43 protein-coding genes, 5 tRNA genes and 1 pseudogene (2 of these 49 cut by a window edge) are annotated in these 57,671 nt (G+C 64.7%); 15 read left to right on the forward strand and 34 right to left on the reverse strand.

Annotation, left to right across the window (positions count from 1 at the left end):
- From K2R93_08715 to K2R93_08770, 12 genes are all read right to left on the reverse strand, one after another.
- Positions 1–59, reverse strand: partial view of a hypothetical protein gene (locus tag K2R93_08715; GenBank protein MBY0489910.1) — the 5' portion only. Its footprint begins 1,105 nt before the window's first position; 59 of the gene's 1,164 nt are visible here — the first part of the coding sequence; the start codon lies at positions 57–59; the stop codon falls past the left edge of the window.
- 101 nt (positions 60–160) lie between these two features.
- On the reverse strand, positions 161–1,036 hold the full coding sequence (locus K2R93_08720) for a DUF4397 domain-containing protein (GenBank protein MBY0489911.1): 876 nt from the start codon (positions 1,034–1,036) through the stop codon (positions 161–163).
- A gap of 41 nt (positions 1,037–1,077) precedes the next feature.
- Complete coding sequence (locus K2R93_08725) at positions 1,078–1,545, reverse strand: hypothetical protein (GenBank protein ID MBY0489912.1); 468 nt, start codon at positions 1,543–1,545, stop codon at positions 1,078–1,080.
- A gap of 16 nt (positions 1,546–1,561) precedes the next feature.
- Entirely contained in the window at positions 1,562–3,256 is a 1,695-nt protein-coding gene (locus K2R93_08730; protein ID MBY0489913.1) for a RagB/SusD family nutrient uptake outer membrane protein, read from the reverse strand.
- Positions 3,257–3,268: 12 nt separating this feature from the next.
- Entirely contained in the window at positions 3,269–6,661 is a 3,393-nt protein-coding gene (locus tag K2R93_08735) for a SusC/RagA family TonB-linked outer membrane protein (protein MBY0489914.1), read from the reverse strand.
- A 529-nt stretch (positions 6,662–7,190) separates the two neighbouring features.
- Positions 7,191–7,868 carry a hypothetical protein gene (locus K2R93_08740; protein MBY0489915.1) on the reverse strand — a complete coding sequence of 226 codons (678 nt, stop codon included), beginning with the start codon at positions 7,866–7,868 and terminating at the stop codon, positions 7,191–7,193.
- Positions 7,869–7,950: 82 nt separating this feature from the next.
- Entirely contained in the window at positions 7,951–8,904 is a 954-nt protein-coding gene (locus tag K2R93_08745; protein ID MBY0489916.1) for a response regulator transcription factor, read from the reverse strand.
- A 286-nt stretch (positions 8,905–9,190) separates the two neighbouring features.
- Positions 9,191–9,448, reverse strand: coding sequence for an ATP synthase F1 subunit epsilon (atpC, locus tag K2R93_08750; GenBank protein ID MBY0489917.1), 258 nt, complete (start codon positions 9,446–9,448; stop codon positions 9,191–9,193).
- Positions 9,449–9,451: 3 nt separating this feature from the next.
- A complete protein-coding gene (gene atpD, locus K2R93_08755; protein MBY0489918.1) occupies positions 9,452–10,882 on the reverse strand; it encodes a F0F1 ATP synthase subunit beta in 1,431 nt (476 codons plus the stop codon).
- Between the two features lie 27 nt (positions 10,883–10,909).
- Positions 10,910–11,779, reverse strand: a complete 870-nt coding sequence (atpG, locus tag K2R93_08760; protein ID MBY0489919.1) for an ATP synthase F1 subunit gamma — start codon at positions 11,777–11,779, stop codon at positions 10,910–10,912.
- A gap of 17 nt (positions 11,780–11,796) precedes the next feature.
- A complete protein-coding gene (gene atpA / locus K2R93_08765; GenBank protein MBY0489920.1) occupies positions 11,797–13,368 on the reverse strand; it encodes a F0F1 ATP synthase subunit alpha in 1,572 nt (523 codons plus the stop codon).
- 138 nt (positions 13,369–13,506) lie between these two features.
- On the reverse strand, positions 13,507–15,576 hold the full coding sequence (locus tag K2R93_08770; protein ID MBY0489921.1) for a hypothetical protein: 2,070 nt from the start codon (positions 15,574–15,576) through the stop codon (positions 13,507–13,509).
- Positions 15,577–15,827: 251 nt separating this feature from the next.
- Here K2R93_08770 and K2R93_08775 point away from each other — a divergent pair, with 251 nt between their 5' ends.
- Together K2R93_08775 and K2R93_08780 are read left to right on the forward strand one after the other, a co-directional pair.
- Positions 15,828–16,589 carry a hypothetical protein gene (locus K2R93_08775; GenBank protein ID MBY0489922.1) on the forward strand — a complete coding sequence of 254 codons (762 nt, stop codon included), beginning with the start codon at positions 15,828–15,830 and terminating at the stop codon, positions 16,587–16,589.
- A 137-nt stretch (positions 16,590–16,726) separates the two neighbouring features.
- Entirely contained in the window at positions 16,727–17,245 is a 519-nt protein-coding gene (locus K2R93_08780) for a hypothetical protein (protein ID MBY0489923.1), read from the forward strand.
- Positions 17,246–17,295: 50 nt separating this feature from the next.
- Here K2R93_08780 and K2R93_08785 read toward each other — a convergent pair whose 3' ends face one another.
- From K2R93_08785 to K2R93_08805, 5 genes and pseudogenes are all read right to left on the reverse strand, one after another.
- Positions 17,296–18,750, reverse strand: a complete 1,455-nt coding sequence (locus K2R93_08785; GenBank protein MBY0489924.1) for an NAD(P)/FAD-dependent oxidoreductase — start codon at positions 18,748–18,750, stop codon at positions 17,296–17,298.
- The gene (locus K2R93_08790) at positions 18,747–19,583 is read right to left on the reverse strand and encodes a helix-turn-helix domain-containing protein (protein MBY0489925.1); all 837 of its coding nucleotides are present in this window, start codon (positions 19,581–19,583) and stop codon (positions 18,747–18,749) included. The genes K2R93_08785 and K2R93_08790 overlap by 4 nt, the downstream gene beginning before the upstream one ends.
- Positions 19,580–20,164: an NUDIX hydrolase gene (locus K2R93_08795; GenBank protein ID MBY0489926.1), complete on the reverse strand. Its 585-nt coding sequence runs from the start codon at positions 20,162–20,164 to the stop codon at positions 19,580–19,582. The genes K2R93_08790 and K2R93_08795 overlap by 4 nt, the downstream gene beginning before the upstream one ends.
- 71 nt (positions 20,165–20,235) lie before the next feature.
- A pseudogene (locus K2R93_08800) lies at positions 20,236–20,967 on the reverse strand (ABC transporter ATP-binding protein).
- A gap of 136 nt (positions 20,968–21,103) precedes the next feature.
- Positions 21,104–21,991, reverse strand: coding sequence for an RNA polymerase sigma factor RpoD/SigA (locus K2R93_08805; GenBank protein ID MBY0489927.1), 888 nt, complete (start codon positions 21,989–21,991; stop codon positions 21,104–21,106).
- 343 nt (positions 21,992–22,334) lie between these two features.
- Here K2R93_08805 and K2R93_08810 point away from each other — a divergent pair.
- From K2R93_08810 to K2R93_08830, 5 genes are all read left to right on the forward strand, one after another.
- Positions 22,335–22,407: transfer RNA gene (locus tag K2R93_08810), tRNA-Ala, on the forward strand.
- Between the two features lie 41 nt (positions 22,408–22,448).
- Positions 22,449–22,521: transfer RNA gene (locus K2R93_08815), tRNA-Gly, on the forward strand.
- A gap of 17 nt (positions 22,522–22,538) precedes the next feature.
- Positions 22,539–22,612, forward strand: a tRNA-Val gene (locus K2R93_08820).
- Positions 22,613–22,713: 101 nt separating this feature from the next.
- Positions 22,714–22,787 (forward strand) — tRNA-Arg (locus K2R93_08825).
- Positions 22,788–22,823: 36 nt separating this feature from the next.
- A tRNA-Pro gene (locus K2R93_08830) sits at positions 22,824–22,897 on the forward strand.
- Between the two features lie 191 nt (positions 22,898–23,088).
- Here K2R93_08830 and K2R93_08835 read toward each other — a convergent pair.
- The 3 genes from K2R93_08835 to K2R93_08845 form a co-directional block, all read right to left on the reverse strand.
- Positions 23,089–24,045, reverse strand: a complete 957-nt coding sequence (locus K2R93_08835) for a hypothetical protein (protein MBY0489928.1) — start codon at positions 24,043–24,045, stop codon at positions 23,089–23,091.
- A 13-nt stretch (positions 24,046–24,058) separates the two neighbouring features.
- Positions 24,059–24,748 (reverse strand): hypothetical protein, encoded by a 690-nt coding sequence (locus tag K2R93_08840; protein MBY0489929.1) that lies wholly within the window; start codon positions 24,746–24,748, stop codon positions 24,059–24,061.
- A gap of 189 nt (positions 24,749–24,937) precedes the next feature.
- Positions 24,938–26,305, reverse strand: a complete 1,368-nt coding sequence (locus tag K2R93_08845) for a hypothetical protein (protein ID MBY0489930.1) — start codon at positions 26,303–26,305, stop codon at positions 24,938–24,940.
- 535 nt (positions 26,306–26,840) lie between these two features.
- On the opposite strand from K2R93_08845, the gene K2R93_08850 reads away from it, so the two are divergent.
- A complete protein-coding gene (locus K2R93_08850; protein MBY0489931.1) occupies positions 26,841–26,987 on the forward strand; it encodes a hypothetical protein in 147 nt (48 codons plus the stop codon).
- Positions 26,988–27,020: 33 nt separating this feature from the next.
- A complete protein-coding gene (locus K2R93_08855) occupies positions 27,021–27,335 on the forward strand; it encodes a hypothetical protein (GenBank protein ID MBY0489932.1) in 315 nt (104 codons plus the stop codon).
- 113 nt (positions 27,336–27,448) lie between these two features.
- On the opposite strand, the gene K2R93_08860 is transcribed toward K2R93_08855, so the two are convergent.
- From K2R93_08860 to K2R93_08885, 6 genes are all read right to left on the reverse strand, one after another.
- Positions 27,449–28,420, reverse strand: coding sequence for a hypothetical protein (locus K2R93_08860; protein MBY0489933.1), 972 nt, complete (start codon positions 28,418–28,420; stop codon positions 27,449–27,451).
- 1,628 nt (positions 28,421–30,048) lie between these two features.
- Positions 30,049–31,137, reverse strand: a complete 1,089-nt coding sequence (locus K2R93_08865; GenBank protein ID MBY0489934.1) for a hypothetical protein — start codon at positions 31,135–31,137, stop codon at positions 30,049–30,051.
- Between the two features lie 7 nt (positions 31,138–31,144).
- Complete coding sequence (locus K2R93_08870; protein ID MBY0489935.1) at positions 31,145–34,723, reverse strand: hypothetical protein; 3,579 nt, start codon at positions 34,721–34,723, stop codon at positions 31,145–31,147.
- Positions 34,724–37,690 (reverse strand): DUF1156 domain-containing protein, encoded by a 2,967-nt coding sequence (locus tag K2R93_08875; protein MBY0489936.1) that lies wholly within the window; start codon positions 37,688–37,690, stop codon positions 34,724–34,726.
- Positions 37,691–38,123: 433 nt separating this feature from the next.
- Complete coding sequence (locus K2R93_08880) at positions 38,124–41,048, reverse strand: DUF499 domain-containing protein (GenBank protein ID MBY0489937.1); 2,925 nt, start codon at positions 41,046–41,048, stop codon at positions 38,124–38,126.
- 289 nt (positions 41,049–41,337) lie between these two features.
- Positions 41,338–41,643: a hypothetical protein gene (locus K2R93_08885; GenBank protein MBY0489938.1), complete on the reverse strand. Its 306-nt coding sequence runs from the start codon at positions 41,641–41,643 to the stop codon at positions 41,338–41,340.
- Positions 41,644–41,933: 290 nt separating this feature from the next.
- Here K2R93_08885 and K2R93_08890 point away from each other — a divergent pair, with 290 nt between their 5' ends.
- The gene (locus K2R93_08890) at positions 41,934–42,398 is read left to right on the forward strand and encodes a hypothetical protein (GenBank protein MBY0489939.1); all 465 of its coding nucleotides are present in this window, start codon (positions 41,934–41,936) and stop codon (positions 42,396–42,398) included.
- 50 nt (positions 42,399–42,448) lie between these two features.
- The gene (locus K2R93_08895) at positions 42,449–43,852 is read left to right on the forward strand and encodes a hypothetical protein (GenBank protein MBY0489940.1); all 1,404 of its coding nucleotides are present in this window, start codon (positions 42,449–42,451) and stop codon (positions 43,850–43,852) included.
- Positions 43,853–44,528: 676 nt separating this feature from the next.
- Here the strand turns inward: K2R93_08895 and K2R93_08900 are convergent.
- From K2R93_08900 to K2R93_08910, 3 genes are read right to left on the reverse strand one after another with little or no spacing between them, the layout of a single operon-like run.
- Positions 44,529–45,140, reverse strand: a complete 612-nt coding sequence (locus tag K2R93_08900) for a hypothetical protein (protein ID MBY0489941.1) — start codon at positions 45,138–45,140, stop codon at positions 44,529–44,531.
- Positions 45,137–45,520 carry a hypothetical protein gene (locus K2R93_08905; protein ID MBY0489942.1) on the reverse strand — a complete coding sequence of 128 codons (384 nt, stop codon included), beginning with the start codon at positions 45,518–45,520 and terminating at the stop codon, positions 45,137–45,139. Before K2R93_08905 ends, K2R93_08900 begins: the two co-directional genes overlap by 4 nt.
- A complete protein-coding gene (locus K2R93_08910; GenBank protein MBY0489943.1) occupies positions 45,517–46,212 on the reverse strand; it encodes a TIGR04255 family protein in 696 nt (231 codons plus the stop codon). The genes K2R93_08905 and K2R93_08910 overlap by 4 nt, the downstream gene beginning before the upstream one ends.
- A gap of 345 nt (positions 46,213–46,557) precedes the next feature.
- Between K2R93_08910 and K2R93_08915 the strand changes: the two genes are divergently transcribed.
- On the forward strand, positions 46,558–46,758 hold the full coding sequence (locus K2R93_08915; GenBank protein MBY0489944.1) for a DUF2442 domain-containing protein: 201 nt from the start codon (positions 46,558–46,560) through the stop codon (positions 46,756–46,758).
- A gap of 435 nt (positions 46,759–47,193) precedes the next feature.
- Here K2R93_08915 and K2R93_08920 read toward each other — a convergent pair whose 3' ends face one another.
- Positions 47,194–48,111 carry a LysR family transcriptional regulator gene (locus K2R93_08920; GenBank protein MBY0489945.1) on the reverse strand — a complete coding sequence of 306 codons (918 nt, stop codon included), beginning with the start codon at positions 48,109–48,111 and terminating at the stop codon, positions 47,194–47,196.
- A gap of 90 nt (positions 48,112–48,201) precedes the next feature.
- On the opposite strand from K2R93_08920, the gene K2R93_08925 reads away from it, so the two are divergent.
- Both K2R93_08925 and K2R93_08930 read left to right on the forward strand, forming a co-directional pair.
- A complete protein-coding gene (locus tag K2R93_08925; GenBank protein ID MBY0489946.1) occupies positions 48,202–49,653 on the forward strand; it encodes an NADH-quinone oxidoreductase subunit L in 1,452 nt (483 codons plus the stop codon).
- Positions 49,575–52,124 (forward strand): DUF2309 domain-containing protein, encoded by a 2,550-nt coding sequence (locus tag K2R93_08930; protein ID MBY0489947.1) that lies wholly within the window; start codon positions 49,575–49,577, stop codon positions 52,122–52,124. Before K2R93_08925 ends, K2R93_08930 begins: the two co-directional genes overlap by 79 nt.
- Positions 52,125–52,144: 20 nt before the next feature.
- On the opposite strand, the gene K2R93_08935 is transcribed toward K2R93_08930, so the two are convergent.
- Both K2R93_08935 and K2R93_08940 read right to left on the reverse strand, forming a co-directional pair.
- On the reverse strand, positions 52,145–52,555 hold the full coding sequence (locus tag K2R93_08935) for a response regulator (GenBank protein ID MBY0489948.1): 411 nt from the start codon (positions 52,553–52,555) through the stop codon (positions 52,145–52,147).
- Positions 52,552–53,688: a PAS domain-containing protein gene (locus K2R93_08940; GenBank protein MBY0489949.1), complete on the reverse strand. Its 1,137-nt coding sequence runs from the start codon at positions 53,686–53,688 to the stop codon at positions 52,552–52,554. Before K2R93_08940 ends, K2R93_08935 begins: the two co-directional genes overlap by 4 nt.
- Positions 53,689–53,969: 281 nt before the next feature.
- On the opposite strand from K2R93_08940, the gene K2R93_08945 reads away from it, so the two are divergent.
- Positions 53,970–55,307 carry an amidohydrolase family protein gene (locus K2R93_08945; GenBank protein ID MBY0489950.1) on the forward strand — a complete coding sequence of 446 codons (1,338 nt, stop codon included), beginning with the start codon at positions 53,970–53,972 and terminating at the stop codon, positions 55,305–55,307.
- A 16-nt stretch (positions 55,308–55,323) separates the two neighbouring features.
- Here K2R93_08945 and K2R93_08950 read toward each other — a convergent pair whose 3' ends face one another.
- Entirely contained in the window at positions 55,324–56,889 is a 1,566-nt protein-coding gene (locus K2R93_08950; protein ID MBY0489951.1) for a hypothetical protein, read from the reverse strand.
- On the reverse strand, positions 56,886–57,671 hold the 3' portion of the coding sequence (locus K2R93_08955) for a hypothetical protein (protein ID MBY0489952.1). The gene runs 585 nt beyond the window's last position; 786 of the gene's 1,371 nt are visible here — the last part of the coding sequence; its start codon lies off the right edge, out of view; it ends in the stop codon at positions 56,886–56,888. Before K2R93_08955 ends, K2R93_08950 begins: the two co-directional genes overlap by 4 nt.

The following is a 57,671-nucleotide window of genomic DNA, read 5'->3' on the forward strand; positions in this document are numbered from 1 at the left end:
GCGGACGAGCGATTCGCGGCGCGGGCGGCAGCCCGGCGCTCGCTGCGAGTACTAACCATCGCAAGAAGCTGATGTGCGCCTGCGAACCCGTCAACGCAAAAGAGCCGCCGATTGCTCGGCGGCTCTTTTTGATCGCACCGGGCGGTGCGTCACCCGCGCATCAGAAGCCGCGCGGCGGACGCACATCCCACACGAACGTCCCAGCCGGCACCAGGAAGGCGGCCGCCTGCGGCGTACGGGCACCGGCCGTGGAGCGCGGGAAGACGATCAGCGAGATCGCCGAACCGGCCACGGTCGTACCGGGCGTCGAGCTGATATCGAGCTTGCCACCCGCGCCGGCCGACGACGACGCGGCCGTGCCCGGAAGGGCGAGCAGGTTGTTGAACAGGTTTGTCGTGCCGCCAGCAGCGCGCACGCTGAACGTGATGCTCGCCGGATCGACGTTGATGTAGTTCGACTTCGAGAGGCCCGGCACCGCCGCCCACGACGGGTCAGTGGGTTCCGTGCCACCCGTGGTGAAGTAGCGCACGTCGATCGGCGACTCGGTCGCGTTGATCACGCGGATGGCCACCTTGCCGGAGGGCACCGTCGTGGTCTCATCCCAGCTGCCGAGCTTGAGCGTACCCGTACGACCCTGTCCCCACATGATGTAGGTGTAATTCGTACCGGCCGTCAGGTTCGCCGTGCCGCTGAACACCTTGGTCGACGCGATCGTCTGGATCGTGTCGTCAAGGAACACCGCGTAGCTGCGCGCGCCGGCTCGGGCGGCCTTGTACTGCACGAGCGTGGAGCCCGTCACGCCGCCCGAGGTCGTCGGGCCGCTGCGGAAGGTGTGGCGGAACTGCGCGTTCGACTCGACGAGGTCGAGGAACCGGAAGTCGACGCCAAAGGCGCCCGACGTGTCCGGCGACGCGTTGATGAAACGCACGCCGGCCGTGGGGAGGTCTTCGGTGGTGATGACCGTATCAGGGCGGCACGCCGTGAGGGTGGCCCCGGCCACCATCGACGCCACCGTGAGACGAAGGATGCTTCGCATGGACAACTCCGTGGAGGGAGATACTAGAGTTTGCTTGAACATCAGGGCCGAGGAATTCGAGTGCTCGCGCCGGAGTCGGAGGGCGTCTTGCCTTCAGAGCCCTGCAACAATCCCGAGAGACTTCCCTTGGCCACCACAAATACCACACCAAGGACGGCGCCAGTCACGATGGCCGTTCGCCTCTTCGAGAACTGCCTCTTCGACAACAGCGCGACCTGATCGGCCCCGATGCGAATGCGTTCACCAGACCAAACCTGATGGACTCCGCTGAGCAGGGATACGCTCGACGCCGCAACGGTGATGGCGCTCGCATCACGCGAGACCAGTCGCCCTTCCACGACATCCACCCCCGGACCGAGCGTAGCGACCAGATTGGCTCGCCCCGCATCCGTCACTTTGACCAGCACTTCTGTGCCGGCAGGGAGGGCCTCGCCGACGACAGGCATTGCGGTAAAGCAGCCGGCCGTCATGGAGACCATCAGCGGCACCGACAGGGCCGCCCAGCGCATCACTGATCGCAACGGATCACCAGCCGTACACGCTGGTCGCGGCCGAAGAATTCGGCGCGTTGCCCGGGCCAGGCCCGGCGCCATAGATGGCGCCTACCGCAATGCCGCGAGCCTGAAGATCCTGGTACGGCACCGCCCAGAACAGTGGCGTATCCTTAGGCAGTTCACCCCACCCACGGCCATCGAGGAACCACGGCGAGTAGTGCGTATAGGCCGTCTCGATGCGCTTCTCGTACTTGAGCGCGTCCCACAGCGTGCCGCAGCCCACCGTGGTGAAGTTCGGCACCTTCGGCACCTTTGGCACACAGGCGTTTCCGCCCGGCACCAGCGACGTTTCGTCGAACGCCGTGATGGCCGGCAGGCCAGCAGCCGTACGAGTACGGTTCACGAGTGCTGCCGCAGCGGCATACTGGCCCTTGCGATACAACCCTTCAGCCTGGAGCAGATCGATTTCCGCCTTGACCATGAATGGCGTGGCGCCGTTCTGTGCTGAGCCGTCGCCGGAAATGCGCCACGAATAGAAGCGCACGTGGTCGTAGTTCGAAAAACCGAAGCTCAGACCGGCGAGCACATCGTTGCCGGTCGGACGATTGACGAAGTATCGCTTGCAGGGCGTGCTGGCTGCCGAGCAGGACGTGATCGCGAAGTCGGCCTGCTGCGCCGAGCGGGTGGTACCCTGCGGGAAGCGCAAGTCGGGCGTCGCCATGGTGAAGGAGGCGCCGTTACCACCACGGTCTCCGACCGGCTGGGCAATCCACGCGGCGTACGCTCCAGACGTGTCCGCCATGCCGATGAAGAACGGCGGCATCTGGTGCCACGTGCTGAACGACAGGAACTGCGCGCGCCACGAGTTGGTCGGACCGACGGTCGTGCTGGTCGTGATGTTGTGATCGCTCGTGATGCCGTTCTGGGCGTCGGCGATGATCGCATCCCAATCCGCCGCGGCGCGCTCGGCCGGTGTACGGCCCATATTCGCGCGGAGACGCGCCCGATAGCTGCGGATCAGCTTCACGAATTCAGCCGCCGAGAAGGTCGTGGGCGAAGGAATCCACGTGGCCGGAAGCGGGAAACCGTTACCGCCCGTGCCGCCAGCGTTCGCAAAATCGATCGCCCGCTGAAAGGCGGCGTAGGCAGAATCGGCGGCCGCCTTATAGCCAATGAGCTTGCCCGGATCTTCGTTGGTCATACCGTCCACCACGAGCGCCACAGAGTCGTGCATGAGCGCCGTGTAGCCGATCGAGAGCCCGCGAAGGAACTCGGCAAACGCCTTTGCGCGGTTGTCTCGCGCCGTACCGCCGAGCGTCAGGCCACCCTTCATCTGGTTCAGGATGGACTGAGCAACTCGGTTCACTTCGCCGTTGAACGAATACAAGCGGTACTGCTCGCCGGCACAGGTGTTGCCAGGCGTGTTCACGTTCGCCGCGCCCGAGAACGGGGCACGAGCGTTCATGCAGTTATTCGCCAGCGATGAGTAGTTCATCATCGACTGGATGGAGGTCATGCCCTGCAGGTCGGTGGTGCTGCCGTACACACCACTCGACCAGCGCTTGTAGTACGTGCCCAGAAGGGCCTCGGCGTCGTTGGCGGTGCCAAGGACGCGGGCGGTGTTACCCTGGTTCGGGTTCTGCACCGCCAGCGAGCTGTCGCTGCACCCAGCCGACCCGACCAGGGCAACCGCGAGTGCGGCTGCCCGAAGGAAAGTGCGATTCATGTCGTCAGGATCCTAGAAGCGCGTCTGGATGGTGAACGTGTACGTGCGGAGCGTCGGGAAGCCGAACGCGTCCACCTGATTGACGAGACCCGAGCTGGCCTGACCCGCGCCGCTTACACCCACTTCGGGATCGAGGCCGGTGTACTTCGTGAACGTGAAGATATTGCGACCGATCAACTGCAGCGTGACGTCGTTCATCCCAGCGATCTTGCCGAGTTGGTACGTGACAGCGAGTTCGCGAAGCTTCGCGTACGTGCCCTTCTCGGTATTCCAGTTGTTCGGACCGAGGAGGTCATAGAAGCCGCCTGTGCCTGCGCCCTCGGAGCCACCGACGCGCCAGCCGTAGCCAAGCGGCTTCGCTGTCTCGACGGACCGACCGCCCATGTCGAAGTAGTTGTTGGCGAAGTCGAGCAGCCCCCAACCGGCGCCCTGATTCTGGATGTAGTGGCCCACGGTCCCATCGAGCAGCCCGTACAGCGAGAGCTTCTTGTAGGTGATCGTGTTGTTGAAGGCGAAGCGGAAGCTGGGCAGGGTGTTGCCCAGGATGCTCGTGTTGCCCGTACCTTCGCCCTTCTCACCGCGCAGGGGGCGGTCGACGATCGGGTGACCAAACTGAAGGGGATAATTCCAGGGCGAATTGGCCGCCGAGAGCTTCGTCTGCCAGAGGTTCTTGGTGATGCCGTCGCGCCAGCTGTTGCCATCGCCGACCCACACGACCCACCCCTGGTCGTTGACCTGATAGGCCTTGCCGTCGCCGCACTGCGCCTGCACCGAGGCCGGCATGTCGCCACACGACTTGTAGAACTTGCGACCCCAGATGCCGCCGTAACGATTCACGGGGTAGCCGTTGCTCTTGTCCGTCCGCGCCGTGAAAAGGAACAGCGAGCCGGTGCCCTGCGCCGTGCCGGCGGAGGTGAAGTACTCCGGCATGAACAGCTCGGTGATGTACGTGCGGTTCCGATCGAACGTACCGCGCGTATTCCACGAGAAGTCCTTCCGGCTGATCACCGGCAGGTTGAGCGCGACTTCGAACGTCTTGTTCTGCAAGGTACCGGCATTCTGCCACTTGCTTGAGAAGCCGAGCGAGGCCGGCGTCGGCACCTGCAGAATCTGGTTCGTCGTGAGCGACTGGGCATAGGTCAGTTCCACGCCGAGCTTACCGAACAACGTGAAATCCGAGCCGAATTCGTTCTCGGTGGTCGTTTCGGGCTTGAGCTGCGAGTTACCGGCCTGGCCGAGTGAGCAGCCTGACGCCGCGCAGGAGTAGGTCTCGTACTGCGCCGTGAAGCGCGGGGAGTTGCCGGCCGACCCGCGCGAGGCGCGGATACGCATATCCGACACCTTCGGGAGGCTGAACCACGACTCTTCCGAGAGACGCCACACGCCGGAGAGACGACCAAAGTTCGCGAAGCGGTTACCGGCACCGAAGAGCGATGAGCCGTCGCGACGGAACGTGCCGTCGACGATGTACTTGCCCTTGTAGTCCAGGTTTGCACCCGCAATGGCACCCACATTCTTGACGAGCTGGCTGCTGGACGACGTGGAGAAGTTCGTGGTGGTGTTGGACAGCGTGTACACATCCTTCACCACGTACTGCTCACCGCTCGACCCGTTCGAGAGGATGTAGTCACGATCCATCAGACCGCGGATGTTCAGCTTGCCATTCAGGTCGGCCATCAGCTGCTTGCGGAACGTACCAGAGACATACGCGTTCATGCTCTGGCGCGTCTGGTTATCGATGCTCTGGTTTCCGTTATTCGTGGCCGGATCCAGCGTCTGCGTCCGATAGCCCTTCGAGACGTAGGAATTCGAGATGCGGTCGCGATTGTCAAAGCTGTACAGCGCTTCGAACGAGGCCCACGGTGCCGGTGTGTAGGTGGTGTTGATCGACCCCTGCCAGCGGTCCGCATTGGTATAGGCGTTGAAGTACTGCTGCTGATACAGGAAGCTCCCGCCGCCGTTGCCAGTCGGGCGGAAACCCGTGCCACCACCACGGAGAATCGGACGACCGAGGGTGTCGACGGCGGTATAGTCCGTGCCCGGTGTCGCACCGCGCAGGAGCTGGCCGAAAATGCTGCCCTGACCGCCACCCGAACGATCGTCGACCGTGCTGCGGTTGAAGAGCGAGCTGACCGACACCGTGAGGTTCGGGCGTACATCGTAGTCGAGGTTGACGCGGGCGCGGCGCTGCTGCGCACCGTTGAGACCCTTGATCGCGCCACCGTCGTTCGTGTACGATCCGGTCACGAAGTAGCGCACGTTGCCCACGCGGCCGTTCACATCCACCGTATTCAGCTGCGTCGGGCTATTCGTCGCGACCTGCGCCAAACCGTTGTAGTACTGGCCCGGCCAGATGCTGGACTGGTACACGTTCAGCAGCTCGCCACCCGAGGCCGCCGGCGCGTTCCACTGAATGTTCTGCTGCGTGCGCGTGGTATCTGCGTTGACGTTGTTGATGCGCAGGATTTCTTCCATCCAACCAGTCGTACGCGAGCAGCTGGAAACCGCACCAGAGCCAGCAATGCAGAACTTCTTGCCCGTTTCGTCCAGCTGCAGCGGGTGATTCACCGGCTGAATGAGGCGGGACGAATTGAGGTCGGAGGTGCCGTACTCAATGCGGGCCCCGACGCGCGTTTCGTTGCGCGTCGCACCACGCTTGGTCTTGATGTTGATCACGCCGTTGGCCGCCTGCGCGCCGTAGAGCGAGGCACCAGCGGCACCCTTCACGACTTCCACCGACTCGATGTCGAGACCGCCGATTTCGGCGAGCGACTGATTGCGGAGGATCGTGCCGTCGACGATGATCAGCGGGCCCGTGCCACGGCCGCTCGCGTTGATCGACGTCGGGCCGCGGAGCATGATTTCCGGCGAGGCGCCCGGGCGACCGCTGGTCTGGGCCACGCGGAGACCGGCGACCTTACCCTGCAGCGCCGTTACCGGGTTCAGCGCGGGGACCGGAATGTCCTCGGCCGTCACACGACCGACGGCGAAGGCCACCTTGCTGCGCTCGGTGCCTTCCATGGAGCCGGAGACGACGACTTCGCTGAGGCGATTGACGTCCTTCTCGAGCGAGAAGTTCTGCGTCTGCGAGCCCGGCGTCAGCTTGATCGCCGCAAAGGCCGGCTTGAAGCCGACCGCACGCACGCGGAGGTTCACGGCCTGGCCGGACACACGCGCCGCCGGAACCGTAATGGAGAAAATGCCCTGCGCGTTGGTCGGCACCGAGATCACGAGCTCGGTGATGTAGACGTTGGCGAACTCGAGGGGCTGGCCAGCGTCACCGAGCACCTTACCGGTGATGGTGGCGTTCTGCGCCTGCGCTCGGGCCGAGGGGATCACCGCGAACAGCCCCAGCAGGGCTGCAGCGATCGCTCTCGCGGGACGGGTGAAGGACTTGGGCAACATCGCTCTCCCAGGGGTGAAGAAGACGGAACTGCGGGCCTACGAAAACCACCGGTCTATGCGAAACCGAAAACCGACGCACAGTGGTCGCCCCGTTCGCTCGCGATTCGGCGCGCGCGGACGGTCTGCACCACCACGTCAGTTGTCGGGGAAAGCGAGGGACTGCCTGGAGGGACTGCGGAGGGACGAACAGCGCCCTTCCGGGATGACGGATCCACGGAGAAAAGCCATCCCGTGATCCACGACACCCGCACCGAGGGCAAGCGCCAAGGCTAGCCCGCGTCGGAAGGGTTGGCAAGTAGGGACAGACAGCGGGACGGGACGACACGCAGTCCCGAGGGGGGACGATGAGTCGAACCGCTGCGCTTCCACGTCCAGAACAACGGTCGGGCGTGCGGCGTCACACGTCATTGGACGTATCAAACAGAACCGCCGCACCGGAACGGTTCGTCCCAGTGCGGCGGTTGATGTGGATCGTTTTCTGGCGAGCTCTTCTATATTGTGCCCCGCGCTCGCGAGGCGCCGGCCGATCTCAGCGCCGCCCCGTTCCCGCCAGGGACGCTGGCGTCCACCGGACGCCGATCGCGAACGTGTCGTCGCCAACAATCACGTCCGAGCCACTGAAGCTGGCGGCCGTCACGACGCCGAAATTCCGGGTCACCTGCCACAGGGCGCCGGCGTCGAAGTTCAGGCTGATCGTGGATCGACCATCACGGTCCGGCCCACCGCACCGGCTGCACACGTCCACCGAGGCGCGCGGATGGACGTACGGCGTGATCGCCATCCCCTGATCGAGCGCGAAGCGGTGCCCCACGCTGACGCCCACCGGGATGCGCAGCACGGTATTGTTGCCGCCAAACGCCGCCCCGACGCCCGCGGTCAGCATCACGTCGAGCGGCTGCTCCGCCGAGGCGCGCGCCAACTCCTTGCCAAGACCGCCGCCCACGAAGAGCAGCGGATCCGCGCCGCCCTTGGGATCGGCCAGCCCCGCGTCGAGCTGCCAATGCATGCCGCGTGAGGCGCCCTCCCGCCACTGAAAGAGGAGCGTCGTACCGGCGCCGCCGACCAGCGCCGCGGTGTAATCACGCGTGCTCGCCTGCGGCGTCTGCAGCGAGGGATAGTTGTACGCCTGGGCCCGACCGAGCACCGGCGTCGCGAAGGTGACCGCACTGATCACGGCGGCCACGGACCAACGAGACCACACCTGCATGAAAGCTCCCGGAGAACGTGACGCCGAACAATACGCGCGCACGGCGTCCACGTTCCACCCGGTGCCCCGGACAATCGGTGATCTAGCGCACGCGCGCGCGGTAGGTGCGCGACAGGCGCAGCGTCGAGCCATCGCCCAGCACGAGCAGCCCATCGCCGCCGGGCAACGGGCTCATCTCGCGCACGCGATCCATGTTGACCACGATCCGACGGTGAATGCGCACGAACTGCCGCGGATCGAGGGCGTTCTCAATAGCCGTGATCGTCCCGCGCGTGCGATAGGTTTCGCCGGCCGCGTGCACGCGGATGTAGTTGCCATCCGCCTCGAACCAGTCCACCTCGGCCAGCGGCACGAACCGCGTGCGGCGCCCCTCGCGCACCAGCACGCGAAGTGGCGGCGTCGCCTGTCCGGCCCGCCCCCCATCCTCGCGGGACAGATCGAGCACCGACTCATCACCGGCGCCAGCCGCACGGCCGCTGCGCGCATCCGGCCGGCTGCCATTCCGCCACGGATTCGACGCCACCAAGGTGCCGGTGGCCGCGCCGCCAAAGTGCCGGCGGCGACGCCCGTCGCCCGCCGCTCCGGCGACCGGTTCGAGCACGCCCAGCGCGCTCGCTTCGCCAATGAGCCGCTGCAGTTCATCGGCCGTACGCGCCAGCGCCCGGTGCACGACCACCTGGCGGGCACGCGTGAGCGCCTCCTCCACGCGGGAGGCGTCGGCGGGCCAGAGGACAAAGTCCGTGGCCTGCACGTCGAAGGCGGCGACGGCCTCCTCCTCCTTCGTGCCGATCGCCACCAGCGCGGCGGGACGCTGCGCCGCCGGCAACTCCCGCACGAGCGAGAAGGCCGCGCCATCGGCCAAGGTCGCCGCCAGCAGCGCGATATCGGGGAGCGGGGTGGCCGTGAGCGCGGCGAGGGCCGCGCGACGATCCGTCGCCTGGGCGACGAGTGACAGGTCCATCGCCGACAGCATCGCCGGCAACTGGGCCGCCAGAGGGGCGGGCACCTGTCCGAGGACTACGACACGGAGTGACATGAGGCAGGAGGGAGACGACAGCCGACACGCTGCGTGCAGGCAGGAGGGCAGTGCGTGGCATCGTGCCACGCGACATCTGCTCTACGGCGCATACCGTGGTGACGTTGCACCACTGAGAAAGCGACTCCGGAGAGATCCTCGCCTCCGACATTTGGTCGCCGCGGTGGTTCGTCGGGCACCGCTCTGCACGACGAACCCCGCGAGGACACACGCAGGAAGCGCCCGAAGGCACCTCAACCGCGTCACTGCATTGGCCGCGCCACCGATTCCGGTGGCGGGGTGTGTCTTATTGCGTCGCGTGTTCCGTGACGACGCGCACGGTGTCATCGACGACCTGCAGGAAGCCGCCGCTCACCGTGAACCGCTGCTCGCCGGCGGTCGTGTCCACGCGGAGCGTGCCACGGCCGAGGAGCGTCATCAGCGGGGCGTGCATCGGCAGGATGCCCACCTCACCGTCGAACGCCGGCGCCACCACCCCGCGCGCGGTGCCTTCGAACAGCACGCGCTCGGGGGAGATGACGGACACCTTCAGGGAGTCGCTCACGAATCAGCCCTGGAGCTTCTTCGCGTTCGCCACCACGTCTTCGACACCACCGGCCATGAAGAACGCCTGTTCCGGCAGGTGATCGAACTCACCGGCGCAGATCCGCTCAAAGCTCGAGATCGTCTCTTCGAGCTTCACGTACTTGCCCGGGATACCCGTGAACTGCTCGGCGACGGCGAACGGCTGCGACATGAAGCGCTGCAGGCGACGGGCCCGGCCGACGATCTTCTTGTCGTCTTCCGAGAGCTCGTCCATGCCGAGAATGGCGATGATGTCCTGCAGCTCCTTGTACCGCTGCAGGATGCGCTGCGTCGTCGTGGCCGCGTTGTAGTGACGCTCGCCGATGTACTGCGCGTCGAGAATGCGCGACGTCGAATCGAGCGGGTCCACGGCCGGATAGATGCCGAGCTCGGTGATCTTACGATTGAGCACGACCGTGGCGTCGAGGTGCGCGAACGCCGTGGCCGGCGCCGGGTCGGTCAGGTCGTCGGCGGGCACGTAGATGGCCTGCACCGAGGTGATCGAGCCGTTGCGCGTCGAGGTGATGCGCTCCTGCAGCTCACCCATTTCCGTGGCCAGCGTGGGCTGGTACCCCACGGCGCTGGGCATACGGCCGAGGAGGGCCGACACTTCGGAACCGGCCTGCGTGAAGCGGAAGATGTTGTCGACGAACACGAGCACGTCGGCGTTCTCCATGTCGCGGAAGTACTCGGCGACCGTGAGACCGGCGAGCGCGACGCGGAGACGGGCTCCCGGCGGCTCGTTCATCTGCCCGTAGATCAGCGCGACCTTGTCGAGAATGCCCGCTTCCTGGAACTCGAGGTAGAGGTCGTTCCCTTCGCGCGTGCGCTCACCGACGCCGCAGAACACGGACTTTCCGCCGTGGCCCTTCGCGACGTTGTTGATGAGCTCCTGAATGATGACCGTCTTGCCGACACCGGCGCCGCCGAAGAGACCGATCTTGCCACCCTTCACGAACGGGGCGACGAGGTCGACGACCTTGATGCCCGTTTCGAAGACTTCCGTCTTGGGCTCGAGGTTGACGAAGTCGGGGCGCTTGCGGTGGATCGGCCAGCGCTCGGCGTTGGCGGGGATATCCGCGCCATCGTCCACCGGCTCGCCGAGCACGTTGAGAATGCGGCCGAGCGCGGGCGCGCCCACCGGCACCGTGATCGCGCTGCCGGTGTCGATCACTTCCATGCCGCGCGTGATGCCGTCGGTGCTCGACATGGCCACGGCGCGAACCTGGTTGCGACCGATGTGCTGCTGCACCTCGGCGGTGACGCGGATATGGGAGCCGTCGGGCGCCGTCGTATCGACGCGCACGGCATTGTAGAGCTCAGGCAGGTGATCGTTCTCGAACACCACGTCGATGACGGGGCCGATAACCTGGACGATCTTGCCGACAGTGGTCGGGGCGGCGGTGGTAGCCATGGAATGCGTACTGGATATGGTGAAACGTCAGCCCTGCAGTGCCGATGCACCGCCGACGATTTCGGCGATTTCCTGCGTGATCTGCGCCTGACGCACCGAGTTGTACGTGCGCTTGAGCAGCTGCAACATCTCGGTCGCGTTGTCGGTCGCGTTCTTCATGGCCGTCCGGCGCGCGCCCTGCTCGCCGGCCGCCGTCTCCACGAGGGCGCGATACACCGTATTGCGCACATAGAGCGGCAACAGCGCCTCGAGGATTTCTTCGGCCGACGGCGCGAGAATGAAATCGCGCATGCCGGCCGCCCCGTCCGCCGTCGGCGCCACCACCGGAAGCACCTGCTCCGTGGCCGGCGGCGTGGACAGCGCACTCTTGTACTTCGCGTACGTGATGTACACGGCGTCGATGTCACCCGCCGCGTAGCGCGCCATGAGCGCGTCGATCAGCGACGCCGCATCATCGGCGCTCGGACGGTCACCAATGTCGGCGCGCGACGTGGCGAGGTTCCGGCCCAGATACTTGAAGAAGCCGATGCCCTTGCGCCCCACGATGTGCAGCTCGACGCTGATGCCCTTGCCTTCCCACTCGGCCAGGCGGGCGCGCGATTCACGGATGAGGTTCGTGTTGAACGCGCCGCAGAGGCCACGATTGGCGGTGAGCACCACCAGGGCGGCCTTGCGCACCTGCGCCGGGCGCCGGAGCAGCGGGAACTGCTCCGCGAGCTCCGGCGAGTACACCCGCGACAACACCTCGCCGAGCGCCAGCGCGTACGGACGCGCCGACGCGACGCGGTCCGCCGCGCGCTTCATCTTGGAAGTGGCCACCATCTCCATCGTGCGCGTGATCTTGCGCGTGTTCTCGACGGACTTGATGCGCCCCTTCAGTTCGCGGCCTTTGGCCATGAGTCAGATACCCTGGCTCAGCCGACGGAGGACTTCGTGTACTGCTCGATCGCGCGCTTGAGCTCGGCCTCGGCGTCCTTGGCCAGCGCCTTCGTGCTGCGCATGCCGTCGAGGATCTGCGGGAACTGCGCGCGCATGTACTCGAGGAAGCCCTTCTCCCACGCCCGCACCTTGCCGGTGTCGATCGTGTCGAGGAAGCCGTTCGTCGCCGCGTAGATCACCACGACCTGCTCTTCGAACGGGAGCGGCGAGTACTGCCCCTGCTTGAGGATTTCGACCGTGCGCGCGCCACGCTCGAGCTGACGCTTCGTGGCCGCGTCGAGGTCCGACGCGAAGGCCGCGAAGGCTTCGAGCTCACGGAACTGCGCGAGGTCGAGGCGGAGACGGCCGGCCACGCCCTTCATAGCCTTCGTCTGCGCCGAGCCACCGACGCGCGACACCGAGATACCGACGTTCACGGCCGGGCGAATACCGGCGTTGAAGAGGTCGGTCTCGAGGAAGATCTGACCGTCGGTGATGGAGATGACGTTCGTCGGGATGTACGCCGAGACGTCGCCGGCCTGCGTCTCGATGATCGGCAGCGCGGTGAGCGAGCCACCCGGCTTGAGGATGTTCTTGCCATCGACCACGCCTTCGTCTTCGCGCAGCTTGGCGGCGCGCTCGAGCAGACGGCTGTGGAGATAGAAGACGTCACCCGGATAGGCTTCGCGGCCCGGCGGACGACGGAGCACGAGCGACAGCTGGCGATACGCCGCGGCCTGCTTCGAGAGGTCGTCGTACACGCAGAGCGTCGGCTTGCCCTCGTTGTACATGAAGAACTCGGCCATCGCGCAGCCCGAGTAGGGCGCGATGTAGAGCATCGGCGCCGGGTCGGACGCCGAGGCGGCGACGACGATGGTGTACTCGAGGGCGCCAGCCTGACGAAGGCGCTCCACGACCGACGCGATCGTCGACGCCTTCTGGCCGATGGCGACGTACACGCAGATGACGCCCTGGCCCTTCTGGTTGATGATCGTGTCGATCGCGACGGCCGTCTTACCGGTCGAGCGGTCGCCGATGATGAGCTCGCGCTGGCCGCGACCGATCGGGATCATCGAGTCGATGGCCTTGATGCCGGTCTGGAGGGGCTCCTTGACGGGCTGACGCACGATGATGCCCGGGGCCGGCGACTCCACCTTGCGGAACTTGGTCGAGCGGATCTCACCAAGCCCGTCGATCGGACGGCCAAGGGGATCGACGACACGGCCGATGAGTTCCGGACCGACCGGCACTTCGAGCACGCGGGCGGTGCGACGGACTTCGTCGCCTTCCTTGAGCTGGAGATAATCGCCCAGGATAACGGCGCCGATGTTGTCTTCTTCGAGGTTCAGCGCCATGCCCGTGATGACCTGCTTGGTCTCGGACGACGTGAACTCGAGCATCTCGCCGGCCATGACCTTGCCGAGGCCATAGATACGGGCGATGCCGTCCTTCACTTCGAGGACGGTACCGACTTCCTCGACGTTGAGATCGGCGAGGTCCGCCGCCTCGATCTCACGCAGGAGGATGTCCTTGATTTCGCCGGGGCGCAGGGCGGTCTGGGTGGCCATATGGGCAGGCTTGGAAAGCGTTGGTAACGTTTTTTGGGGACAGCTTGTGAAAATTATCACAAGGGGGTGGGGTGGGGCAACCGCCGGACGGCAGGAACCCATCAACCCCAAACCTCCTAACTCCGAACCCCGAACTGATCAGTTTGGGGTTTGGGGTGGTGGAGTTTGGGGATATCGGGTTGGGTTGGGGGTGGGGATGCGTTCCAGACTCACCCCTCTTCCCCGGTTCACTGCCACATACCAGGGCCGGTCCCCGAATCGTGGGATGAGCCGGCTGTTGGCTGGCCCAAGATCGGCGGCGTAGACAATCGGACCGGCGACGTGGCCCGTGGGGTCAATCGGTTCGAGCGGCAGTCCCACCCCGAACGCGACAAAGCCTCCGGTTGTGTCCGCGTCGAATTCCGTGCGGCAGGCGGGGTCGAGCGAGCCGGGGCCGTTGAGCGCCAGCACGCCGTCGCTGCTTGCCATGGCGGTGTCGCTTGCCACGATGCGCGGCGTCGCGGCCAGAACGCCGCGAACGGCGCTCACAGGTTGTGAGGGCGCCGCCTCGAATTGCGCGACCACCGCGTGCACCGCACAGGCGTCATGCGCGGCGAGCAGTTGTGCGGTCTCGTCGCGACGGAGTCCGAGGCCCCAGAGGCGGCGCGTGAGTCGGGCGCTGAACGGCTCGCGCAGAAAGACAACCGCGCTGTCGATGCTGGCGGCCTTCACTGCACCCTCCACATCGACCCGGAGGGCGACGCGCGATTGCCCCGCGATGCGCATCAGTCCGCGAACACCAAGGGTACTCGCAGGCGCGAGCCAGCTGATCGCCATCATGGCGGCAAATGCCATTGGCACGGCTGGCCGCCAGCCCGGCGAGACCCGCTCGCTCAGCTCGATGGGTAGACGCGCGATGAACACGATCAGCGTGGGCAGCGCCGTGAAAAGAAAGCGTGGACCGAGAAATTCACCGCGGCCCCAGTACATCACGTGCAAGCCCAGCTGGACAAGAAAGTGGCTCAATAGCAGGAAGTCCCACCGAGTGGGGCGCCTGACCAAGAGCAGCGAGACGCTCACGAGAACAATGGACGGGACGGGCCACGCCATTACGAACATGGCGATCTCGCCGAGATAAGTGAGCGCCTGCTCGATCCCCCGTTGCAGGGTGAATGCCCGGCCGTAAGGATCCATGTGGAATCCGATTGAGTGGCCAGCGCCCCACTGTACATCGTAGGCGAAGCGCAAGGCCGCCCCAGTCGTCGCCGATTGTGCAATGAAAAGTACGGCCACGCCTAGCAGGCCTCCGATGCTCTGTGACACCCACTCCACACTTCGGCTGATGTTCAACTTGAAGCGCGTGAGCTGAAACAGTCCCGTGGCGAGGGCGGCGGCCACGGCGTCGAGCGGACGGATCGTTGCCATCAATCCGAGCGAAAGTCCAATGAAGAAAGCGGTGAGATGGCGGCGTCGGGCGCTAACCTGCGCTTCCCAGCGCGGCAGCAGCCACAGCACGGCTGTCCAAAGGAACAGCACGGGAACGTGATTCATCATGGTCCCGCCCATGATTACGATGCTCGGGGCAGTGGCCATGAGCAGCGCGGCGACCCGCGCGACCTTCTCGCCATAGACCGAGCGAGCAAACCAGTAGACCGACGCCGCGCTCGCCCCAGTCAGCAGCGTGTTGATGATCCACGGCGCACCGATCAGCATGCCGGGGGCAAGAAGGAGCGGTCCCCCAATCGGAAACTGCGAATACCAACGTTCGCCGTCCACGACGGTATCGAGCGCGAAGAAGGCACGGTCCGGGTCTACGGGGAGGGCCCACCGGCCGGTCAACAGGATTCGCGCGTGCCAGAGCTGCGCGACTTCGTCGGTGGTGCTCGCCCTCGAACCGAAGACATTCCGGGCCATCCATGCTGCGGCACACGTCCCGACTATCGCCGTGAACAACGAGTAGGCAGTGGGCGACGAATCACTGAAGACGCCGACTCGGGCGCTCGGCTTGACCAAATTGAAGTGCGCAGGGACGAGTCGGACGAGCAGCGATAGAGCCACAACCATCAGGCCACCAACACCCCAGTACATCAACGCGCTTGAGGGATACGGATTGCCCCAGAGCACCGCCGGCACGATCGCCAGCACAAGCAACGCGACACCCAGGGTTCTTGTGATCCACTGGCGTGTCTTGCCGTCCGAGTTCAGGGTTCCGGGCACTTCATGACTCATGGGGCGATCGATTGGCGGTGCAAATGGCGAGTCGCTCGCGAGGATTCTCTCGAAGCTCAGATGCAATGTGCGGTGGAGTGTCCGCGGGCGCCATCGCGTGTGGCTTCGCCGCGTGATGGCACATCATGCGTGACCGGTAGCCGCGGGCCGAGACCGGCCAGCGTGCGCGGAATCACGGACGGCAGCGACCGTGCGACGTAGCTTGCGCCCTTCTCGCCTAGTTCAGCCAATGACTTGTGACGGAGTTGCGCATGCCCGAACCCCGGGACGCGACTGTGCTCTCGCCCAGTCTCGAAAGGCGATTCGCCAGCGTCGCCGTTTCCGCCTCACCGCTTTCGATCGTTCCCGGCCAAGGGCTATTGCAGCGTCTCTCGCCTTCGATCGAGCGACTGTGGCTCGACCCACTCATGCTGACCAGAATGGATCAGCAGTCGCTGACCCGCTCCTCGACGAGTGCAGGCGTCGCCATTGTTATCTGTGGCCAGATGCGACGTGAATTCGCCGCTCGTGCACTCCCCATCGTGGCGCTTGGGCGTGCCTACCTCCTCGACGTCGAGGATCCAGAATGGGAGCTCCGCGCTCGATCCTTGTTGTCGGGCCCGTCGCTCGCTGATCGAATGCGGAGCCGGATGCTCGAGGATCTGTGCGAGCGCTTGAGTGTCCTCTCACTGCCGGCAAGGCTATGGCTACTGCAACTGTTTGCCCGCCCGTCGCCTCAGCGACGGGCTGCCCCGCCTGTTGCCGTCTATCAACGCATCGCGCGCGAACTGCAGCAAGCGCGCCTCGCTTCCGCAGGCGCCATCGTATCCGTGCTCAGGCTTCCGCTCGCATGCGAGATGCTTGTGGTTCGGGACTGGACGCTGGAGCGGTTATCGGTGGAAGCGGGGATCACATCGCCGAAGCGCTTACGTTCGCTTCTCGTTCGACACATCGGCTGGGGACCTCGCGAGTTGCGACGACGATTTGACGAGGGGTATGTCAGCGAGCGTCTGTGCGAAGCGCTTCGTAGATGAGGACAGCGCCAGAGCCGGAAGGATGTTGGGACAGAATCCGACTGTTCTTGATCGCGAGCGGGGCTGACGGAAGGAGAGCACACCTCCATGGTGCACGCCCGGAGCGACGATTCCCCTTTCATCCGCAAGGAGGCTACATGTTTGCGCGAATCACGCTTTTGGTCCTGGCCCTCGTGTCCGAGACCGCCTCGCTCAGCTCGGGCACTGAGGCGAGATCCACCGTGCCTAATCCTCCGCTCGTAATCGCGGCAAGCGCGCCGCAGGACGGGGGCACGGACGCAACCTGCTCCACGTACCCGTGTCCGGCGGGCTACCGTTGGTACCGCTTCATCGATCCGAACTGCCCGGACAATCCGGACACGTACGAAGCGTATGTTGAGTATTGGAATGCAGATAACAGCTTCGCGTACGACACCTATGCGGGACACGCCACTTACTGGTGCCTGGGCTATCAAGCCTCGACCGTGGGGAGTTCGGCGGTCTATCAGAACTGCGTGGCAAACTCCCCGTGGAACTGTCTGGACCTGGGGTACGAGGAGAGCCCGCACGGCTTGTTGGGTTTTGAATCCCTCGACGGTGTAGCCGCGGCTGTCACGCGCTACCGCACAATGGGGTTGCCTGAACGCGATCATGGTCAGCAACACCACCGCTCCTAGTCACAAGGGCGAGCGCCCCCTAACCGTGGTACAGGGGGCGCTCGACGCCGTCAGTCATTCGAAGCGACCCGCTGCTCCTCGTGGTACTCGTAATCCGTGTTCACTGCCCACACATCTGTCGGGGCCGCGCTCGCCAACGTGTTATCGACGGTCAGCATAGCGGTCAGCATCGAGTGATCTTGGTTGTTGTACTTGTGCATGCCATTTCGACCGATGGTGTGGAAGTTGTCCATCGTATCGAGCGCACGACGAATCACCTCGACGCGCCGGCGGTAAGACTCGTCGTAAATCGGATAGGCCTTCGGCATGCGCACGACCGCACCATCCAAGAACATCTCGTCCGCAATCAAGCCAAGCTGCCGAAGCTCGGCTTGTCCAAGCAGGACGAGAGCGTCGTCCGGCATGGTCCACAGCTCATCGCCTTCGAAGCAGAAATACTCGAGTCCCAGACTCGTCACGCTCGGGTCGGGTACCATGTCGGAACTCCAATTCTTGAAATTCTGAATACGCCCAACCCGAACCCCTGGCGTGTGGACATAAATCCAGTTGTCGGGGAAGACCTGCGGGTTGGCGACGACGAGGCTGACCAGTAGGAAGTCTCGATACCGAAGGCCACGTGCGCTCTCATGCACCGATTCACCGAGCGTCGGCGTCAGCAATGTCACCAACGCCCGGAGATCGGTTGTCGAAATCACGTGTTCCGCTGGAAAGTCCTGCTCACGCTCGCCTACCCGCGCCGTGACCGAGTGCACACCGCGGGCCGTTCTCGAGATAGCGGTGACCTCGGCATCAGTCAGGACCGTCGCCCCACCATTCAAGAGCCGTTCGCGAAAGGCCTCCCACATCTGGCCGGGGCCAAGCCGCGGATAGTGCATCGATGTGATGAGCGACTTGATCGCGTGAGATCGCCTGTTGAGGCCGGCGGAACTGATAAGCGCACGCAAAAGAGAGAGCCCCTGAATGCGCTGAGCGGCCCATTCAGCGCTGATCTCCTCGCATGGGAGCCCCCACACCTTCTCGGTGTACGTCTTGAAGAAAATCTCGAAGAGTCTCCGACCAAACCGATTTACTACCCAATCCTCGAACGTGCGCTCATCTCTCTTCGGATGAATCCGCGCGGCGCAGTAGCTCAGGATGATACGGATGGCTTCTATCGCTCCCAAGCCGCGGAGTGCATTCGCGGCCTTGAGCGGATAGTCGAAGAACTTACCATCGTAAAGAATGCGAGAAAGCCGCGGCACCGTGCGCAGCTCGGAACCGAGTAGCTCTTCCCACAGCTGTTGCACGCGTGCGAACTTCGTGAAGAACCGGTGTCCTCCGATATCCAGCCTGACGCCCCTGAACTCGACGGTACGAGAGATCCCTCCAACCACGGTGTCCCGTTCCAAGACGGTGACGCGCGCCCCCGCGCGTTGCGCCAGCAGCGCCGCTGTCAGTCCCGCGGGACCAGCCCCGACGACAACGACACGATCTCCTTGATGCAGGCGCCTGACCGTTCGACTCATTGCCCAGCGATGTCGTCGTCCGATTCTGGAGAGGTCGACGTCTTCTCAAAGCGGGCCAGCAAATCCACGGCGCGCAACCGCGACAGGCTCGATGCCTTGGCGCCCACGAGGCGCTGCGTGGTGCTCGAGAGATGCGACGAGCTGGCGAAGCCGAGCACCTGGGCCACGTCCCGCACGTCGTAGCCGGCGTTCTTGGACAACTCGGCGGCGGCCAGCACCCGGACCAGGTCGATGACCCGCTTGAGGGTGGGGGCCTGCCCCACCGCGAAGCTCCGGGAGAGGTGCTCGCGGGAGACACCGAGCTCCTTGGCCAGCTGGTCGGTGCGGACCGGACGCCCGGCACGGCGTACGACGCTGGCCCAGACGGCGATCTGGAGCGGGGTCTCGAGGTGCAGCAGCGCCGGCGGGGTCGCCAGCGCCTTCTCGAAGCGGGTGCTGAAGGCGCGGCGCACCACGAGGTCGCGGGCGGCGCTGTCGTCCACCCCTTCGATAAGGATGTCGCAAACGCCGGCATCAACCGCCTTGCTCACCACCGGCGCATCGGCCGGCAGCAGCGGCGAGATCAGCACAAATGGGATGCTCGAGAACTCCTCGGCCTTGGCCAGGAGCTTCTGCGCGTCTTCGCCGGCGCCGGCATCGATGATGACGGCATCGACGAGATCCTTGATGAGCTGCTCCTCCACGTCGGCGGCACTGCGCGCGCTGATGACGTGGGCGCGACGGCGCGGGAAGGCGCTGCGCACCATCGCGCGCGCCCGGTCCCGCTTGAGGAGCGCAACGAGGCAGAGCGGCGCCGACGTGGCGTCGCCGGAGGGGCGGGCAACCTTCGTCACGACTGCGGGAGCTCGCGCGGGGGCATCGCCGGATCGGCCGTCACGACCGGCGACGCGATCGGCGTGATGACCGGTGTGCCGCCGGGTGTGCGGCGCGGTGGTTCGGCCGGGTCGAGCGACAGGTCGATCCCCTGCACCATCGCGTTGGCGCGCAGGAGCACCTCGCGCGCGTTGGCGTAGCTCACCAGGCGCGCGGCTTCATCGAACCGCGCCCACTTGCAGGCGGTGATCCCCTCTTCCTTCTGCGGCACCGTGTCTTCGCGCTCGGTGTGCATGAGGTAAAAGTGACAGACCTTGTGCACGAGCTTCCCGCGGAAACGAAAGAACCAGTCGATGGTATCGATTTCACCATCGAGCTCGACATCGTCGAGACCGGTCTCTTCGCGCACCTCGCGCACCGCGGCCACGTGCGGTGCTTCGGCGTCTTCGAGATGTCCCTTGGGGAAGCCCCAGTTGCGATAGCTGTCGCGAATGAGCAGGAACACCGGCTCGCCATTCTCGAGGCGATAGACCACGCCACCGGCGGACGTCTCCAGCTTGGCGCGGGGACGTTTACGCGGTTCGCCGGTGTGGCGTTCCATCAGCCGTGCGCCCTGGTGTGCACGTCGGCGGGCAGGCTGCCGGGCAGCCCGGCCACTAATTCGCTCTCGTCATCGAGCGTCGCCCGCCCCTCGATGAACTGGCGCACGATGGGATCGGTGCTGTGCTGGATCTCGTCGATGGTGCCGACGGTGCGCACCGTGCCCTCGTACAGCATGGCGATGCGCGTACCCACAGTGTAGGCACTGCGCATGTCATGCGTGATGACGATGCCGGTCACGCCGAGTTGTTCGCGCATGCGCACCATGAGGTTGTCGATCGTCGCCGAGGTGACCGGATCGAGCCCCGTGGTGGGTTCATCGTAGAGGATGTACTTGGGGCGGAGCGCGATCGCGCGCGCGATGCCCACGCGCTTGCGCATGCCGCCCGACAGCTCGGCGGGCATGCGGCGCTGCACATCGGGGAGATCCACGAGTTCGAGCGCTTCGGTGACGCGCACCCCGATTTCCTTTTCCGAGAGCTCGCCTTGCTTGCGCAGCCCCATGGCGACGTTCTCGCCGATGGTCATGGAGTCGAAGAGCGCCGCGAACTGAAAGACGTAGCCGATCTTCCCGCGCAGCGCATAGAGATCCTTGCGCGAGAGTTCGTCGACGCGCTTGCCGTCGACCCAGACCTCACCACTGTCGGGCTCGAGGAGCCCGACGATGTGCTTGATCGCCACCGACTTGCCGGTCCCGGAGTAGCCAATGATGACCATGGTCTCGCCCTCGTTGACCGCGAGGGAGAAGCCACGGAGCACCTGCTTGGGTCCGAAAGCCTTGTGGACGTTCTTGAACTCGATCATGGGATCACAAATATGACAGCGGCGGGGGAATGTGGCTAGTTCGAAACCCGTAAACCCCAAACCGAAAACCCCGAACCCCGAACCCCGAACTGATCCGTTCGGGGTTCGGGGTTCTTGGGTTCGGAGTCGACGGGTTTTACGCCGCGAAGCTGCTCAGCGCCCGCCCCACATCCCCTTCCCGCAGGCGCTTGAGCGCCCGGTCGCGGAGCTGACGCACGCGCTCGCGGGTCACGCCAAGCATCGAGCCGATCTCTTCGAGCGTATGCTCGCGCCCGCCTTCGAGACCGAAGTAGAGCCGGAGCACCTTGGCATCGCGCGGCGGGAGCGTGGAGAGCGCCTGCTCGATTTCATCGGTGAGGAAGCGATTCATGGCTTCCTCTTCCGTGTCGGGCATTTCATCGGCGACGAAGCGCTCGATGAGGGAGCGATCGCCATCCGGGTCCATCGGGGCGTCGAGGCGCACATCGCCGGTATTGAGCGCAGCGAGCGACTGCACGACATCCACGGACAGGCCGGTGACCTGCGCGAGCTCTTCGGGCGACGGCTCGCGGCGCAGCTTCTGGCGGAGGATTTCCGACGCCTTGATGATGCGCGAGAGGTCGGCGGTCCGATTGAGCGGCACGCGCACCGTGCGCCCCTGGCGCGCGAGCGACGACAGGATGGCCTGCCGAATCCACCACACGGCGTAGGAGATGAACTTGACGCCCTGATCGGGATCGAACTTTCGCGCCGCGGTGAGCAGCCCGACGTTGCCTTCACCGATCAGATCGATGAGCGGGAGGCCACGGTTCTGATACTTCTTGGCGACGGAGATGACGAAGCGGAGGTTACGCTTGACCAGCTCCTGCAGCGCATCCTGATCACCGGCACGAATCTTCTTGGCGAGCTCGATTTCTTCCGCGGCCTTGAGGAGCGGATAGGTCGAGACCTCGTAGAGATACTGGTCGAGGATGTCGCGTTCCGGCTCGCTGGGGGCGATGCCCGCGGGGGTGGCCCGGCGGCGCTTCCGCTTGACTTCAGTCATGGCGTTCTATGGACCTTGGGGTGCGCGCACGCACCCCCGACAGAGAGACGATGGAGCTGCAAAGCGAGTGGGCTCGGCTGGCCTGCACAACGATCGGCGCCTGAGGCCCGGCCCCACGGTTCGCGACGGCGTCAGCGCGAACGGCTCCAAAACCCAGCGCGATGGCGAGGTTGAAGCGCACAGCGGGGGAGCCATGCAAGATACGCCACCGGTGAGCTTTCGCCAGTGCGAATCGGGAAACTCTGCTTGACGCAGGACATACACCTGACTAGACTTCGCGGTTCCTGACGCCCTCGCTGGCGGGGAGCCGCCAGGCTCTCGCTTGGCGGGGGCGTTGGGTCCCGGGGCTGTAGCTCAGTTGGGAGAGCGCTTGAATGGCATTCAAGAGGTCAGGGGTTCGATTCCCCTCAGCTCCATAGCAGGACAGCAGGATCGGTCAGGGTGACCGAGTTGGTATGCGGGAATAGCTCAGTTGGTAGAGCACAACCTTGCCAAGGTTGGGGTCGCGGGTTCGAGTCCCGTTTCCCGCTCTGTAGGGCCGATGTCCGGGTCGTTAGCTCAGTTGGTTAGAGCGCCACGTTGACATCGTGGAGGTCACAAGTTCGAGTCTTGTACGACCCATGTAGTGCCAGTAGGTTGCGGGTCCTTCGCCGCAAGGCGGGGGGTAGGGCCCCTTCACGGGGATCCCCTTCGGGGGGTGCGGTTCCGGTTGGAAGTCCGTTGCGCCTGTAGCTCAATTGGATAGAGCATCTGACTACGGATCAGAAGGTTGGAGGTTCGAGTCCTTCCAGGCGCGTTGCAGTAGCGGTGTAGTATCTGGTACGGAATCGCACGGGGCGTAGCTTAGCCCGGTAGAGCGCCTGCTTCGGGAGCAGGAGGTCGCTGGTTCAAATCCAGTCGCCCCGACTGAGAGAAGATAGAAAGCAGAACGGCCAACTCGTTGATGTTCAATGGGTTGGCCGTTTTGCTTTTTCGACGCTTCCGCCGGTCGCGGAAGAACGAGAATCGGCTGCTTTCCCAGTTTTTCGGCAGGACCATCCTCAGTCGGTTGCGGCGCTGGCGCTTTCCAGGATTGCAGCCGCTTCCAAGCGGGGCAACTACACCCACCGCTTTTCCGCCGCGAGACCACCCAAGCCGACTCTGGCGCAATGCTCGCCGAGACGCCGTAGCCTCCCGCGAGCCCCCGAAGCTTCTGCCGCTCGAACGATCTGACGTTCGGAACTGACCACGTAGACTGGCGCCCCGAAGAAGACATTTCCGGGCCGCAACAGCGCCCGATGGTCGATGAGGGCACAGACATGCGAGTCCCAGACGCTGTTCGCATGCTTCGATTTGCTCGGGTCAATCTCGCCCCCGGCCGACAAGACCAGTTGGTTATGAATGAAAGCGATCGACGTGCCGGCGTGCTCCAGCATCCACTCAGCCTCCGGCGCGAGAATCGACTCAGGCGAGTCCTCATCGATGTGGGGGTGGAACATCGCAAGGATTTCCGCGGTGAACGTACTCCCACGCTCACGGAGGAACCGCATGGTCTCGAGCTGGGCCTCTCGATCCGATTCCACGTTCGCGTGAGCTTTCATCAACTCGGCACCGTCCGATGCCGCCTTCGCGAGAGACGCCCCGTATGCCTCTTCTCGCGCCAGAACCCAAGCGCGAATCTCCTCGCACGCCTCTGCAAGCTCAGGCTCCAGTGGCAGCTTCTGCACCTCGGCAAGCCGCAGCAAGAACGTTCCCAGCCATCGGACAAACGCCTCATCCGATCTCGTGTTGTCAAATGCTACAAGCCGCTGATCGATTGGGGATCGAACGAAGGGGATGTACGTGCCGTGATCCCATATTTGCGTAAGCCGCGTCAAGGCGACCACACCGTTGAGCCCCGCCACGGCATCCACCGGATCGGCGCCGCCAATCGCGCTGATCAACTCGAGAGCGACGATCGTCGAGGCCAGGCTCGCGATCGAATGCTTACGGTGAGCGGCGACGAGCTCGTCAACGTGACGGCGCCCCACACTTCGAAGCGCATTTGTATCAAAGATCACGACCTCGCGAGGCATTAGGGCACACCGCTCATGGCTTTATCGTGCTGTTGGTCGCGATACCGTGGCGCGAGTTGAAAAAGAGGCATCGCTCGTAGAACTCTGTCAGCGCCGCAGCATCTTCGGCAGCATGGATCCTCACGTGGTTCAACACCGATTCCCACGAAATCAACTGTACGTCGATGGCCGACACGGTGGGAAGAAACGTCTGCTGGAACCATTCATCGCGGTCGCCATTGTAGGCGACAACCCGCGCCCGAACCACTTCGATGATGTGTTCCTTCTTGCAGCAATCGCCAAAAACCCCGGCGTCGATCTGAGATGCGGGGGCCACCACCACGAAACCCGCGCGTATACCGGCAGGACTCACCCCTCCCTGCTGTAGAGCGGTAGCCAGACATGCCACATTTCGCGCCGCTTGATTGTATGTGGCGGCCCGCTTGGTCCCCGCTGAAAGCCCGGACATGAGCTTAGCCTCTACCACCACGAACTGCTTCGTCTCGTGGGCGGGGAGCACGTCGCCGCGCCCCGAGCCTCGCCGGGTCGCCCCAATAACCGCATCCGCGTGGGTGAAGGATTCCGCGAGCTCGTCGCCGCGGCGCCGCGGTAGAAACGCGGACGGCAAGAGGACCTCGGATCGCCATCCGTGCCCCGGTAAAACATCCAACGGGTGCTCGACCGGCGCCTGACGCGCAAACCAATCAAGCACGAGTCGAAGCATCCATCCCTCGTTGTACAGTGCCGTCGGAGGCAGGATGCCCGCGCGGGTGCCTGAAGACAGGAACAGCTGCCCCACTCTTTCCAGCGCTGCTCCGAGGGGAGCGTGCGCTCCCGTATCTGCGTTATCTGATTTTGTCATGCTGAATCATTATCCGAGGGGGCTGACAGTCACGCTACACCGCTACCGAATTCATTGAAGCCTGACCTGCCCGTAGCCGAATCGTCCTTCCGAGAACCAGTAAGCCTGCCCTGTTTTCAGCATACTGATGGGTCGGACGGTCAGTACATGTGGGTATTCTACGACCGGTGGCCGGCTGATGAGCGTCAACCACGCGTTAGTCGTGTGGGGATCCGGCGACATGAACTGCACTCGCGTAGAGAGGTTCTCCATGATCGCCTGTGCCTCGAGCTCCTTGCCAGGACCGAGCGCCTGTACCAACGCGGCCTGACTCTGAGATGCGACGATCGCGTGCCCGGAAGCCGATCGCATAACGTCGAAGTACATCTCTTCCCCGCCGATAAACCGCTGGAACTCATCGGCAATGTAGAAGGCGCGTCGTTGCGGGACCCCGTGTGCATCGCATGCGGCGCCCCGAATGATGGCCCGTAGATATGCTCGTTTGATCGCGCGACCAATCATCGCGTTCTCATCACTGATCTCGCGGGGCTGGTACGCCATCAAGAGTCCATCCCTGATCGCCTCGTCCATGCTGAGCCTATAGCGAGCCGACGGCCACGGGCTTGGGTCGAAGTCAATGCTGTCTTGGACGCGGGAGTCCGTCAGCGGTCCCAGCACAGAGGCAACCGTGCCGACCACGCTGGTTCCAGTCTCTGGCGCGAGACTGTGCACGCTCAGTAGGTCCGCGGGGTTGTATGTCGGAACGTGCAGCTTGATCACCTGCGCGAGCTGCTGCGGAAGCAACTCGGATGTATCGTTGGACGTTCGCTGCAGCAGTCGACACAACGCCATGTATCGGCTCCACGGCCGATCGTTTTGCAGCAATGATTCCGTAGCACCTGTTTTTCCACCGGCGCGCGAATCGAATACCTTTGCCAAAGCACGCCAAAGTAGCTGCTGTTGCAGTCGCGCCTCCTCCTCACACGTGGCCTCTGCATGGACGGTCGTGTCGAGCAGCAGGCACGCACGAAGCAACGATCGTGCGCTCGATCGCCAGAAAGGATCGCGCGCGAAGGGAGTAGCACCCGGACTGAGGGCGAGCGCCTCGTCCAGGAGTACGCCCGCGTCCGAGCGGTCGATGGAATCGTCGTAGAATCGGATCGGTATGCTGCCCTCTTGACCCAAGATCAGGACGTGGTCGTCCATCGACTTGATCAGCTCACGCTTGGGATCAATCACGAGCATGCAGTCCCGTTTGCCTTTTTCTGAGCGCTCCCACTGCTGCCGCACCGCAGCAAGAATGGGGAGGATGGCCGACCGACTCTTCCCTGTCCCGCTCGCTCCGAGTATCAGGACACCCCGGTTAAGTGTCGAGCACTTCAAGTCAAGACCGATCGACGCAAGCTCCGGAACGCAGAACTCTTCGGTGTCCCGGCTCATGAGCGTCGACGGGTGCGGGGTTTGGTGGGGGCGTTGACACGAAACCCAATGGATCGGGTTACGGCCTCGCGCTTCGGCGCCGTACCGAGGAGCCTATCTCGCAGGGTCGATGGCCCCTCGATGCTCACCTGCATTCCCGTGGTCAGTTCGTCCGACAGTGACAACTTGAGGTGCTCAGCGGCGGCTGTTGTGACCTGCGCGGCACAGAACCGAAGCCTTACTTCCCCGTAGCAGTAGTAGTCGCGTGCCAAGCGAAGCAGCTCGGCGATTTCTACAGCGTGAGCGGCACGGAGCGCACCCGTGCACGCGATGTCAAGGCGTTCCGGGCGAAACGACGGGGTAATTGTACCGAGTGATGGCATCGGGCTGTTCGTCCTCACGAAAGGAGAGTGCTAATTGGGGCGGTCACGATATCGCTTGGACTGATCCGTAGACCCATCGATGTGAGGACGATGGTCCACCAGCGAATGAGCCCGGCGGTATCAAGTCGATGTCGGACTCCGACCATGCGGAGAGTGAGCAGATCGGATGGTGCATGACACTGACCGAGCGCGCCGAGCCGTGCGGCGAGTGGAGCGGCCGTACGAGCATCCGGAATGCGACGCGCATGATTGATCAGCGGGGATTCCTCAATGCCATCTGTGAGCAACACGGCGATCACGCGTGTACTCGCTACGTGTGACTCTGCGCGCTGCGCTCGCGCCAGGGTGGTGGCATGACACACAGCGTCTACGAGCCGAGATTCCGGCGCGCGGCCGCGCTCCTGCACGGCGCGTTGTATGGCATCGACCACGGCCATATGGAGAGCGTGCCGACGTTCATCAGCCACCTCGGCATTGCGGCCGACCTCCAATCCAGCCCCCTGGACCCAAGCGTCGAGCCGTGTTCCAGGGAGCACGCTATCCAGCACCGGTCGTATTTCACCCAGCTCTCGGCCAGTGGGAATGAGGAGCAGCCGGTCTCCGGCCCGCAGCTCGCGAGCGAGCTGCGCGATGGCTGCCGAGTCCTCCTCGATGCGGCGACTCGCTGACACGTCCACGTACACGGCCACGACGCGTCGCATCAGCAGTGGGGTCGGTCCTGGCGACGAGCAGGAGCATAGCAGCGAAAGCGCGGCGCACATCAGTATCGATTTGCGCCAGCTCATCGTTCCGATGACCCGAAAGTGCCGATCGCCAGGACCGGAGCCCTGCCACCGTCGTCGTTGGGGCGACGGAGATTCACGCGTTCCGGCTGCTCCGTCTTCAGCGCCGGCGGACAGTACACCGACCACCAGTAGTCGAGCGCGGACAGCGATTCATTGAGGCGAGCGTCCAGCTGCTGCTCGAACCGTCGTTCCCGTTCGTTGTCCTCCTGCAGCTGCCGGACGGTCCGTGCGAGCTGAGCTGTCAGTCGCGCCTCGCGTGCGGCCGCTGCGGAAAGCCCGGGGACAGGGTCTGCGCTGAGCCACCCAAGGATGCCAGGGAGACCGAGGAGGCACGCTTGTAGGCCAGCTCCAACGGCGACCGTAGCGAGGCGGTGGTCCGGTCGAGTATCGGGGATCGCGCCAAGGCGGCTTAATACAATCCCCACCCCAAGAACGCTGGGACCGATCAGGCATACTGCGATCGCGAGTCCGTCCTGCCAGCGCAGAGCTTGCGACCATGTCGCGCGCCGAGCCAGTGTTCCCGCCCGATGCATTAGAAGGGCTGCGAGCGGAGCCGCGACCAGCGAGGCAAGGAGCAGAGGAACCGGCTGTTCCGGGAGGGTGGCCGAAAGGGCCGCGTACGTGAGCCAGCCCTCCGCTGCCAGAGCAACCGCCATGAGGAGGCCGACCGCGGAGCTTTCGCGGTCGGGAATTGCATGGTGTGGCAGCGCCGCCTGCAGGCGGCAACGTTCGTCAGCGGCGCGGCGGACGACCTCCTGGAGGGCATCGGCACGGGCAATCCGGCGGGCCCTCATCCAGGCGCGGTGGCCTGGCTCACTCGCCAAGCTTAGTCGCTTACGGGCGCCGGTCAGCTGTCCCCGGGCGGCATCGATACCATGGTGAACGGTTTCGGGATTGGCCGTCGACAGAGCCGCCCCCAGCCTGCGAGCGGAGGATGGATTAAGACGGACGCCGATCAGGCCGATCATCGTCCGGGCCCACGCGGCACGGATTCGGGACCATACGGCGGGGGAAGCGGAATGGCGCACTTCTAACACACAGGGCTCCTGGGTTGAGGGCGCCACACCCTAGCGGCGTGTCTGCGCCGCGCCACGCGGCCCCTGCCGCGGATCCCTCACCGCGCATCGTTCCGCGCTCTCGCCAGCTATTGGCTCACTTTTTCGAAGAAAGCATGTATCGCCGCTCGGGTTTGTGCGGCGATACACGCTTTTGCGCTACCTGCCATCGCTAAGTCATTGTGCGGCAACGACCGGGCTGACCAAGCGAAGTGTGATAAACACCGCCAGTCATAGGCGAAAATGCGGTTTTTTCACGCCCTTCTGGGGAGCCCGACGGCACGCCTATGGTGGATCATGACACCACCGCATTCATACTGGCCGACCTGGCTCTCCGTCCTTCGGGTACTCAAGAGCCTTGGTGACGACGCCCCTGTGACACTCGAGTCTTTTCGGGCCACGGGGGAAGAGCACGTTTGGCACTGGGCAGTACGAGCCCGTGGCCCAGACGGTCCCAGTGGACCACACCCCGGACCCAGCCCATGGCTAACGCTTGTCGCTGGCCAATGCGCTCGCGACGTCCGGATTGCCCTGCCGCTCTTCGTGGCCAACCGATGCCTGCCACGAGTCACCGTCAAAGACATCACCCAAGAAGCGATTCGGAGCCCCGACCTTCAGCGCCGGCATCGGCTGGGGTACATGGTGGCCGGAGCACTTGCCAAGCATCCGGACGATTGGCGGTGGCTATCAGAGCTGCTTTCAGCGCTCGACCCAGACCCCTTCGGCGGGGACGGGGACGACAGCCGCGACGTGCTTGAGGATCTCTTCGGCGATCGGCCACGCAGTGCAGCCAAACGGAGCCCATCCGCAGATCCCCCAAAGGCTCCACCAATCAGTGTGTCGGGCTCGCCTCAGTCCGGGGGGCACACGCGCTCTACACGCCCAGTCCTGAGGAGGCTTCGTGAGAGAGATCAATAAATTGCTCCGATTGCTTTCGACTCGAGCGACGCATCATCCACCGTTATCGGCGTCATGGGCGGTAACGGAGAGCGTCTTTGGCCTTACGCTGGGCGGCGACACGCTATTCGCCGCCACCATCAATGCGCCTGTCGAGACCATGCACAGCCTCGTCCTTATCGAGGCGTGGTCTGAAGCGGGGTGCGTAGACACTCGTGAGATCCAGCCGGATCGGATCGGCAGCAATCATTTTGGGATCGCGGCGATCTACTTCGGTGCCTGTACTCGACAAATCGACCACGTGCGCATCCGTTGCGCAGGGCTCGAAGGGGCACCTTTGCTAGTGCGGCGTCCACCGATCACTGATCGAACACGGATCGTACTTGTGCTGGGACGGCCGGTGCTGATTCCCGGCGCACTGCACATGCTGCGGCTACGCGACGGCGAAATGCTCCATGATCGGCACTGCCCTATGCTCCGGTGGATATCGGACTCGCGACTGATGCCCGCGTCGCGACTCGAGGACATTCTGGGCTGGCCAGTACGCACCTGCCAGATCTGTCTTCCCCTACCGCCCCGATTGTGCGGTCAAAGCGCAGCGACGCTCGAACCGTGAATTCGCGCCAGGACGTTATCTAGCACCTTCATAGCGCCTCAAGCTTTTCCGGGCTGGTGAAGGCATTCAGTTTAATGCTCGGACGCCGCCTTAGTGCACCCGGAGGAATGGAGTTCGGGACAATCGCATTGAGCTCGGCTGCAATTGATTCGCGCGCTGACTCATCGGCGAACTCGGGCTTTCGAGCCAGCCACTGGAACTGGACCTCCATTGCTCCAGTGGTCCAAAGGCCGAAGATCTGGTAGCTCAGGCCATTGGCATCGATCACTGGGAAGCAGGATCCTGCGGTCTTGCCCTGCCCCCACCAAAAGCGCGCGTGATTCTTCATACCCCAATCGACGAGCGCCCGCGCGACGGGAATCGCTGCTGAATCCGTCCTCGAGAGCGCGGCAAAAAAGCTCTCTTCGGTCCACTGTGTGGCACCATTGCTGCCCGCCCCTTTTCGCTGCGCCGCCTCTGCCGTCTGCCCGATCACCGTTGGGATGATTGTGGTCATTCCGGAGGCTGCATACTGCCGTAGCTCAATGGCGAGAACCTCAGCTGGGTCCATCTGCTGGTTGAGGAACTCCACAATGCGGCGAAGCTCCCGCGGTATCCGATCAGCCACAAAAACCAGTCGGATGCGGCCCGCCTGAAGATTGGTTTTGACCTGCTGCCAGAAAGCATCAACCCCACCAAGCGCTTCTCCGAAGGTGCCCTGCAAGGTGTCGCTTGGATCAACGCCGTCACGGACACACCGATTTTCGTACTCAGATCGGACACGTTCGACGGGCCAATAGGCTACTGCATTCGCGGCGTAGTCGAGCATCTGACCGACCACCTCCCGTCTGATCCGAAGATCACTTGCGCGTTTTACCTCGATCAGCGTGGGCACCCCATACTCATCGAGGAACAAGTGATCGAGTGACCAGCGGGACGATCCGTCCAGTTCGTCTGGTACCCCGACCTCGCGAGAGACCAGCAGCCATCGGCGAGGAGCACTCTCGTCTGTGGCTGTGCCGAGAAGCGCGGGGTATCTCGCGAGCAGCTCTTGAAGAGACGCTTCTGAGAGAAACGCCTGCTCTTCGAGCTCTGACAATTCGTTGGAAGCGTTCAGCAGGAAGATGCTCTGACTCATGATCTCGTCACGTGGGCCCAACTGTACTGACCAGCGGAAGCCTGGCAAGCGTGGAACGTGCCATCCAGCGAGGGTCCTTGATGGCGGCTTCGAGCGGAGTGGCAAGCAGCACATTCTTCCGCTGATTGGCGCTCAGCGACAGTGCCGCCCGCTCCGACTCCGCAACTTCGGCGTCCGACCACTCAGGGTAGCCGATCAGATCGTGCGCCTGCGCGAGGAGCGCGGCGACTTGCCCCCCACGCTGCATCCAGCGGTGGAAGGCTGCGTTGTAGTCTTGACCGGCGTCACGCGCACACGCGAGGAAGCGCCCAACCTCGCGACGAAGCCTGACCGATGCGGCCTGCACCTGTCGTTCAAGCCCGGCGCGTTCTTCATCAAGGGCACGTCGCGCCATAGCTGCAACCAGTTCGCTCGCACGACTGCGAGCTGCCGCATGAGCGGCCTGCCAGTCCTTGTCGGACACGGGCTGGCCATTCCACTGTCCCAAGAGCGCTTCGAGTCGTTCCGCACGGTCCAGCAACTCCGGGCCCTCCACGCTCGCCCATGCCGCGACTGCGACACGAAACGCGTCCTGCTCCACCACTGCAACAACCAGCGGAAGCAGGTCCCCAGACCCCTCGCCGATAGGTTGTAGTCGGCGGAATACTGGATCGAACGGTGATAGCGGCAGTGTCTCCGTGCTCCCCGCCAGTTCACGCGCAGTCACGACTGCCCGTCGACGCCCGTTGGGCGTTTCCACCTCGCCATGCGCACGAATTCCGGAGAACGCACGGGCAAGGTCATGAATGGTTACTCCTGGGGGAAATGCCGGCGGGGGTGGGAGTTCATTGGTAGAAAACGCAGCCGCAGCGAGGTGATCCGCTTTCGCTCGGTCGACCTCGGAGTTCAGCGCCTCCGACGAGAATGGTTCAATACCGAGCAGCATCCGTCGCGCCACAGAGAGCACAGGCTGCATGGTGCCGACGAACGTTCGGAAGAGATCGCATCGTTGCCCCAAGACCGTGTACACGCGCTCGTCCACACTGTCTTTGAGGAGAAGGTTGACGATTCGAAGCACCCCGGCCTTTTGCCCGATGCGATCGATACGGCCGATACGCTGCTCCACTCGTGCTGGGTTCCATGGCAGGTCATAGTTGATCAGCGCGCTGGCGGACTGCAGGTTGAGCCCTTCGCTCGCGGCATCTGAGCATAGGAGCACCCGGATGTTGCCTTGCGCGAGCCGTTCCGTGATGGTGGCCTTCGATACCTGGACCCATTTTCCGTCCTCGCGCACTGTACCACCCTCCCCCGTGTAGCAGGCGAGCGCGCTACCGTAACGTGGCACCAAGGCATCTCTCAGATAACTCACTGTATCCGTGAACTCTGAGAACACCAGGCAAGGGCGACCGTCGTCGGTCGCCAAGTCGAGTGCACGCGCGAAGTGCTCGAGCTTGGAGTCACGCCCCTGCAGCGCCCGCAAGCGTTCCAGCAATCGCGTGACGTCTCGAAGCTCGGATCGAGCAACGACAGGGTCTTCGGGAAGCGACGACGGCAGGCGCATCGTCCGTTCCGCACCGATCAGTTCATCTAGGTCCTGCTGATCAGACGCTTCGATCTCATCCACCTGGGATGCAGCCGCGCCCTTGATTACAAGCTCCAATCCATGGCGGCGACGCTCAAGGCTGCGCTCAAGCGCCATCGGCGAACTGGCGGCACGACGTCGGTAGACCGTCATGACAAAGCCCTTCCCAGGTCGCTCCGCCTCCAGCTGAGCAAACCGACGCTCTACGTACGTCTGAACGCCGTCATAGACCTCTCGTTCTTCCACGGTCGCAAAGTCATACGAGACATCCTGAATAGCACGATCAGCGGGCGGACGGTCGATGAGCCCCATGGCGAAATACGTCCGCAGCGTGGCTCTGGTGTTCCGATGCATCCGCCGTCCGAGCGGGGCACCATCGCGCAGTGCTCTCGTGATACGGCTTCGCTCGGCCCCTGGGGCTACGAAAAGCTTGGTAGGAAGGTGCTCAGGTACGGCCGGCAGAGCGGGGAAACTACTGTCCATCCCGACGATGGCACTGACGGCGCGCCCCTTTTCCAAGGGAAGTGGGCCTTTCTCGGCCATATCCAGCGCCCCGTAGAAGTCGCGGACCACACGGAAATCGGCCATCCAGGGTGCCCCCTCACCGAGCACGCCGAGGAGATCCCATGGCTCCCACGGTTGCGTCTGCATTGGGGTGGCACTGAGCAAGAGGAGACTGCGCGCCTGCCCTCGCAGCTGCAGGCTACGCAACAGCCCAAGCAGCAGCGTGGCCGAGTTGTACTCGGTCTCCACCTGGCTCGCGCGGCGGGCCGCATGTGCTTCGTCAAGCAGCACCAGGTCCCAGCGGGGGGCCTGCATCAGCACCTCCGCGTTCTGCTCAAGGCGCGCCAGTTCTCGGCTTACGAGCAGAACCGGCTCGCGCAGCGCATCCGCAAAGCTGTCGCGCTGCTGTACGCGCCCATCCGGCCACACCAATGTGCTCTGTCCCTCCAGTCTCGGAACGAGCAGCCCGCCTTTCTCGCGGAGCTCGCCCTGCCACTGGCCTACAATGCCGGCGGGTACAAGGAGCAATGCGCGCCTCACCCCGCGACCCGCCAGGAGGCGACGAAGGACCATGATCGCTTCCACGGTCTTGCCCATGCCTACTTCGTCGCAGAGCAGTCGGCCGGCAGGCCACGCCTCCGCGCTCTCTTCGACGACACGCATCTGGTGCGGCCATAGCGCCACGTCTGGCGCCGTGGCATCACAATTTCGCCCACCTTCGGGGAACCACGGGGCTTCGATTGCAAACCGCCACCGCATTGCCGCTTCATCGCGCTGGCGCCCTGTGAGGGGCACCGGCATCTGCGGTCCAGTCGGCACCATGGCAGGTTGATCCGCTGACGGCTCCGCGTAGCGGATGAGATTCTGGCGTACGGCCTCCGGCAGCGCGATCACCGCCAATTGTGGGTCGTTGCCGTTCCACATCGTTTCAAACTCGAGGCGATAGTGCTCGAATCGTTCTCGGTCATCCCAGCTGCCACTCAGCTCGAGGCTCTCGAAGTTCTGTGTGAGGCCCGATGCCGATTCGTTGCTACTCCCGCTGAACACCAGAGTATCGCCCGCGGCATCGGCGACGAGACCGAATTTGGCATGGAGAATACCGCGACCTGATCGGAGCACGCCGACGCGCACCTCGAGCAGGCCGCGCTGCACGAGCAACCCCAAGAGCGCCAGACGCTCGGCTTCCAGCGCATCCCGTGGTTCTACCAGCCCCCGCGACAAGCGCTCAGCCAGCGCGTCGGCCCCGTGGGCATACAGCATCGCATCGACGTCATCCTGTGAGAGCTCTTCGTTCACGAGCAAACGCACAGGCGGCGCTGATGGAGACGGAGTGAGCGCCAGCAGGCGGTCTACGAACGGCGCAAACCCTCTTGCGGCAGCGGCGAGTACACTGGAGGAGAAATAGGCACAGCAGCGATCGTAGCTGACGGCTTCGCGAAGCGCCGGCTCGTAAAGCTCTGTGACGAGGCGAGGATCAGGCCCCTTGAGAAACCGGGGCCAGTCCCGTTCGCGGAGCCCCATCTATTCCTCCTCCTCCTCTTCCTCCTCGTCGGTATCGTCTACTTCCGTTTCATCCTCCGCGTCGTCGGCCGTGGCCGCAAAGAGCCCCAGCTCCGACTGATCTGGAATCTTCTCCGTCCAATCGGGGGCCGGGATTCCGAAGAGTGGGAACAGCAAGGCATGCCACGCACGGAACTCGGGAAACTTCGCGGCGGCGCTAGTCTTGCCACGTTCAATCCGCACACCGTGCGGCGCTGCCTGCACAAGCGCGGCGAGCAGCCTCGCCACCGCCGAATCCTTGTCCCAGCCTTGTTGACGGGCCAACGAGCGCGCAGCACCGATTCCTGCGGCCCCGCCGCCAGCATCTATGTATCGCATAGCTAGCGCGTGGCAACCGTCGATCGCCGTTCGGAAGGCCTGATCATTGGGGTGCACCTTTCCACCTTTTCCCGCGTCCGACGCATCGTCTGCAGCCTGGGGACGTCGCCGGTCTCGGGCCGACAGCATCGTGATGTTGTCCGCCTTTCGGCTCACGAGCCCAGCATCCGCCAGCTGCCCAACATCCATACCTACTGCGTGCCCCAACAACTTTGCTTCATTGAAGCGAAATTCCGCCGCACCCAGCACGTCCCAGCAGAGCAATGCAAACCGTCCTTCGGGCTCGACCCCTTCGAGACCGCGGCTCGCCAATTGTTGAATGCGCCAGCTGCTCACCGCATCGGAGGCCAAATCGATGGCGCGATCGACCCCAACTTCATCGCCAGTATCGGTGAAGACCTCCGCGTAACGACTGTAGACTTCGAGAGCAGGACCAAACGAACCAACTAGCTGGTCCACCGCATTCAGCCCCTCCTTCTGCAGTCGATCCGCCGCCGCCTCTGCGCGCTGACGGATCTCCGTCTGCATAGACCGATCGAAGTAGCCCGCCCCCGCTTGCGGATCACGCTTGCGCGCCACCAGTACGACAGTGCTCTGCGCTGCGTTCTTCTTGGCTTGGTGCAGACTGTGCTCGCTCTCCGTCTTGATCGGCCATGTAGCCGTAATGGTGAACCCAGAATGGATCAGCGCGGTGAACAGCGCCTCCCAAGCCTCCTGCTTCTTGTGAGTGAACATCACCGTCAGCACACCGTCGTCCGCTAGTACCCGATGGCACTCGCGGAACGAACCGGTCATCATTTCGCGATAGTGATTTCGTGCCTTATCTCGTGCAGCTTTCGCCGTCTCACCTTCATCGCGAAACCTGCTGACATTGACCACGGCCTCTTCGTCGTGGTCACACAGGTACCCCGCAAACCAGTCGGGATGACGGTGCCCTTGCGTTCGTTTAAGCCAGACGTAGAAGAAATCGGCCAGCTCAGAATACTGAACGTTGTCATCATAAGGCGGATCAACGACGACAGCCGAGAGTGAGCGGTCCGAAATAGACGGCAGCGAGGTAGCTGAGCCGAGAGTCGTGGTAACAGCTCTCGCCTCTGGTGCACGCGGGAGACCAGCGATTTGCTCCCATGCCTCAACCACACTTCGTATGGCCCACTCCAGACCGGCGCCTGCACCGCAGGGAGACATCTCGGCGTAAGTAGCCTTCCATGCGAAGTCATGACGATCAAAAACGCTTCGTAGGGTTTGGGCTTTCACATTCCACGACGAAAGGCCTGCGTTCCAATTGGCGAATTTGTCGATCACGAACGCCAACAAGTGCTCAATCGCTGCTGCGCGCTCCTCGCCCTCCTTGCTGATGATTTCCGAGCGCAATGAATTGAGCTCCTCGACGAGCACACACATTGCGAGCAGTTGGCGATCTGAGAACATGTCCGCCCACCGCGGCATTCCGTAGTTGCGCGGCCGAGGGTCACTTGACACCGATGGATATAGCTCGGTTGGGAGAATCCCACCACGTTCCCAGGATGAGCGATACTTTTTCAGTTCAGCCGAAGCTGATGCGATCGCCACCAGATCTTGCTGGACTGGTGGTTCGAAGGTGAGTCCTTGTGGCAGCTTCACTGCTACGGCATACAGGTGGCTTCGCATTTCACCGGCTTGCGCCTTGGCTTTGATGTAATCGGCCGGGATCACATTGCCGGTGAAAAGGGATACCCCTTTCCCCTTTTTATATGTCGGGGGCGGTTGATGCCGTAGCTGACCGCGGCCCTCCCCAATCTCTCGGACGCGCACCGTCCACGTGCCCTTGCCTTCATCGACCACCGGCTCAGCCACGACCTGCCGACCAGCTCGGGGCTTAAGGAGTGACCAATCAGGCACGAGGGGCGTGTCGTATCCGGTATCTGGACAGGGAACCGTCCGAGCGAAGAGAAACGTGTGGCGCGGGATCTTGTCCTTGCTGGGAAAGAATTGCTCCATCCTGCTGTTGAATCGTTTACGCCACTCGGAGCCCCAGCGTCGCGCTGCCTCTGCTAGAGTTTCATCGAACCGAAACGGATACTCTAAGGTCGCCTCAAGAACCGAACAGGCGACGGGGTTGTATTCGTTTGCAAGCGTACGAATTCCAAGGCGAGCGGCTTCGAGCGGTATGGAGCCACCACCGGCCATCGGGTCGATCAGGGCGACGTCTCTCCCCCACAATCTCTCCATGGCCTTGTGGGCGGCTTGAATGTCCCTCTCAAGGATGGGACGTCGGAATGCACGCGCACCGTGTGGATTCGGCACCTTTTTCCCGGCCGCACGCGCCCAGTCAAGATACCGCTGAGCACTCTGGACCTGTTGTGACGTCCCCCAGAACCCCAACAATCGCTCAAATGCGTCTCTAGGAAAGTCTGCTGGCAGAAGTGAGCCAAGCACTGCGGCCCGAGCGGCTGTCAGGGGTCGCCGCGCCCACCAAACGTGGAGGCGCTTGTCAGGTGGCTGCTGGCCCGTTGCCCTCTCCCGGATGCACTCAACACCGATGGCCGACGCTGGCAGCCACTCTTCGATGAGCAGCCGCGGCCGCCCCGCCGTGCCCGTTATCGCGCTTGTTGAGTTGTCGCTCTTCATCGCAGTCACTGTGTAGCCTCAGTAAGGATTCGGAGTGCGCGGATGGCTCGGCGGCCGTCACGTCGCGTCATTGCCGCCAACCACCAAGCAGCTTCGGTGCCATCTGCCTCTTTAAGGTGGCCTGCCGACTTGGCGAGTCGGCCGCCGTTTCGCAGCCCACGAGAGACGAGCGTGTAGCACGCCACGCGTGCGCCCCAGTCAGCGTCGAGCGGGTGATAGGGCCCCGTGGCGAGACGCACGCCGGCGGTGCCCCCGGAATTGCGGACCGCCGTGCGCAACAGCGGCATGGCAGCGCTGAAGGCCAATGGCGAAATCGCACCGATGCGTGTGAGCCGCTCTACCCGCTTCGCAGTGAGCGTCCGTCGGTACAGGATGCCCGCGTCACCGCTGCGACGTCGCACCACGCGAAGCGCAAAGGAGGCCTCACGTACGTTCACGCCGCACTCCCGTTAGCCGGTCCGAAGCGACAGCGCACTGTGACCGACGAGGCACGGTCGGCCAACTGCTGCAACTGATCACCGGCCAACAACAATCCAGGCTCAAAGTCCATCGTGAGACTCGCTTCAAAGGAGGTAGCCGACGTCAGCGAATTTGCGATGGCGCTCGCCATATCGAGCGGTTTGGTGGGGTGCGTCGGCTTCACGCCATCGACCATCAGCGCCATGGTGCCGCCCCCCTTGCAGTCACCTGATACCGAGACCGTCAAACCGAGCGACGTCGCGCCAAAGGGTTGGGCAAACTGCGTCAGAAGTTTGGCATCGGCCGTGGTGCGTGCCGTCAAGACGAGCCGTTCAAGAGGGCGCACCGCAGCAGCAGCGATGGCCGCCGCGAGGTCGGATGTCTCCAGTGAAGCCGGGGGCTTGGGCGGCGCCGGAGGAGGCGGGGTCTTTGCATTGGAACCGTCCCCACTTGGCGGCGGTGCGTCTTCCGCAATCCAGCCACTGACCGCGGGTGCGGTCGGCAGGGCGACCAGCGTGTCGGCTGAAATCGGTACACCCGAGATGTGCTCACCCGCCACACGCCGACGTGCACCAGCGGGACCCTGAACCACGCCTGCCGCATCGTAGGTGCGACCGTCGGCCAAACGCACAACGAGTTGGCCACCTCGGCTTCCTCGGGCCAGCGTCCGACGCGTGAATTCCTCATCGGCGATCAGACGAAGCCCCGACGCGCTGAGAAGCCGCTCGTGGACTGCTGAGGCCGTCCACACGTCTGTTTCGCCGGACACAGGAACCGCCCCTCTGAGATACCGGGACACGAGCAGCTTGGGCTCGAGCGAGTCCGTGCCGTCGTAGATCAGTTCCTTGTCTTCGAGGTAGCGACGCAGGACATCCTGTCCACGCGGAGCGGCGAGAATCTGATCGTCGCCGCCCTGGAACGACTCGTCGATCGCGAATGATGCACCGTCGGCCAGTACGACACGATCGAACGCGCGACGGGCCTGCACCCGAAATTGCTTCTCAATCTCCGGGCGAATGCGCTTGAGCTGTTCGCGTATCAATGCGCCCGATTCGCCAGACGCGTACTCGCGCCCCAGCTCTTCAGCAGCGATGAGTGACTGTGCCCGCGTGATTGCTGCCTTGTACGCGGCATCCGTGGGGGCTACAGCCACGATGGCGTTGATGAAGCGTCGCTTGATCGGCGCCCCCTCATTCCGATCGTCAGCATTGGCAACGACCGATCGCGCCTGCGCTTCGGAGGAGGAGAGCACGACCTGAAACTGTGCCACGTCCGGTACGGCGTTCGCTGACTCCGGCCAATTGCGCAGCCGGAATCCAGCGCCGTGGAAGTACTGCTGCACCTCGGTCTGGACGCGCGACTCGGCGTCGGCAAGCGGCACCCGATTGCGCCGTTCTTCGATCTGCTTTCGGACGTTCGGTTCAACCCGGAACTGATAGCCAGCACCGCCGTCCATCGGATAAGTGTGCCAGCACACGCCGATCAGGTGATCGAGCGCTTCGGTTGGTTCCTGGCCCGCCTCGTCAGGGCGAAGGACCGCCAGCGTGAGGTCATCCGGCGTCAAGCCGGCATGGCTGCTGGCTGGCAGGCTTTCCAGCATCAGCGCCGATGCCACCCGCGTGTGGACGCCGCGGCTTCCGCTGTCCAGTTCACCCGCGTGATGGAGCACGTCAGCAGACACCGCGGCCTCGAACTGCTCCTTGTTCAGGCGCTGAAGCAAGTCGCCCTTGATTCGCGCGCTCGAGAAGTCGACATCGCCAGCGGTGATAAGGTCCACATCGTCCTTACGCTCCCAGAGATCACGGATGATGCGCGCAAACAATCGGAGCACCCCGCGCGAACGCTGGAACTCCGCCAGCGCACCGAGTCTGTCCTTCGCCGTGTCGAGCAGTCGCGGATGGAACGGGTACGACTCAGCGATTCGCTTGGCGTAGGCGTCCGTCCTCGCATCGGCCGGGACAAGGCCCGGATGCTCTTCGGCCACGCGCGCGTAGAGCGCCCGGTAGGCCTCAGCCGCTGCCGCACCGGCTGAGAGGTCGACGGACTCGAACAGTCGCCGCGCAATGACCTTGGCTGATTCGGTACCGATAGGGTCAAAGTCCGTAGTCTTGCGGCCCAGCAGCTCGTCGAGGCTGGTAGCAGCCGTCAGTACCTTACCCAGCGCCCCTGACTCCGCCGCATACGTCATCTGTTGCCCGGGGTCTGTCACCACGACCACGGTCTGTGGGCGCCGAGCGGCGATGGACACCAGCTTGTTGACGATGTTCAGCGTGTTCTTGCGCCCCTGCTCGTCCAGACCGGACAGGTAGATCACCAGCTCATCGAGCAGGATGAGGACCGGACCCTCTGGCAGGAACGCCTCAATCGCCCCCTCGGTGGGCTGCGCCCGGACGTCGTCTGCGTCGCCCAGCTTGGCGACGGCCGCCGGCCCGCCAAACTGATAAGCCAGTTCGCCGGCCAGGCTTCGCACGGCCACCGCACCGTGTTGAGCAAAGATGGGATGCCCCGCCTTCGCCCCGTCCACCGCAACCACGCTGACCTTCGCCGGCCGGAGCTTCGCCGGGAGCAGTTCGGTCCCGAGGCTATGGTCACCGGCATTTCGCGCGAGGTGCCATAGACTGAGCAGGGTATGTGTCTTACCGCCGCCGAACCCCGTGCTGAGACGAATGGCGATTCCGGGTTCATCCGTCCGTGTGAGGGACTGGAACACTTCGGCGACAATCTTGGTCAGGTCCCGCGCGGGGTGTGTATTGCGGAAGAAAGTCTTCGGGTCGCGGTATACCTCTGGGGCGCCGGGGTGCTCCGACACCACGTCACCAAAATCAGCGGCGAAGATGGCGTCCCGGAGGTCGCCAGACAGGACGTCAGCTCGGGGAGTGCAGCTCTGGAGAATACCCACGCGAATGCCTCACGATGCGAAAGCCGATGGCAGGATATCGGCAGGGACCGACAATACCCCGACCGCCGAGGGACCGCCGGCGAGGCGGGGGGCGCATGCTCGGTTCAATACTGACGCAACCGAGTTCGGCGAATCTCGCGCGTGATACAAGCGCAAACCAGTGGCCGCGGACGAGTCGGCCGCAATTCCTTTATGGTGCCCACGTGTCGGATATCGATCCCGAGCGGCTGCTCCCCGCGGATCCCTCACCGCAGCATCGGCCGGCGAGGGATCCGCGGGGGCCACCATTTCAGATTCGGGCGAGGGCGTCCCGTACTGCCGCGTAGTTACCCGAGTCCAAGCGGTACCACAGCTCCTTTTCGTCAATCTCGACCGGGTCCCCGTCCCAAGTCGCACCGGCAATGGCTGCGGCGGCCTGGAGCACGAGGAACTCCCCGGTACACCAGTGCCCGAGGTTCAGGAGGCGCTCGAAGTCGACACCATCGGGGCGCTCGAGGGCCCGCGTGATCGATCGATTCCCCCGAAACACTGGAGCGGTGGCCAGCAACTCACGGGCGATCGCGTGGCGACTCGAAACGGTAGGGGCAGCGGGCATCTGTGTCATCCTCGTTATGAAGGGGTAACCGGCACGGCCTTCCGTACCGGCGTCCGCCACCATATCGGCGGCCTCGATGGCGCCCAACGCCCCCCAAGAGCGCGTAGGGACGGCGCAATTGCGTTTCGTTTATTGGAATGTCGCGAATGAGGCGCCGCTTCACACGCCGTCAACGACGAGCAAGCCGCCCTCTGACCGGGGGATGTCGGCCGGAGTAGGGCCGGGAGGGGGCTTTGGCGCCGTGAAAAGCCACCGTTAATGCAATAGGGCCTCTAACCGCGGAGACCCTGATGGACCGTTCCTCGTCGCTCGAACTGGCGCTCACCCGCCCTGCGGGGGGCTTGCCCCAACGCACGGCCGATAAGGCGGCCGCTCAAACCGCCCAGACCGCCCAGCAAGATCTTGGGGAGACCGAAACCAAGCCGAAGGCGGGTGCGCCTGACCGATTCGTTTCGGCGGCCGCGCTCCGCGCCGGTCTGTCCGAATGGCGGGAGCAGCTTGAGCAGGCTGCCGTCCAGTTCCGGGTGGATGTCGACACGCAGCTCCATATGCTCGCCCGCTTCCATGGCCTGATCGAGAAGCTCTCCCGCGCTCCGGAGCAGATGTCGAGCCGAGAAGTGGCGGCTGCACAGGGCTGCTCAGTTCGGACCGCGCGCCGAAAGCTCGCCGAGATCAAGAAGAAGGGCCTGATCTACAATGCGGACAAGGCGCGCGCCGGCGCCCAGCGCCGGAACAGCCTGGGGGCCTCGCGATGAGTAAGGCCAAACTGGTGGATTGGAGCCTTCCGCTCTCCTCGAAGCCGAGCGTGTCCCTGTTTCTTAAAGACGCCGCCGGATACGTCCGCTGGACCGCCAAGAACAACAAGGGGAGCGAGATCATGTCCACTCTGCTCTCGCCGTTCGACGACCAGGGGGTGCTGCAGCCGGAATTGATGTCTCGGCTGGTCCGGGTCGCGACGGCCATGGCCGCTGCCGTTGCGCGCGATAAGTCCACGGCGTTTGTAGAGGCTGCCCGGGAGCAGGCGCGCAAGCTGCTCGATTCCCCGGGTGTTCCCCTGACGCTCCCGGAAGGGTGGAGCCTCAACCAGGGTATCGAATGCTACTTCGACCACCCCGGCACGAGCAGCAAAGACCAGCGGGCGGATGAACGCCGCGCCGTGACCACTCTGCTCGGGTGGATTCGGCAGGAAGCGCATATCGAGCTCTGGGCTCAGCTGGATTGGCCGGCGGTTCAAAAGGCTCTGAAGGGATGGGCGGACGACGCCCTGTCGAACCTGCGGACGCACGAGGCTGGCCTGGCATCGTCCAAGACCGGGGGGATGAAGGCCAACGCCGTTCGCACTGGCCTCCCGTACCTCCGAAAGGCACAAGTCGCCGCGCAGGTCTTGGCACGAATTGCCTCCTGGCTGCACGACCACCGGCCCGAGTCGGGCGCCGCGCCCCTCAAGGTGGGCAACGTCGCCCAGGTGGTGAAAAAGTTGTGGCAGGGGACCTTCAAGAAGGGCACGACGGGGGAGAAGCCTCGTCATAGCTTCGACGAGTACGCGCGTCTGATGCTTGCACTCTACGATCCAGAGACGCCGATCGACCCGCGTGCTCGGCTGGCGTTCCTTATGAACGCCGAACGCCGCAGCGGCCAAGTACTTCGAGTGATGCGGACCGACATCACGATGCAGGACGGTCGGCCGGCCAGTTTTCACGTCAGTGCCACGGGCAACAAGCGGACGGCGGATTTGTACTTCTTCATCGATCGCGCGGCTGAGGAGCTCCAGCGCGCAATGAGCACGGGCTACCTCTGCAAGTTCGAAGAGGCGTTTCAAGCCGGCAGGATTGCGAACTACCCGATCTTTATCGGGGGTAAGCGAACCGCGGCGGGTTACATCAACTTCGATCCGCGCAAGGTGATGCGCGCGCCGTACAACGAGACGTCGCTCGGGGAGGCGTTCCGCGCTCTGGAGAAGCATTGCGGCATCACGTCCGTGCCGGGGCGCCGGTGGTATGGCCTCAAGCGATTCGCCAGCGACCTGGTCGACCTCCTGTCTGACAACGAAGAGCTGAAGCTCAAGTTCTTCTCGCATGGAAGTTCGGCCACGCTCGACATCTATCGGGACCTCGTGACCAAAGCGAAGCGCGAGGCGAAACAGCTGCTCATCCTGCAACAGCAGATGCGGCAGGCGGTGGCCAACTCCGACATACCCCCGTCAGAGTAGGTGCACCGAAAGCTGAGGGGCGCGCAGCGAAACTGGGTGCGCGCCCCTCGGATCACCGGGCGACGGGGGAATCGGTGAGGGATCCGCGGGGGCGGGCCGGCTGGTGTGCCTGCCCTATGGGGGGCCTGCCTTTCGGGACCTATTCCAAGACTTGGCCCGGGCTTCTGCCCCCATGCTCAAACGCTCGCGGCTGTCAGGCCCCGGTGGCATCATGGAGCGATACGGCCCGACCAGACGGGCCTGTTCCAGCCTTTCGCGCTTCAGCCGAGGTGCCATTGACCACCGCTCGCCGAATCAAAATTGCGCCGGTTGTTGAGATGCTTGCCGCCGGCCCCCTCGATGCCCAGGTCATCGCCAAGTCGCTTGCCGCGACGGCCGAATTCCGATCCGTCGAGGCGTTCCCCAAGGAGAAGAGTTCGAAGTGGCCCCCCAGAAGCTGGTCGACGGGCGAGACGTCGCGCTCCTCGCTTAGCGCGACCGCGTCTACGCGGCGGCGAGGGCACAGCGGCCGCGACTGGTCGCCCCTCGCGGCGGAGTCGCGCAATAGCCGCTCATACGACAACTACCTTGACACTCACCGCCGCCAGCTACCCGGTCGAGGCGACCGAAAGCTCGGCCCGACAACCGCAGCTCCTCCCTTTCTCCTTAACGAACGCTGGTCATCGGACGCAGACAGCTACGCAGCTACCGAGCGATCTACGTTCTCTTGAAAGCGGCAAAAATGCACAGATAGCTTAATTAACAGGATATAGAAACCGTATTGAGTCAAGCGCGCTACGAGGGATGGTTTGTGAGACCAAAAAAAGCTATCCGGTTGACTCTGCACACGATCAAACAGCACCACCATATCATCGCCCAAACCTGCAGCTTTGGGAAGGTAGAACATGCTGGAGACGGTCTGTTGCTTGATCGATAACACGCGGCTTTCAACTCGCTCGCGCGCTATACCCTTTTTTTGGAGTAGATCAGCGTACGCCGACAGACTCACGAGCGGCGCGACAGAAATCATCCGCTCGGTGTCCCGAGCGTTTTCTGGGTCGACGTCGCAGGAGTTTGAGAGCACTAAGGCCTTCGACGAGCGGATTTCGCTATCGACAATGTTGATGAACTTGACTGCATCAAATACATCTCCCTGCAGAATCTTGTCGCCCGTGTCGTGACCAAGGATGTAACGAGTGTTCGAAGGAAAATCCTTCAACTCTCGCCAGAGATCCTCCTTCAGTTTAGGCGTCAGATACTCCGGCAGATACCGTGATGCTAGCTCCTCGATTCTGCCCGCACCGGTCAAGCGAGAAGACTCCAAAAGTTCTCGGCTAGAATTCGCTGTTCATCTGCAGGAAGCGTCTCGGTCTGTGAGTGGAGTCTCCGCGCGATGCTGTTCAACTCGTTGACCACATCTGAGGTGTCGATCTTCCTCGCAAAACTGACCCCTAAACCGGTCTCATCAACACGAGAGCGAATGTATGTCGCGTACTCGGGAAGCACGATCTCCGGACCGTTGAAGTCCCTTGGATTGGGGATGTAGAAATGGTCGCCTACGCTCGGACTAACCATGGCCGGCCCAGGTAGCTCTCGCGTTCCCAGCGTAAACAACGCGGTGGCGAGAGTTGCTGCCGTGTCCAGGCGGGTGTAGCCCGTTGAGAATGTGGCGTTAGTTGCGGGAGTCATGTCGCGTACTCCGGATTGTAAGAAGCGAGAGCTTCCTGTGAGATCATGCCAAAAAACTCACTGCGAAGGACTTCGTGGCAACGATCAAGAGCACCTGCGGGTTCGCGAAGGAAGACTTCGGGAGGCGCAAGATCGATCACGTCGATTGCCAATAGCGTTCCGCTTCGTCCGTTATACGGATTAGCAAGCTGTACGCCGCGAGTCACTTGAATGATGGAAAGAATGTTGCCGTGCGCCCTCTCGAACCGGCACGAGAATCCGCGCTGATTGACGACCTCTCCCCCAACGGAAACAGTGAGGGTCAGTGGATCGGCTCCATCTCCATCGATTCCAGGCACGATGTTCACGGCCTTTAGAGAGAAGCGTTCGACGGTATCTACCCCGCCGGCCTCCCGGAGTATTCCCGCGATGTCATGACACGATTTACGAAAGTTTTCCCAGCCGTCGTAGGACCCCACACGCGCGAGCAAAACAACGTGTTCACCAACATTTACGGTATCTGTTTCTCCCTTGATGCTTACTGTTGGTACATAAAACAGGTCCGCCTGCTGTTTGCGCAATTCAAGTGGTATTGAGCCGGCCGGAAGCCCGACGAACTTTGTGAACTGGCCCCCGAATCGGCGGAGCAGCTCAGGAGGGAACACCTCAGGAACCGAAGCCGAACTACCGCCGAACCGAATCTCGAAAATCATTTCAAGAAGCGGCGAGTTCCGAAGTCGTATTGGGAGCGACATGAAGAGTCTTAATTACGAGAGGCGGGCTGACCGTGAAAAACTACACCGGGTAACTCATTTTGGGGACCTCGCTCCCCCCTGCGAGCCCCCCTTCGGCAGCCAACGTCTGCTGGACGACCCTAGGAGTCGTTAGGCCTTTACAGCGCCTTTCTAGAGTTTCCCCCGTCTCCCCCGGAAGACGCCTGCACGCCCCATGTTTCGCAGCATGCAACGAGGCCGACGGAAACCTCCGTGGTGTTCTTTCCGAGATGGAGTATCGGCAAGCCATTCCTCAGAACTTAGAAGGGGTGAATCGCCCTGGCTTTGGCGGGGACGCTTGCTGGCATCGAATCACTCAGTGGAGCAGCAGCGTGCTCGCTGGCGACCGTCGCCGTATCCCCAACGGGATCGGCGCTCCACTGGGATCGCTTGGATGTCGACCTCAGCATCGCCGCTCTTGTGCGGGAGGCGCCGGGCGGTCAGGCGCTCCGCAGTTTGTTCGCCGCAGAGGGAAGCAGGTCGTAGAGCGAGCCGAAGGCTGTGGCAGCCCGTCTCAACGGTGCCAACGGGGGCGACTACTGAAGGAAAGCGGTTCCGTTCCCCTACAGAGACCCGGCGCCCGTCGCCAAGGAAGAGTGCGCGCCATGGAGGAGCGATACGAATCGTCGCGCCTGCGGCCAAGTCGGGGGATCGAGTCTCGCGCCCGCGCTCATAGCATCCGGGCGCCCCAGCCCCCTCCCAGTTCCTTTCCCAGTTTGGCGGTCACCACTCGGAACCGCATGGCCGCCGTGGCCGTCCGCTCCCTCTGCGGTGGCCGCGTTGACCGAGTCATAAAATCCCGCTCCGGCTTCGGGAGCAGGAGGTCGCTGGTTCAAATCCAGTCGCCCCGACTGTGATAAATAGAGACCCCGCATCGACTTCGGTCGATGCGGGGTTTTTGTCATCCGCCCCCCGTGCAGACTACGGTGCCTCCGGCGCCCCGAGCACCTCGGTCGCCCGGCGGGCGAGCAGCGTGCGCAACAGCGGCGGCTGGTACTGCCGCGTCACGCTGATCGCGTAGAACTCCTCAAACAGGTCGGGGACCGCCACGTACTCCGTGAGCCGGCCGTCGCGCAGCTCATCGCGCACCACGACGGCGGGCACCAGCGTCACCACGTCGAGCTCCCGGGCCAGCACGCGCAGCATGGCCATGTCGTCGGCTTCGGCAATGATCGTGGGGCGGAGCCCGCGCTCGTCGCACAGCACATCGAAGGCGGTGCGGATCTCGTGGTCACGCGAGGGGAGGAGCAGCGGCACGTCGGCCAGGTCATCGGGAAAGCGAAAGGGGATACGCCGAGCCGGCCCCACGAGGCTCACCCGCTGGCGGGCGATGCGACGGCTGCGCCAGGCGTGCTCCGCATCCTCGGGGACGCGCCGGTTGGAGAGCACCACGTCGAGCGTATGCGCCCGGAGCCGGGAGAGCAGCTCGGCGAGCGACCCGGACTGCAGCACCAGCGAGAGCGACGGATCGGTGAGCACCGGCGCCAGAAAGGCACGCTGGAAGTTGCGCGACAACGTGCCCACCGCCCCCACGCGCAGCACATGCCGCTCGGCGCGCCGCCCGTCCTTGAGGGTGCCCACCAGCTCGTTGCCGGCGGTCACGATGGTGTCGGCGTAGTCGAGGGCGATCCGGCCGGCCTCGGTGAGTGACAGCGTCCGCCCGCGCCGCTCGAAGAGCGGCTGCCCCAGCTGCGCCTCGAGCTGGCGGATCTGGGTGGAGAGCGCCGACGGCGCCACATGCAGCCGCTGGGCCGCCCGTGTGAGGTTCCCCTCCCGGGCCACCGCCCAGAAGTAGTGCAGATGGTGATAGTTGAGGCGCGCCGCGTTCAGCTCTTTCATTCGCTTTTCGTGAATGGTTTCTCTCATAATATGTATTTTGAGGAATTACCGTAACCGGCGAACTTCCCGGTGTCCTCCACTGGAGCTGCCGTGAGCCCACTGTTCGCCACCATTGCCCTCGTCCTGATCCCCCTGGGGGCCCTCGCGGTCGCGCCCGCCGTGGATCTGCTGACCGGCATCATGCTGTCGCTGGTCACCTTCATCGCGCTGGTGATCGATCGGTATGCCCAGCGCTACCTCGACGGGCAGGCCGCGGCGCCGTTCTACCGGCGCTGGTTCGTCAGCACGATTGCGGCCACGTCGCTCCTGGTCACGGCGGGCGATCTCCGCCTCCTCGCGCTCGCGTGGACGCTGTCCAGTCTCTCGCTGCACCAGCTGCTGACGTTCTTCGCCGACCGGCCACAGGCGCAGGTCGCGGCGCACAAGAAGTTCCTGCTCAGCCGCCTCGCGGATGTGGTGATCTACGCGGCGGTGTTCCTGCTCGGTCGCAGCTTCGGCACCTATGACATCGCCGCGATCACCGCGGCCGCGCCCACCCTGCCGCAGCTGCCCACGGCCGTGCACGCGGCAGGCTTCCTGCTCGTCGCCGGCGTCGCACTCCGCTCCGCGCAGCTCCCCTTCCACGGCTGGCTCATTCAGGTCATGGAAGCGCCGACGCCGGTGTCCGCGCTGCTACACGCCGGCGTGGTGAACATCGGCGGCTATGTGCTCATTCGCCTGGCCGGTCTCATGGGGCTGCTCTCCGGCCCGATGGCGGCGCTCGTGGCCATCGGCACGATCACGGCGGTGCTGGCAGCGCTCGTCACGATGACGCGCGTGAGTGTGAAGGTGGCGCTCGCCTGGTCCACCGCGGCGCAGATGGGCTTCATGCTGCTCGAGTGCGGACTCGGAGCGTGGGAGCTCGCGCTGCTGCATCTCGTGGCGCACTCCTGCTACAAGGCGTACGCCTTCCTCGGCTCTGGCGGTGTCGTGGCGGCGCATGCGCGTCGCGCGTTGGCGCCAGCCGCGCCCACGAATTCGGCGGCGCAATGGCTGCTGGCGCTGGCCGCCTCGGCCACCGTGGCGGCGGCGACGGCGCTCATCGCATGGCCCACACTGGCCAGCGATCGGCGCGCGTGGGTGGCGATCGGGTTGCTCGCCCTGGCGATCGCGCCACTGTTCGCGGCCATGCGCGGCGCCACGTGGGGCCGCCGCCTCGCGCTGGGTGGCGTGGCCGTGAGTGTGGCCGCGCTCTACTCGGGGTGGCATAGCCTCGCGACGGCGCTGCTCCCGGTGCCGGCCGCCGCCCCGGCGACGCCCACGATGCTGACGGTGGTGGTGACGCTGGTCGCGTTTGCGATGCTCTTCGCGGTGCAGACGCTGGTGGCGGTGCGCCCGACGGCGCGCTTCGCGCGGGCCCTGCAGGCGTGGGCCTTTGCCGGCTTCCACCTGGATGATCTGTTCACGCGCGCCACGTTCTTCGTGTGGCCGCCGCGCCATGTGCGGCAGTCGCCGACGCCGGTGCGTCCGTCGGCGCCGCGCCCCATCGCGAAGGCGGCGTGATGCGCCACACCACCATTCGCCCCGGCCTGACAGCGACCGCGACCCAGACGATGCAGGCCGTTGAAGCGGCGTGCGCCCGCATCGCGCCGGCGTGGCCACTCGATCGGCTGATCGCGGTGAATCCGTGGTGGGGATACGTCGGCGAGCCGATCGCCGACGCCAGCGCCGAACTGGCGGCGTTGGGCGGCGCGCGGCTCACCATGCCCCGTGCGTGGTTCAGGGCCCGTTACTCGACGGGCGGGTTCGCCGACCGCCATCTGGCGAAGGCGATCGCGCAGCTCGGCGCGCCGATGAGCGTCGATCGGGTGCGGCAGTTGCTCGCGGAAGACGCGCCGGAGTTCCCCACGTGGCGTCTCATGACCGACGTGGTCGATGAGACGCGCGATGCGGTGCGTCAGGGCACCTGGCGCGAGTTCGTCGCCGAGCATGTGAGCCATGTGTGCGGCGCGTGGTTTGGTGAAGGGCAGGCGCGTTGGCCCGCGGAGCGCGACGGCGGGCTGTATGGCCTGTGGCGCGGCATGGCCGCGCAGGATGCCGGCGTGCGCTTGCGGATGGGGCTGCGCGGATTTCGTGAGGCCGCGGCGCAGTTGCCTGAGGATCCGCGTGCGTTGCTCGTGGATGGGCTCGAGGAGCTTGGCGTGCCCACGGCGCTGCGCACGGCCTATTGCACGGCGCTGCTCCTGAGCGTGTCCGGGTGGGCAGCCGCGTGCGCGTTTCAGGAGTGGGAGGCGCGTCTGGCCGGGCGCACGGATGATCATCTCATCCATCTGCTCGCAGCGCGGCTGGCGTGGGAACTGCTGCTGTTCCGTCTGGCCGCATCGCCAGCGCTCGCGTCGCGCTGGGAATCCGCGCGGCAGGAATGGCCCCGGCTCGCCGCGCCGATCCGCGATGCGCAGGCGGTGGACTGGGTGCTGCAGCAGGCGCTGGAGGTCGCGTATCAGGAACAGTCCGTGGCGCTGCTCGCCGGTGGGCGGACGGCATCAGACGTGACGCCGGCGGCGCAGGCGGTGTTCTGCATCGATGTGCGCTCGGAGGTGATGCGTCGCGCGCTTGAGGGGGCGATGCCCGATGTGGCGACGCTGGGCTTCGCCGGATTCTTTGGTCTGCCGATCGCGTATGCCACCGACAGTGCCGAGCGGCCGCAGCTTCCCGGGCTGCTCGCGGCGACGCTGCGGGTGGAGGATGCGGGCGACGGGGCCGACGAGGCGGCACGCGCGCGACGCGAAAACGCCGCGCTCGCGCGGGCGTGGAAGTCGTTCACGGGAGCGGCGGCGTCGGCGTTCACGGCCGTTGAGGCGACGGGGCTTGGTGCGGCTGTCTCGCTGGTGCGGGAAAGCCTGGGCGCTCGCGCGGCCGGATTCGACCCGCTGCGCGACACACTCGCGTCGGCCACGAGCCCGCTGGCGCCGCGCCTTGCCGATACGGCGCGTGATGGCAGCCCGGTGGATCTCGCGGCGCGCACGAAGCTGGCCGCCGGCATTCTGCGGGCCATGAGCCTGACGCACGGCTTCGCGCGCCTCGTGGCGCTCGTGGGGCACGGGGCCACGACGTGCAACAATCCGCAGGCCGCGGGGCTCGCCTGCGGCGCGTGCGGTGGGCAAAGCGGTGAAGTGAATGCGCGGGTGCTGGCCGCGTTGCTCAACGATGGCGCGGTGCGCGAGGCTCTGGTGACCCAGGGCATCACCGTGCCGGCGACGACGTGGTTCGTGGCCGGGTTGCACGACACGGTCACCGATGACGTCACGCTGTACGACACGGCAGCGGTGCCGGCGTCGCATGCGGCGGACCTGGCGCGCTTTCGCGAGGCGTTGGTCGTTGCGGGGGCAACGGCCCGTCGTGAGCGGGCGCCGCGCCTCGGGCTCGGCGCCATCGCGCACGACGACGCGCGCCTGCTGGCCACCCTGCGCCGCCGAGCGACGGACTGGTCTGAGGTGCGCCCTGAATGGGCGCTCGCGCGCAACGCGGCGTTCGTGATCGCGCCGCGCACGCGCACCCGCGGCGTGTCGCTCGATGGGCGCGCGTTCCTGCACGAGTACCGGTGGCAGGAGGACGCGGGCTTTGGGGTGCTCGAGCTGATCCTGACGGCGCCGATGGTGGTGACGAACTGGATCAACCTGCAGTATCACGCGTCTACAGTGGACCCGGTGCGCTTCGGCAGCGGCGACAAGGTGCTGCACAACGTGGCCGGCGGCAACGTGGGGGTGTTCGAGGGCGCCGGGGGCGACCTGCGCATCGGACTGGCCCTGCAGTCGGTGCACGACGGGACCGACTGGGTGCATGAGCCGCTGCGGCTGTCGGTCTTCGTGGAAGCGCCGGCCACGGCCATCGACGGCATTCTGGCCAAGCACGCGGTGGTGCGGCAGCTCGTGGAGCACGGCTGGCTGCATCTGTTCCGCATCGACCCGGTCGATCACCACGTATACCGGCGCCTGGCCACGTCGTGGGTGCCGGAGGGAAATCGAGCGCGCTGACCGGCGCGCTTCCCTGCCCATCAGGCCGACGCGTTCAGCGTCTCCGCCAGAACACGCAGGAGGCCAGCCGCGCCGATGGGTTTCCCAAGCACGCGGGTCGCTCCGAGCGCCATCAAGGCCGCATCGTCGGTATCGGCATAGCCTGTCAGGACGATCACCGGCACGGTGGAGCCCAGCGCTTTCAAACCGGCCAGCAGACAGGGGCCGTCGCACGTCGGCATCACCACGTCGGCCACGATGATGTCGAACGGGGTGTGCGCGACCAGCGCCAGCGCTTCCGCCCCGTCGGCGGCGAGGTGCACCTCATAGCGCTCGGTTTCGAGTACGCGCGCCAGCATGCGCCGGAGCGCCGGCTCATCGTCAACGACGAGCACACGAGCGCTCTGGACGGCCGTGTCCGCTGCGTTTGTGGTGGCGAGGACGTCGATCATGCCGACGCGGAGGCGACGCGGGGAATCCGCACGACACATTCGTGTACGGGCGGCGCCGGCGTCCATGTCACGCTCCCACCGAACCGATCGGCCAACACGGTCAGCAATTCCGTTGGCGACAACCCGCCGATCCCGCTCGCGCTCGGCGGACTCTCGTCGCTCCCGTAGCGGCACACTACCTCGACGTGACTGGGCGTTGACCGCACGTGGAAGCGAATGACCCGCTCATCGGCCGTTCGCGTCCGCGCGCGATCGATCGCCAGGTCGAGCAGGAGCACCAGCGCCCGCAGCAGATCGGCGAGACGCGCCTGCGCACGGTCGGCGCCGGCACGATCGTCGATGGTGCACGTGATGCCCAGCCCCGCCAGCCGCGACTCGAAGAGCGTGTGGGCAATTGCCAGTGCCCGCCCCACATCACCATCGTCGGCCGCGTCCGGCCCCGGTGCCGCGCTCTCGGCCGCTATTCCCGTATCCGTCTCGGAGGCCAGCAGACGCAACGCGCTGGTCACGCGACCGGCCCGCTCCACCATGTCCGCGATGGTGGCCACCGCGTCCTGATCGGCATCGGCGGATGGCCCCGACCGACGGCTCGCCGAGAGCACGTTCGAGGCGAGAAGAATCACCTGGAGCGGCGTGTTGAGTTCATGCGCCAACATCGCGGCCCAGTGCGTGAGCACCGCAATGCGCGCCTGCTGCTCGCGACGCACGCGTGTCTCCGCGACCTTGAGCGCCGTCACGTCCAGATGCGTGCCGGTAAAGCGGATCGGCGCGCCATTCGCATCCCGGCCGGAGATGCGCCCGCGGTCCATGATGAATCGCCACGTCCCATCGGCGTGCCGCATTCGATGAACGTTCTGGTAGTGGTCCGTGCGCCCCTCCACATGAGCCCCGATGTCCGCGTAGCACCCGGCGATATCGTCGGGATGCACGCGCGAGGACCACGTCTCGAGCACCATGGGGGTCTCGGCATGGACCAGCCCGAGCATCGTGCACCATCGCCGATCGAACTGCACGGAGTTGTCTCGCAGATCCCAGTCCCAGATGCCGAGATCCGCGCCCTCGAGGGCGAGGTCCAACCGCTCGATCAGGTCGGCACTCGAGAGTTCGTCGAGGAACTTGCGCGTGAGGCTCATGCCACCGATGCGGTCGATTGTGCTGGTGTACCGCTCCGCCGAACGACATCGTACGGCGGTCGGCGCGAACACTCTTAGCGCTAGCTTAACTCGTCGCGGCGTTCTTTGTGCGACGGTTGCCTGTCGGACCATTCGATCGCCATCAAAGCCCGTCGCGGGCGGCAATTCTCCCTCGCTGGTCGCCTTTGCGCGGCCGCGAGGGCCGGTGGCGATGCGATCGGTCCAGCGTGGGCGGGGAGGCCACCCCTATCCGCGACGTGAACCGGTCGGCAACGTAGAACATGACTTGGCATACGCCGCTCGTTCGCGAGGCCACCCGGCCCCTGGTGTTCACTGCCGTGCTGCTTGCCGCGACGGCGCTCGCGCTCTTCCCGGCTCGCGCGCGGGCGCGGGCACCGCAGGCGACGACGGCCGCCTATCGCTTCGCCCGGCTCGTGAATGGTGACGGGCGCATCATCACGGATGCGGTGGTCGTGGTCCGCAACGGACGCATTGTGCGCGTCGGCTCCGGCGCCGCCGCCATTCCGCCGGGTGCCGCGCTCACCGATCTGCGGCCACTCACCGCCATTCCGGGACTCATCGACCTGCATACGCACGTCACGTATTGGTGGGATCGGGCTCCCGGCACCCGGCCGTTCGGCCCCGGCACGCGCCGCACCCCCGCCGAAGTGGCGACGGTGGCCATGGAGAATGCGCGCCTGACGCTGGAAACGGGGGTCACCACCGCGCGTGATCTGGGCGCCACCGGCTACGCCGATGTCCTGATGCGCGATCGGATCGCGCGTGGCGAGGCGGTTGGCCCCCGACTGGTCGTGGCGGGCTTCGGCCTGCAGAAGGTGATGCCCACGGCCGCTGCCGCCCCGACGCCGGCCGGCGCGTGGCGGCGCGGCCGCATCACCACGCTCGCGGACATCGACAGCGCGGTCCAGGCGCAGGTCGATTCCGGCGCCGATGTGATCAAGATGTATGGCTCACGCGGCACCGGCGCCGACACGAGCACCACCCAGACCTTCACATTCGAGGAGATGCAGCGGGCGGTGACCGCGGCGCGGCGGCTCCACCGTCGTATCGCGATTCACTCGTACGGGGCGAGCGGCGGCCGCGATGCCGTGCGCGCCGGTGCCACGACCCTCGAGCATGCGGTGGATCTCGACGACGCCACGCTCGCCCTGATGAAGGCGCAGGGCACGATCTACGTGCCGACGATGGACCACAACCGCTACTACGCGGATTTCCGCTCCGACTACGGCTACTCAGATGAGCAAGCGGCGGGGCTCGACGCGTATCGCGCGCGCAACACCGCCACGACGCGGCGCGCCATCAAGGCCGGCGTCAAGGTGGGGATGGGCTCCGATGCGGTCCACCTGATGTTCGGGCAGAACACACGGGAGCTCGGTCTGCTCGTCGAGGCGGGCATGACGCCGCTCGAGGCGCTGCGCGCCGCCACGCTGACCGGCGCCGAAGCGCTCGGGATGAGCGACCGCCTTGGTCGTGTCGCGCCAGGCTATCTGGCGGATATCGTGGCCGTGCGCGGCAACCCGGAGCGCGACGTGCGCGCCATCATCGACAGCGTGCGGTGGGTGATGAAGGACGGACGGGTGGTGGTCGACCGGCGTTGAGCCGGCCGTTCGGTGCTCAGATCAGATGCGGGAGCGCCAGCGCGAGACTCAGCATGGCCACGAAATAGCTCACCAGGATGAGCGCCTCCCGCCGCGGCACCACGACGCTCTGGATGGGCGGAGCGCCGCCATTCACGCGTGAGGCGGGGCCCAGGACGGCGACGGCCGTCGTCACCACGAAGCCGGTGAGGTTCCACCAGAACCAGAAGACCTTCGTGGGGAAGAAGACCCACAGGATGACGTTCGTCAGCACGCCGGCGACGATGCCCAGATTCATGCGGGTCGGAGAGACGCGCGTCGTGAGCATGGCCAGCACGAAGGTCGCCAGAATGGAGCCGTAGAAGAGCGACCCGACCTTGTTGATGGCCTCGATGACGGTGCTGGCGATGTTGCCGGCGGCAAAGGCGAACGCCATGCAGGCGATGCCCCAGCCGGCGGTAATGAGCCGGCTCGTGCGGATGTAGGCCGCATCGGCCAGCGGCGTGGTGCGGCGCCGGACGATGAAGTCTTCGATGCTCACCGCCGCCAGCGAGTTGATCGTGGCACTCATGGCCGACATCCCCGCCGACAGGACCGCGATGATCAGCAGCCCCACGAGCCCGTGCGGGAGATACGTGGCGATGAACGTGGGCACGAGGAGGTCCGGACGCGCCTCCGGGATGCTGGCGCGAAACGCCGGGGTCGTGATCGCGACCGTGCCAAGGATGAGCCCCATGGCACAGTAGAGAAACGTGAGCGGGAAGCGCATCAGCCCGTTGAAGATGAGCGCGCCGCGAATCTCGCCCAGATTGCGGCCGCTCAGCGCGCGCTGCGCCTGGCTCTGATCGGTGCCGTAGTACGAGGCATACAGGAAGAAGCCGCCCAGTACCATGGGCCAGAAGCCGAACTCGGCGCCGTCATTGATACCCAGGCCACCAAAGTTCACCGCCTGCAGCCGGCTCCGATCAAGCGCGACGGTGAAGGCGTCCCAGCCACCGATCAGGTGCAACCCGACCCCACCACATGCCAGGATCCCGAGGAAGAGGATCGAGAGCTGCACGATATCGGTGTAGACCACCGCCCGCATGCCGCCCATGACGGAATACACCGTGGTGACGCTGCCGGCGAAGATGATCATCGACCACACCGGCACGCGCAGTACGACCGACAGCACCAGCGCCAGCGCGTACACCTTGATGCCCGTGGCGAACGCGCGGCTCAGCTGGAAGACGACGCTCACCAGCAAGCGCGTGCTGCCGCTGAACTGCCGCTCCAGGAACTCGTAGACGCTGATGACCTTCGACTGGTAGAGCGGCGGGATGATCACCGTCACCAGAAAGAGCATCGCCAGCGGGACGGCGAACTCATAGCTGAGCCACTGCATGCCGCCACCGCGGCGGAGCCCGACGAACGCCGGCGCCGAGATGAAGCTCACCGCCGACAGCTGCGTCGCCATCGTGGACAGGCCGATCTGCCAGTAACTGAAGCCGCGTCCACCCAGATAGTACTCGTTGTGGTCGGTCTGGCTGCCGCTGGCGCGCCATCCGATGTACAGCACGGCGCTGATGTACGCACCAACGACCAACCAGTCGAGCACATTCATGCGGCGGTATCCGGCATGGGAGTCAACAGATCGAGCACCAGCGCGGCCGTCCACGAGAAGCCGCCGGTGCCGTACCCACCCCGCACGCCGTCGGGCAGCGCGACGAGCGGATGGAAGTACTCATGAAAGCCGCGCTGCTGCACCATGTCGAGCATGGCACTGCGCAGCTGTCCGGCCTCGGCGTGGTAGCCATGGCGACGGAGCCCGTGCCACGCCAACCATGAGGTGTTCATCCACGTCGGACCGCGCCAGTAGAGGTGCGGATCGAACATCGGCGCCGAGCGGGCCACGCTGGGATACGGCCAGAGGCGGTCGTTCTCCGTGCCACTGAAATCCGGTCCCTGCAGCGTCTCCACGATCCGGCGCACGCGATCCGGACTTGGCGCGCCGGTGATGATCGGCAGAAGCGACGAGATGGCGACCATCGGCATCCGTTCGCCGCTCACGCAGTCGATCGCATCGTAGCGCCCGAGGTGTTCGTTCCAGAGCCGCCCTTCGAGCCCCGCATGGGCAGCCGCCACCCAGTCCTGCGGCTCCGCCGCATCGAGCCCAAAATGCGTGCACAGCTCGACCAGTGCCTCGCTCGACCAGGCGAGCAGCGCATTGAAGAGCGGATCGATGACGCGGAAGGGGATCAGATCGCGCGTCCGCGCCTCGTCGTAGCCGGTACTGCGCGCCACGTCCACGAGATGGACATAGCGGTCGTAGTCCCGATCGCTGGGCCGTTCACGCGGGTCATCGACATGCTGCAGATCCTGGCGCGTGTACGGCGGAATCGTGAG

This window comes from Gemmatimonadaceae bacterium, from assembly GCA_019752115.1.
Lineage (GTDB): Bacteria > Gemmatimonadota > Gemmatimonadetes > Gemmatimonadales > Gemmatimonadaceae > Gemmatimonas.

What these genes read in the sequence shown, in the direction of transcription:
- K2R93_08720 (MBY0489911.1), bottom strand. Translation starts at nt 1,036, where the DNA reads ATGCGAAGCATCCTTCGTCTCACGGTGGCGTCGATGGTGGCCGGGGCC.
- K2R93_08725 (MBY0489912.1), bottom strand. Translation starts at nt 1,545, where the DNA reads ATGCGCTGGGCGGCCCTGTCGGTGCCGCTGATGGTCTCCATGACGGCC.
- K2R93_08730 (MBY0489913.1), bottom strand. Translation starts at nt 3,256, where the DNA reads ATGAATCGCACTTTCCTTCGGGCAGCCGCACTCGCGGTTGCCCTGGTC.
- K2R93_08735 (MBY0489914.1), bottom strand. Translation starts at nt 6,661, where the DNA reads ATGTTGCCCAAGTCCTTCACCCGTCCCGCGAGAGCGATCGCTGCAGCC.
- K2R93_08740 (MBY0489915.1), bottom strand. Translation starts at nt 7,868, where the DNA reads ATGCAGGTGTGGTCTCGTTGGTCCGTGGCCGCCGTGATCAGTGCGGTC.
- K2R93_08745 (MBY0489916.1), bottom strand. Translation starts at nt 8,904, where the DNA reads ATGTCACTCCGTGTCGTAGTCCTCGGACAGGTGCCCGCCCCTCTGGCG.
- atpD (MBY0489918.1), bottom strand. Translation starts at nt 10,882, where the DNA reads ATGGCTACCACCGCCGCCCCGACCACTGTCGGCAAGATCGTCCAGGTT.
- atpG (MBY0489919.1), bottom strand. Translation starts at nt 11,779, where the DNA reads ATGGCCAAAGGCCGCGAACTGAAGGGGCGCATCAAGTCCGTCGAGAAC.
- atpA (MBY0489920.1), bottom strand. Translation starts at nt 13,368, where the DNA reads ATGGCCACCCAGACCGCCCTGCGCCCCGGCGAAATCAAGGACATCCTC.
- K2R93_08770 (MBY0489921.1), bottom strand. Translation starts at nt 15,576, where the DNA reads ATGAGTCATGAAGTGCCCGGAACCCTGAACTCGGACGGCAAGACACGC.
- K2R93_08775 (MBY0489922.1), top strand. Translation starts at nt 15,828, where the DNA reads ATGCCCGAACCCCGGGACGCGACTGTGCTCTCGCCCAGTCTCGAAAGG.
- K2R93_08780 (MBY0489923.1), top strand. Translation starts at nt 16,727, where the DNA reads ATGTTTGCGCGAATCACGCTTTTGGTCCTGGCCCTCGTGTCCGAGACC.
- K2R93_08785 (MBY0489924.1), bottom strand. Translation starts at nt 18,750, where the DNA reads ATGAGTCGAACGGTCAGGCGCCTGCATCAAGGAGATCGTGTCGTTGTC.
- K2R93_08795 (MBY0489926.1), bottom strand. Translation starts at nt 20,164, where the DNA reads ATGGAACGCCACACCGGCGAACCGCGTAAACGTCCCCGCGCCAAGCTG.
- K2R93_08805 (MBY0489927.1), bottom strand. Translation starts at nt 21,991, where the DNA reads ATGACTGAAGTCAAGCGGAAGCGCCGCCGGGCCACCCCCGCGGGCATC.
- K2R93_08835 (MBY0489928.1), bottom strand. Translation starts at nt 24,045, where the DNA reads ATGCCTCGCGAGGTCGTGATCTTTGATACAAATGCGCTTCGAAGTGTG.
- K2R93_08840 (MBY0489929.1), bottom strand. Translation starts at nt 24,748, where the DNA reads ATGCTTCGACTCGTGCTTGATTGGTTTGCGCGTCAGGCGCCGGTCGAG.
- K2R93_08845 (MBY0489930.1), bottom strand. Translation starts at nt 26,305, where the DNA reads ATGAGCCGGGACACCGAAGAGTTCTGCGTTCCGGAGCTTGCGTCGATC.
- K2R93_08850 (MBY0489931.1), top strand. Translation starts at nt 26,841, where the DNA reads ATGACACTGACCGAGCGCGCCGAGCCGTGCGGCGAGTGGAGCGGCCGT.
- K2R93_08855 (MBY0489932.1), top strand. Translation starts at nt 27,021, where the DNA reads ATGACACACAGCGTCTACGAGCCGAGATTCCGGCGCGCGGCCGCGCTC.
- K2R93_08860 (MBY0489933.1), bottom strand. Translation starts at nt 28,420, where the DNA reads ATGATCGGCCTGATCGGCGTCCGTCTTAATCCATCCTCCGCTCGCAGG.
- K2R93_08865 (MBY0489934.1), bottom strand. Translation starts at nt 31,137, where the DNA reads ATGAGTCAGAGCATCTTCCTGCTGAACGCTTCCAACGAATTGTCAGAG.
- K2R93_08870 (MBY0489935.1), bottom strand. Translation starts at nt 34,723, where the DNA reads ATGGGGCTCCGCGAACGGGACTGGCCCCGGTTTCTCAAGGGGCCTGAT.
- K2R93_08875 (MBY0489936.1), bottom strand. Translation starts at nt 37,690, where the DNA reads ATGAAGAGCGACAACTCAACAAGCGCGATAACGGGCACGGCGGGGCGG.
- K2R93_08885 (MBY0489938.1), bottom strand. Translation starts at nt 41,643, where the DNA reads ATGCCCGCTGCCCCTACCGTTTCGAGTCGCCACGCGATCGCCCGTGAG.
- K2R93_08890 (MBY0489939.1), top strand. Translation starts at nt 41,934, where the DNA reads ATGGACCGTTCCTCGTCGCTCGAACTGGCGCTCACCCGCCCTGCGGGG.
- K2R93_08905 (MBY0489942.1), bottom strand. Translation starts at nt 45,520, where the DNA reads ATGACTCCCGCAACTAACGCCACATTCTCAACGGGCTACACCCGCCTG.
- K2R93_08910 (MBY0489943.1), bottom strand. Translation starts at nt 46,212, where the DNA reads ATGATTTTCGAGATTCGGTTCGGCGGTAGTTCGGCTTCGGTTCCTGAG.
- K2R93_08920 (MBY0489945.1), bottom strand. Translation starts at nt 48,111, where the DNA reads ATGAAAGAGCTGAACGCGGCGCGCCTCAACTATCACCATCTGCACTAC.
- K2R93_08935 (MBY0489948.1), bottom strand. Translation starts at nt 52,555, where the DNA reads ATGATCGACGTCCTCGCCACCACAAACGCAGCGGACACGGCCGTCCAG.
- K2R93_08940 (MBY0489949.1), bottom strand. Translation starts at nt 53,688, where the DNA reads ATGAGCCTCACGCGCAAGTTCCTCGACGAACTCTCGAGTGCCGACCTG.
- K2R93_08945 (MBY0489950.1), top strand. Translation starts at nt 53,970, where the DNA reads ATGACTTGGCATACGCCGCTCGTTCGCGAGGCCACCCGGCCCCTGGTG.
- K2R93_08950 (MBY0489951.1), bottom strand. Translation starts at nt 56,889, where the DNA reads ATGAATGTGCTCGACTGGTTGGTCGTTGGTGCGTACATCAGCGCCGTG.